Origin of the sequence: Crossiella sp. S99.2 (genome assembly GCF_023094165.1) — a bacterium.
In the GTDB taxonomy this organism is placed as follows: Bacteria; Actinomycetota; Actinomycetes; order Mycobacteriales; family Pseudonocardiaceae; genus Crossiella.
The window spans coordinates 2,047-58,795 of the sequence record NZ_JALMDK010000021.1; the positions used below are offsets into that span (position 1 = coordinate 2,047).

At 71.0% G+C, this 56,749-nt stretch carries 51 protein-coding genes (1 of these 51 cut by a window edge); 22 read left to right on the forward strand and 29 right to left on the reverse strand.

What is annotated here, in order from left to right:
- Window positions 1-290: 290 nt before the first annotated feature.
- The 3 genes from MZC64_RS44085 to MZC64_RS44095 all read right to left on the reverse strand — a co-directional run bounded on the left by MZC64_RS44085 (window position 291) and on the right by MZC64_RS44095 (window position 3,566).
- Window positions 291-1,286, reverse strand: coding sequence for a tetratricopeptide repeat protein (locus MZC64_RS44085; protein ID WP_247765664.1), 996 nt, complete (start codon window positions 1,284-1,286; stop codon window positions 291-293).
- Window positions 1,287-1,504: 218 nt separating this feature from the next.
- The gene (locus MZC64_RS44090) at window positions 1,505-3,202 is read right to left on the reverse strand and encodes a methylmalonyl-CoA mutase (RefSeq protein ID WP_247765663.1); all 1,698 of its coding nucleotides are present in this window, start codon (window positions 3,200-3,202) and stop codon (window positions 1,505-1,507) included.
- Window positions 3,203-3,266: 64 nt separating this feature from the next.
- Window positions 3,267-3,566, reverse strand: coding sequence for an MTH1187 family thiamine-binding protein (locus tag MZC64_RS44095; RefSeq protein WP_247765662.1), 300 nt, complete (start codon window positions 3,564-3,566; stop codon window positions 3,267-3,269).
- Window positions 3,567-3,652: 86 nt separating this feature from the next.
- Between MZC64_RS44095 and MZC64_RS44100 the strand changes: the two genes are divergently transcribed.
- Entirely contained in the window at window positions 3,653-4,156 is a 504-nt protein-coding gene (locus MZC64_RS44100) for a MarR family transcriptional regulator (RefSeq protein WP_185009394.1), read from the forward strand.
- Here the strand turns inward: MZC64_RS44100 and MZC64_RS44105 are convergent.
- Both MZC64_RS44105 and MZC64_RS44110 read right to left on the reverse strand, forming a co-directional pair.
- On the reverse strand, window positions 4,146-4,457 hold the full coding sequence (locus MZC64_RS44105) for a DUF3817 domain-containing protein (RefSeq protein WP_247765661.1): 312 nt from the start codon (window positions 4,455-4,457) through the stop codon (window positions 4,146-4,148). The genes MZC64_RS44100 and MZC64_RS44105 overlap by 11 nt on opposite strands.
- Before the next feature lie 219 nt (window positions 4,458-4,676).
- Window positions 4,677-7,385: a BTAD domain-containing putative transcriptional regulator gene (locus MZC64_RS44110; RefSeq protein WP_247765660.1), complete on the reverse strand. Its 2,709-nt coding sequence runs from the start codon at window positions 7,383-7,385 to the stop codon at window positions 4,677-4,679.
- Between the two features lie 32 nt (window positions 7,386-7,417).
- Between MZC64_RS44110 and MZC64_RS44115 the strand changes: the two genes are divergently transcribed.
- Entirely contained in the window at window positions 7,418-8,584 is a 1,167-nt protein-coding gene (locus tag MZC64_RS44115; RefSeq protein ID WP_247765658.1) for an aminotransferase class I/II-fold pyridoxal phosphate-dependent enzyme, read from the forward strand.
- On the opposite strand, the gene MZC64_RS44120 is transcribed toward MZC64_RS44115, so the two are convergent.
- Window positions 8,581-9,351 (reverse strand): trypsin-like serine protease, encoded by a 771-nt coding sequence (locus MZC64_RS44120; RefSeq protein ID WP_247765656.1) that lies wholly within the window; start codon window positions 9,349-9,351, stop codon window positions 8,581-8,583. The two genes, MZC64_RS44115 and MZC64_RS44120, sit on opposite strands and share 4 nt — an antisense overlap.
- Before the next feature lie 156 nt (window positions 9,352-9,507).
- Between MZC64_RS44120 and MZC64_RS44125 the strand changes: the two genes are divergently transcribed.
- The 3 genes from MZC64_RS44125 to MZC64_RS44135 are packed head-to-tail and all read left to right on the forward strand — an operon-like array spanning window position 9,508 to window position 12,538.
- On the forward strand, window positions 9,508-10,800 hold the full coding sequence (locus MZC64_RS44125; protein ID WP_247765655.1) for a sugar ABC transporter substrate-binding protein: 1,293 nt from the start codon (window positions 9,508-9,510) through the stop codon (window positions 10,798-10,800).
- Window positions 10,797-11,717, forward strand: coding sequence for a carbohydrate ABC transporter permease (locus MZC64_RS44130; RefSeq protein ID WP_247765654.1), 921 nt, complete (start codon window positions 10,797-10,799; stop codon window positions 11,715-11,717). Before MZC64_RS44125 ends, MZC64_RS44130 begins: the two co-directional genes overlap by 4 nt.
- Complete coding sequence (locus MZC64_RS44135) at window positions 11,717-12,538, forward strand: carbohydrate ABC transporter permease (protein WP_247765652.1); 822 nt, start codon at window positions 11,717-11,719, stop codon at window positions 12,536-12,538. Before MZC64_RS44130 ends, MZC64_RS44135 begins: the two co-directional genes overlap by 1 nt.
- Here MZC64_RS44135 and MZC64_RS44140 read toward each other — a convergent pair.
- Together MZC64_RS44140 and MZC64_RS44145 are read right to left on the reverse strand one after the other, a co-directional pair.
- The gene (locus MZC64_RS44140; protein WP_247765650.1) at window positions 12,528-13,271 is read right to left on the reverse strand and encodes an ABC transporter permease; all 744 of its coding nucleotides are present in this window, start codon (window positions 13,269-13,271) and stop codon (window positions 12,528-12,530) included. The two genes, MZC64_RS44135 and MZC64_RS44140, sit on opposite strands and share 11 nt — an antisense overlap.
- On the reverse strand, window positions 13,268-13,924 hold the full coding sequence (locus tag MZC64_RS44145) for an ATP-binding cassette domain-containing protein (protein WP_247765648.1): 657 nt from the start codon (window positions 13,922-13,924) through the stop codon (window positions 13,268-13,270). The genes MZC64_RS44140 and MZC64_RS44145 overlap by 4 nt, the downstream gene beginning before the upstream one ends.
- Window positions 13,925-13,980: 56 nt before the next feature.
- Between MZC64_RS44145 and MZC64_RS44150 the strand changes: the two genes are divergently transcribed.
- Complete coding sequence (locus tag MZC64_RS44150) at window positions 13,981-17,076, forward strand: BTAD domain-containing putative transcriptional regulator (protein ID WP_247765647.1); 3,096 nt, start codon at window positions 13,981-13,983, stop codon at window positions 17,074-17,076.
- 153 nt (window positions 17,077-17,229) lie between these two features.
- Window positions 17,230-17,712 (forward strand): DUF11 domain-containing protein, encoded by a 483-nt coding sequence (locus MZC64_RS44155; protein WP_247765645.1) that lies wholly within the window; start codon window positions 17,230-17,232, stop codon window positions 17,710-17,712.
- A gap of 504 nt (window positions 17,713-18,216) precedes the next feature.
- On the opposite strand, the gene MZC64_RS44160 is transcribed toward MZC64_RS44155, so the two are convergent.
- Window positions 18,217-21,516 carry a GH92 family glycosyl hydrolase gene (locus MZC64_RS44160; RefSeq protein WP_247765643.1) on the reverse strand — a complete coding sequence of 1,100 codons (3,300 nt, stop codon included), beginning with the start codon at window positions 21,514-21,516 and terminating at the stop codon, window positions 18,217-18,219.
- Between the two features lie 279 nt (window positions 21,517-21,795).
- On the opposite strand from MZC64_RS44160, the gene MZC64_RS44165 reads away from it, so the two are divergent.
- The 5 genes from MZC64_RS44165 to MZC64_RS44185 are packed head-to-tail and all read left to right on the forward strand — an operon-like array spanning window position 21,796 to window position 26,641.
- Window positions 21,796-22,785 carry a LacI family DNA-binding transcriptional regulator gene (locus tag MZC64_RS44165; RefSeq protein ID WP_247797794.1) on the forward strand — a complete coding sequence of 330 codons (990 nt, stop codon included), beginning with the start codon at window positions 21,796-21,798 and terminating at the stop codon, window positions 22,783-22,785.
- Window positions 22,782-23,810, forward strand: coding sequence for a mannose-6-phosphate isomerase (locus MZC64_RS44170; protein ID WP_247765641.1), 1,029 nt, complete (start codon window positions 22,782-22,784; stop codon window positions 23,808-23,810). The genes MZC64_RS44165 and MZC64_RS44170 overlap by 4 nt, the downstream gene beginning before the upstream one ends.
- Complete coding sequence (locus MZC64_RS44175) at window positions 23,807-24,568, forward strand: ATP-binding cassette domain-containing protein (RefSeq protein ID WP_247765640.1); 762 nt, start codon at window positions 23,807-23,809, stop codon at window positions 24,566-24,568. Before MZC64_RS44170 ends, MZC64_RS44175 begins: the two co-directional genes overlap by 4 nt.
- Window positions 24,565-25,614 (forward strand): ABC transporter permease, encoded by a 1,050-nt coding sequence (locus tag MZC64_RS44180; RefSeq protein ID WP_247765638.1) that lies wholly within the window; start codon window positions 24,565-24,567, stop codon window positions 25,612-25,614. Before MZC64_RS44175 ends, MZC64_RS44180 begins: the two co-directional genes overlap by 4 nt.
- Window positions 25,615-25,654: 40 nt before the next feature.
- On the forward strand, window positions 25,655-26,641 hold the full coding sequence (locus MZC64_RS44185) for an ABC transporter substrate-binding protein (protein WP_247765637.1): 987 nt from the start codon (window positions 25,655-25,657) through the stop codon (window positions 26,639-26,641).
- 31 nt (window positions 26,642-26,672) lie between these two features.
- On the opposite strand, the gene MZC64_RS44190 is transcribed toward MZC64_RS44185, so the two are convergent.
- Window positions 26,673-26,912 (reverse strand): hypothetical protein, encoded by a 240-nt coding sequence (locus tag MZC64_RS44190; protein WP_247765636.1) that lies wholly within the window; start codon window positions 26,910-26,912, stop codon window positions 26,673-26,675.
- Window positions 26,913-27,051: 139 nt separating this feature from the next.
- Complete coding sequence (locus tag MZC64_RS44195) at window positions 27,052-27,624, reverse strand: hypothetical protein (protein ID WP_247765635.1); 573 nt, start codon at window positions 27,622-27,624, stop codon at window positions 27,052-27,054.
- Between the two features lie 237 nt (window positions 27,625-27,861).
- On the opposite strand from MZC64_RS44195, the gene MZC64_RS44200 reads away from it, so the two are divergent.
- Window positions 27,862-29,040 (forward strand): low temperature requirement protein A, encoded by a 1,179-nt coding sequence (locus MZC64_RS44200; protein ID WP_247765633.1) that lies wholly within the window; start codon window positions 27,862-27,864, stop codon window positions 29,038-29,040.
- On the opposite strand, the gene meaB is transcribed toward MZC64_RS44200, so the two are convergent.
- Both meaB and MZC64_RS44210 read right to left on the reverse strand, forming a co-directional pair.
- On the reverse strand, window positions 28,998-29,963 hold the full coding sequence (gene meaB / locus MZC64_RS44205) for a methylmalonyl Co-A mutase-associated GTPase MeaB (protein ID WP_247765632.1): 966 nt from the start codon (window positions 29,961-29,963) through the stop codon (window positions 28,998-29,000). The genes MZC64_RS44200 and meaB overlap by 43 nt on opposite strands.
- 33 nt (window positions 29,964-29,996) lie before the next feature.
- Window positions 29,997-31,196, reverse strand: coding sequence for an acetyl-CoA C-acetyltransferase (locus MZC64_RS44210; protein ID WP_247765630.1), 1,200 nt, complete (start codon window positions 31,194-31,196; stop codon window positions 29,997-29,999).
- Window positions 31,197-31,338: 142 nt separating this feature from the next.
- On the opposite strand from MZC64_RS44210, the gene mce reads away from it, so the two are divergent.
- Complete coding sequence (gene mce, locus MZC64_RS44215) at window positions 31,339-31,788, forward strand: methylmalonyl-CoA epimerase (RefSeq protein WP_247765629.1); 450 nt, start codon at window positions 31,339-31,341, stop codon at window positions 31,786-31,788.
- A gap of 45 nt (window positions 31,789-31,833) precedes the next feature.
- On the opposite strand, the gene MZC64_RS44220 is transcribed toward mce, so the two are convergent.
- The 3 genes from MZC64_RS44220 to MZC64_RS44230 form a co-directional block, all read right to left on the reverse strand.
- The gene (locus tag MZC64_RS44220) at window positions 31,834-34,230 is read right to left on the reverse strand and encodes a penicillin acylase family protein (RefSeq protein WP_247765628.1); all 2,397 of its coding nucleotides are present in this window, start codon (window positions 34,228-34,230) and stop codon (window positions 31,834-31,836) included.
- A gap of 140 nt (window positions 34,231-34,370) precedes the next feature.
- The gene (locus MZC64_RS44225; protein ID WP_374205887.1) at window positions 34,371-34,964 is read right to left on the reverse strand and encodes a TetR/AcrR family transcriptional regulator; all 594 of its coding nucleotides are present in this window, start codon (window positions 34,962-34,964) and stop codon (window positions 34,371-34,373) included.
- A gap of 49 nt (window positions 34,965-35,013) precedes the next feature.
- Window positions 35,014-35,373 carry an SPW repeat protein gene (locus tag MZC64_RS44230; protein WP_247765626.1) on the reverse strand — a complete coding sequence of 120 codons (360 nt, stop codon included), beginning with the start codon at window positions 35,371-35,373 and terminating at the stop codon, window positions 35,014-35,016.
- 213 nt (window positions 35,374-35,586) lie between these two features.
- On the opposite strand from MZC64_RS44230, the gene ccrA reads away from it, so the two are divergent.
- Window positions 35,587-36,918: a crotonyl-CoA carboxylase/reductase gene (gene ccrA / locus MZC64_RS44235; RefSeq protein ID WP_247765624.1), complete on the forward strand. Its 1,332-nt coding sequence runs from the start codon at window positions 35,587-35,589 to the stop codon at window positions 36,916-36,918.
- A gap of 88 nt (window positions 36,919-37,006) precedes the next feature.
- Window positions 37,007-39,340 carry a M protein gene (locus MZC64_RS44240; RefSeq protein WP_247765622.1) on the forward strand — a complete coding sequence of 778 codons (2,334 nt, stop codon included), beginning with the start codon at window positions 37,007-37,009 and terminating at the stop codon, window positions 39,338-39,340.
- Window positions 39,341-39,344: 4 nt separating this feature from the next.
- Here MZC64_RS44240 and MZC64_RS44245 read toward each other — a convergent pair whose 3' ends face one another.
- Window positions 39,345-39,734: a DUF4440 domain-containing protein gene (locus MZC64_RS44245; RefSeq protein WP_247765621.1), complete on the reverse strand. Its 390-nt coding sequence runs from the start codon at window positions 39,732-39,734 to the stop codon at window positions 39,345-39,347.
- Between MZC64_RS44245 and MZC64_RS44250 the strand changes: the two genes are divergently transcribed.
- The gene (locus MZC64_RS44250) at window positions 39,726-40,163 is read left to right on the forward strand and encodes a helix-turn-helix domain-containing protein (RefSeq protein ID WP_247765619.1); all 438 of its coding nucleotides are present in this window, start codon (window positions 39,726-39,728) and stop codon (window positions 40,161-40,163) included. The genes MZC64_RS44245 and MZC64_RS44250 overlap by 9 nt on opposite strands.
- On the opposite strand, the gene MZC64_RS44255 is transcribed toward MZC64_RS44250, so the two are convergent.
- Window positions 40,123-40,887 carry an alpha/beta fold hydrolase gene (locus MZC64_RS44255; RefSeq protein WP_247765618.1) on the reverse strand — a complete coding sequence of 255 codons (765 nt, stop codon included), beginning with the start codon at window positions 40,885-40,887 and terminating at the stop codon, window positions 40,123-40,125. The genes MZC64_RS44250 and MZC64_RS44255 overlap by 41 nt on opposite strands.
- Before the next feature lie 20 nt (window positions 40,888-40,907).
- On the opposite strand from MZC64_RS44255, the gene MZC64_RS44260 reads away from it, so the two are divergent.
- Window positions 40,908-42,992 (forward strand): GNAT family N-acetyltransferase, encoded by a 2,085-nt coding sequence (locus MZC64_RS44260; protein ID WP_247765617.1) that lies wholly within the window; start codon window positions 40,908-40,910, stop codon window positions 42,990-42,992.
- Here the strand turns inward: MZC64_RS44260 and MZC64_RS44265 are convergent.
- The 3 genes from MZC64_RS44265 to MZC64_RS44275 are packed head-to-tail and all read right to left on the reverse strand — an operon-like array spanning window position 42,973 to window position 44,570.
- Window positions 42,973-43,698, reverse strand: a complete 726-nt coding sequence (locus MZC64_RS44265) for an alpha/beta hydrolase (RefSeq protein WP_247765616.1) — start codon at window positions 43,696-43,698, stop codon at window positions 42,973-42,975. The two genes, MZC64_RS44260 and MZC64_RS44265, sit on opposite strands and share 20 nt — an antisense overlap.
- On the reverse strand, window positions 43,695-43,991 hold the full coding sequence (locus MZC64_RS44270; protein ID WP_247765615.1) for a hypothetical protein: 297 nt from the start codon (window positions 43,989-43,991) through the stop codon (window positions 43,695-43,697). Before MZC64_RS44270 ends, MZC64_RS44265 begins: the two co-directional genes overlap by 4 nt.
- A 39-nt stretch (window positions 43,992-44,030) precedes the next feature.
- Entirely contained in the window at window positions 44,031-44,570 is a 540-nt protein-coding gene (locus MZC64_RS44275) for a DUF4262 domain-containing protein (protein WP_247765614.1), read from the reverse strand.
- A 37-nt stretch (window positions 44,571-44,607) separates the two neighbouring features.
- Here MZC64_RS44275 and MZC64_RS44280 point away from each other — a divergent pair, with 37 nt between their 5' ends.
- From MZC64_RS44280 to MZC64_RS44290, 3 genes are all read left to right on the forward strand, one after another.
- Window positions 44,608-44,823, forward strand: a complete 216-nt coding sequence (locus MZC64_RS44280) for a zinc ribbon domain-containing protein (RefSeq protein WP_247765613.1) — start codon at window positions 44,608-44,610, stop codon at window positions 44,821-44,823.
- A 143-nt stretch (window positions 44,824-44,966) separates the two neighbouring features.
- A complete protein-coding gene (locus MZC64_RS44285; RefSeq protein ID WP_247765612.1) occupies window positions 44,967-45,209 on the forward strand; it encodes a hypothetical protein in 243 nt (80 codons plus the stop codon).
- A 157-nt stretch (window positions 45,210-45,366) separates the two neighbouring features.
- Window positions 45,367-46,863, forward strand: coding sequence for a glycoside hydrolase family 28 protein (locus MZC64_RS44290; protein WP_247765611.1), 1,497 nt, complete (start codon window positions 45,367-45,369; stop codon window positions 46,861-46,863).
- Between the two features lie 10 nt (window positions 46,864-46,873).
- Here the strand turns inward: MZC64_RS44290 and MZC64_RS44295 are convergent, their stop codons facing one another.
- The 6 genes from MZC64_RS44295 to dhaK form a co-directional block, all read right to left on the reverse strand.
- On the reverse strand, window positions 46,874-47,893 hold the full coding sequence (locus tag MZC64_RS44295) for a DUF6183 family protein (protein WP_247765609.1): 1,020 nt from the start codon (window positions 47,891-47,893) through the stop codon (window positions 46,874-46,876).
- Window positions 47,894-47,917: 24 nt separating this feature from the next.
- Entirely contained in the window at window positions 47,918-49,690 is a 1,773-nt protein-coding gene (locus MZC64_RS44300) for a 3-hydroxybutyryl-CoA dehydrogenase (protein ID WP_247765607.1), read from the reverse strand.
- 118 nt (window positions 49,691-49,808) lie between these two features.
- The gene (locus MZC64_RS44305; RefSeq protein ID WP_247765606.1) at window positions 49,809-50,726 is read right to left on the reverse strand and encodes a hypothetical protein; all 918 of its coding nucleotides are present in this window, start codon (window positions 50,724-50,726) and stop codon (window positions 49,809-49,811) included.
- 30 nt (window positions 50,727-50,756) lie between these two features.
- Entirely contained in the window at window positions 50,757-51,497 is a 741-nt protein-coding gene (gene dhaM / locus MZC64_RS44310) for a dihydroxyacetone kinase phosphoryl donor subunit DhaM (RefSeq protein WP_247765605.1), read from the reverse strand.
- The gene (gene dhaL / locus MZC64_RS44315) at window positions 51,494-52,132 is read right to left on the reverse strand and encodes a dihydroxyacetone kinase subunit DhaL (RefSeq protein ID WP_247765604.1); all 639 of its coding nucleotides are present in this window, start codon (window positions 52,130-52,132) and stop codon (window positions 51,494-51,496) included. The genes dhaM and dhaL overlap by 4 nt, the downstream gene beginning before the upstream one ends.
- Complete coding sequence (gene dhaK / locus MZC64_RS44320; RefSeq protein WP_247765602.1) at window positions 52,132-53,133, reverse strand: dihydroxyacetone kinase subunit DhaK; 1,002 nt, start codon at window positions 53,131-53,133, stop codon at window positions 52,132-52,134. Before dhaK ends, dhaL begins: the two co-directional genes overlap by 1 nt.
- Window positions 53,134-53,275: 142 nt before the next feature.
- Here dhaK and MZC64_RS44325 point away from each other — a divergent pair, with 142 nt between their 5' ends.
- Window positions 53,276-54,286, forward strand: a complete 1,011-nt coding sequence (locus MZC64_RS44325; RefSeq protein WP_247765600.1) for an iron-siderophore ABC transporter substrate-binding protein — start codon at window positions 53,276-53,278, stop codon at window positions 54,284-54,286.
- A 158-nt stretch (window positions 54,287-54,444) separates the two neighbouring features.
- Here the strand turns inward: MZC64_RS44325 and MZC64_RS44330 are convergent, their stop codons facing one another.
- Together MZC64_RS44330 and MZC64_RS44335 are read right to left on the reverse strand one after the other, a co-directional pair.
- Window positions 54,445-55,929 (reverse strand): aldehyde dehydrogenase family protein, encoded by a 1,485-nt coding sequence (locus tag MZC64_RS44330; RefSeq protein WP_247765598.1) that lies wholly within the window; start codon window positions 55,927-55,929, stop codon window positions 54,445-54,447.
- 112 nt (window positions 55,930-56,041) lie between these two features.
- Window positions 56,042-56,749, reverse strand: partial view of a hypothetical protein gene (locus MZC64_RS44335; protein WP_247765597.1) — the 3' portion only. The gene runs 297 nt beyond the window's last position; only the last 708 of its 1,005 coding nucleotides appear in the window; its start codon lies off the right edge, out of view; the stop codon is at window positions 56,042-56,044.

Sequence of the window (56,749 nt, forward strand, 5' to 3'; positions counted from 1 at the left end):
GAACCATTGCGGGGCTGACCGGGAACCATTGCGGGGCTGACCGGGAACCATTGCGGGGCTGACCGGGAACCATTGCGGGGCTGACCGGGAACCATTGCGGGGGTGACCGGGAACCGCTGCGGGGCTGAACGGGAGCCACTGCGGAGGGGCTGATTGAAACCGCCGCGGGGCCTGACCGGGATTGGCTGAGGCCGGCAAGGGAAAGCCCCCAGGAGTCGGGGTGTGGTGCGGGGCTGGGCCTCGCGGGTGGGTGACTCCTGAGGGATTCCGGCTTGCGCAGAACGTGGCGCTCAGAACAGGGCGCTGGCCAGGTTTCGGCGGGCCTTCATGACTCGTTCGTCGGCTGGGTCGAACAGCTCGAACAGGTCGACCAGGTGTTTGCGGGCTCGGTCTCGGTCCTCGCCCGCAGTGCGGCGGACCGAGTCGATCAGGCGGGCGAATGCCTGGTCCACCTGCTGGTCGGCCAACTCGGCGTCGGCGGCGGCCAGTTGGGCGTCCAGGTCGTCGGGGGTGGCGTTGGCCTTGGCGATCGCGGTGGGGTCGGCCGCTTCCGCCCTGGCGGCGAAGCGGACCTGGGCCACGGCGGCCTTGGCCAGTTCGTTGGCGGGCTCGGCGTTGAGGATGTCCTGGTAGGCGGCTTCGGCGGCGGTGTAGTCACCGCGTTCGAAGGCTTCCTCGGCGGCGACGAACCTGGGGTCTTCCGGCTCTTCCTCGACCTCGGCGGCGGGAGCGCCCTGGTTGGCCTCGGCCGCGGCGATGCCAGGGAGGCGGTCGCGCAGGGCGTCGATCAGGGTGGTCAGCCACTCGCGGATCTGCGGCTCGGGCAGGGCGCCGGCGAAGGCGTCCACCGGCTGGCCGCCGGCGATGGCGACCACGGTGGGCACCGACTGGACGCCGAAGAGCTGGGCGATCCGGGGGTTGGTGTCCACGTCGACCTTGGCCAGCAGCCAGGTGCCGTTGGCGGCCTTGGCCAGCCGCTCCAGCACCGGGGACAGCTGCTTGCACGGCTCGCACCAGGTGGCCCACAGGTCGATCACGACCGGGATCTCCAGCGAGCGTTCGACGACCTTGGCCTGGAAGTCGGCCTCAGTGACGTCGATGACCCACTCGCTGTCCCCGGCATCGCCGGGGGACGTGGGCGCGCCGGGCTCGGCCGCGGCGGGACGGGACGGCTGGCGGGCCGCCGCGTCGGCCCTGGCCTTGAGCGCGGACAGGTCCACCGCTCCCGCGAGCGCGGCGGACAGTGCGGCGGTCTTACGAGGATCGGGCCTTGTCACGGTTTCCATCCTGACATGACCCGGGTATGTCGCGCCGCGCCGCCCGCCGCATTGGGGGATGGGCGTCCCCGGCCGGGCCGCCGGAGCACCGCTCGCGTGGGCGGTGAAGGAGGAGAAGAGGGGGTTGCGCGGGGCCGGGTGGCGGGGACCCCGGGCGCGGGAGGCGTGCGGGCGGGGCGTGGGGGCGCGGGGGGCGGGGCGTGGGATTTGGGTGATAAGTGGCCTGATCAGAAGCGGGCGGGCTCGGTGTAGGTGCCCCATTCCGTGCGGAGTACCTCGCAGATCTCGCCGAGGGTGGCCTCGGCGCGGGCGGCGGCGAGCATGGGTTCGATCAGTTCGCCGTCGCCTTGGGCTGCGGTGCGGAGGTTGGCGAGGGTCTGGTTGACAGTGGGCTGGTCACGCTGGGCTCGGCGTTCGGCGAGGGTGCGGCGTTGGTCGAGTTCTACCTCGTGGCTGACGCGGAGGATTTCCAGGGAATCGGCGGTGACGTCGGTGTGGATGTTGACGCCGACCATTTTCTTGTCGCCTTTTTCCAGGGCCTGTTGGTACTCGAAGGCGGCGTCGGCTATTTCGCCGGTGAAGTAGCCGTCCTCAATGCCGCGCAGGATGCCTGAGGTCATCTCGCCGATGGGGTGGTGGCCGGAGGGGGCGGCCAGGGCGGCCAGGTCCTTGATGCGGGTGAAGATGCGTTCGGCTTCGGCTTCCAACTTGTCGGTGAGGGCTTCGACGTACCAGGAGCCGCCGAGGGGATCGGCCACGTTGACCACGCCGGTTTCGGCCATGAGGACCTGCTGGGTGCTCAGCGCGATCTGCGCGGCGCGTTCGCTGGGCAGGGCGAGGACCTCGTCCAGGGCGTTGGTGTGCAAGGAGTTTGTGCCGCCGAGTACCGCGGCCAGGGCTTCTACGGCGGTGCGGACGATGTTGTTGTCCGGCTGTTGCGCGGTCAGCGACACTCCGGCGGTCTGGGTGTGGAAGCGCAGCCACTGCGCCTTGTCCGTCTTGGCGCCGTAGACCTCGCGCAGCCAGCGGGCCCAGATCCGGCGGGCGGCGCGGAATTTGGCGATTTCCTCGAAGAAGTCGATGTGCGCGTCGAAGAAGAAACTGAGACCGGGCGCGAACTTCTCGATGTCCAGGCCGCGGGACAGGCCCAGTTCGACGTAGCCGAAGCCGTCGGCGAGGGTGAAGGCCAGCTCCTGCGCCGCAGTCGAACCGGCCTCGCGGATGTGGTAGCCGGAGACCGACAGCGGTTTGTAGGCCGGGATGTTGTCCTGGCAGTAGGCCATCAGGTCGCCGATCAGGCGCAGGTGCGGCTCGGGCTCGAAGAGCCACTCCTTCTGCGCGATGTACTCCTTGAAGATGTCGGTCTGCAGGGTCCCGTTGAGCCGTCCGATGTCGGCGCCCTGCCGTTCGGCGGCGACCAGGTACATGCAGAACATCGGCACCGCGGGGCCGGAGATGGTCATCGAGGTGGTGACCTGTTCCAGCGGGATGCCGTCGAAGAGGATGTCCAGGTCGGCGGCGGAGTCGATAGCCACGCCGCAGTGGCCGACCTCGCCGAGGGCGCGCGGGTCGTCGGAGTCCCGGCCCATCAGGGTGGGCATGTCGAAGGCGACAGAGAGCCCGCCACCACCGCGGGCCAGGATCATCCGGTAGCGCTCGTTGGTCTGCCGGGCGTTGCCGAAGCCGGCGAACTGGCGGATGGTCCACGCCCGGCCGCGGTAACCAGTCGGGTACAGGCCGCGGGTGAATGGGTACTCACCGGGCCAGCCGATCCGCTCGAAGCCCTCCGGCGCTGTTCCCGGGCCGTAGACCGGGTCCACCTCCAGGCCGGAGAGGGTGTTGAAGTCGGCTTCCCTGACCTGGCCTTTCCGCTGCGCGTCGGCGTAGCGGTGCACCCAGCGTTCCCGTCCGGCCTCGACATCCATGCCGCCTCCAGCCCGTGGTGGGTAGTCCAATAGTAGGACGACCTACCTTCACCGGCCAGGCAACTCAGCCCTCGGAGAGGTGGGCCTCAAGGCGTTCGACCTTCGCGGTGAGCTGGCCGGTGAAGCCGGGGCGGATATCGGCCTTGAGCACCAGCGACACCCGGGGACCGAAAGCGGCCACCGCGTCCACGGCCTGCTTCACCACCGCCATCACCTCGTCCCAGTCACCTTCGATGGTGGTGAACATGGCGCTGGTCTCGTTGGGCAGTCCCGATTCCCGGACCACCTTGACCGCGGCGGCGACCGCCTCGCTGACGCCGCCGGTCTCACCACCGGCCGGACTGACACTGAACGCGACGAGCATCGCTGGGGCCTCCCTGGTTCCACGGTGTGAAAAAAGATCCATCTCAGGCTGCTACTGCTCAGTACGCACTGCTAGTTTCGGAGGTTGTGACCGGCCATCCACTCCCCTTCGACCCGATCGCGCGGGCCGCCGAATCCTGGACCCAGCGCATCGGGCCTTCGGAGACGATGGCCGCGGTCACCAGCGTGATGCGCGTGCAGCAGATCGTGCAGTCCGCAGTGGACGGTGCGCTCAAACCGCACCGGCTGACCTTCGCCAGGTACGAAGCCCTTGTGCTGCTTACCTTTTCCCGGCGCGGCAGTCTGCCGATGCGGGTGATGGGCGAGCGGCTGCAACTGCACCCGACCAGCGTCACCAACATCGTGGACCGGCTGGAGAGCGATGGCCTGGTACAGCGCGAGCCGCACCCGACCGATCGCCGCACCACGCTGGTGGCCATCACCGACGCCGGGCGGGACCGGATGAAGGTGGCCACCGAGGCGGTGGTGGAGGCCGGATTCGGCCTGCAGGGGCTGAGTGGACCGGAGACGGTCCAGCTCACCGCCCTGCTGGCCAAGGTCCGGCACGCCACCGGCGACTTCACGGAGTGACCGGGGCCGCCTGAGTCCGCTTGTTCACCCAGCGCTCGAACACGATGGTGCCGAACGGCGGCACGCTCGCGATCAGCGCCCAGGTCGTGGTGCGCCCGTCCCAGTTGAGCGGCTCACGCACCATGAGCACCACGAACAGGTAGAGCACGAAGATCACTCCGTGCACCGGGCCGAAGATCTTGACCCCCAGGTCGTTGCCGACCATGACGTACTTGAAGAACATGCCGACCAGCAGGCCGGCCCAGGAAAACGCCTCGGCGATGGCTACCGCACGGAAACGCGCTGTGGGCGTAGCGAACACGCCGCTCCCTCCCTCGGGTGAAATGTCCGCTCTCCAGTGTGATTGGTGATCGCGGTCACCCGGACGCCGGGCGGGGCAAGTGGCGCTGAGCTGGGGATTCCAGGAACGCGCAGGGTTTCCGCAGGGGCGCGCGGGCACAGTGGTGACGTGCGGCGAGCGGAGATATGGGGGCGTTCGCCGACGGGATCCGGGCTCTGCCCAGCGGCAGGGCCCGGATCGTCAGCCTCGGGGCGGGAACAGCGCCCTGAACTCGGGCAGGCCAAGCGCGGTGCGCAACTCCAGCATGAGCCGTTCGTGGTGGGCGGCTTGATCGGGCTCGCCCCGGTCCTGGTGCAGGGCGGCGAGGACCTGGTGGGCCCGGGTCTGCTGGTACTGCTCGCCGATCTCCACCGCCAGCGCCAGCCCCTGGTGCACCGGCGGCAGGGCTGCGTCGAGATCACCGGCGCAGTGCCGGGCCAGGCCAAGGCACACCAGTGCGTGCCCTTGCAGGTATCGGTTCTCCCGCTGCCGGGCCACCGCCAGCACCTGCTCGTGCTGCGGCACCGCCTCGCCGGGGCGGCCCAGAGCCACGCAGGCGATGCCGATCCCGTTGCGGGCGTGGCATTCCAGCTCCACGTCGGCGGACTCCCCGGCCACCGTGACCGCCATCCGGTGGTGGCTCAGCGCCGACTCGTAGTTGCCGAACCACTGCTCGGCGAACCCGATCCCGACCAGCGCGTAGCCCTCGACGTCGCGGAAACCCCTGGCGCGGCCGATGGTCAGCGCGGCGCGGTGCCAGGACAGCGCCTCCGCGCAGTCACCGCGACGCAGGTGGGACAGGCCGAGGCCGTTGAGCGACCGGCCGATGATCAGGTCGTCGCCGAGTTCCCTGCCGTGCGCCAGTGCCCGGGTGAAGCGCTCGATCACGGTGTCGAAGTCGCCGCGGCGCCAGTGCGTGAGGCCGAGGCCGACCAGGGCCGGGCCGATGAGTTCCCGGTTTCCGGTGTCCAGCAACAGGGTGTGCAGGGCGATGGCGTCGTCGTAGCGGCCGGTCCGGTCCAGGTAGTGCGGCAGGGTGGCGGCCAGTGCGGTGAGTTCGGGCAGCCAGTCGCGGCGGGCGGCGAGTTCGGCGGCGGCCAGCAGGTTCGGCCATTCCACCGCGAGCCGGTCCGGGTCCTCGGCGATGGACTGGAGCTGGTGCTCGATCAGCCTGCGGTGCGCGGTGTCGTCGGGCTTGGCGTGTTCGGCGGCGAAGAGGCGGACCAGGTCGTGCATCCGGTAGCGGCCGGGGGTGTGTTCCTGGACCAGGTGCAACGCGGTCAGTTCGCGCAGCCGGGGGCGGGTGGCCGGCAGTGGCTCGTCGGTCAGCGCGGGCAGCGCGGTCAGGCCCAGGTCGGGGCCGGGGGCGTGCGCGAGCAGGCCGGCCAGGGCGACCGCTGCCGGGCTGAGCGCGTGGTAGGTGGTGGTGAAGACGGCACGCAGGCTGGCGGTCAGTTCGCCGGAGTCCAGGGCGTCCAGCCGGGTGGTGTCCTCGCGAAGTTCCTCGGCCAGCGCGGCCAGCGGGAAATCGGGGTGGGTGGCGGCGCGGGCGGCCACGATGCCCAGGGCCAGCGGCAGCCGGGCGCAGCGGGTCAGCAGCGCGGTGACCGCCGCGGGTTCGGCGGCCAGCCGGTCCGCGCCCAGGTAGCGGGCGAGCAGGTGGCGGGCGTCGGACTCGGCCAGGCCCGCGACCGGCACCGGGCGGGCGCGGTGGGTGGCGAGCAGGCCGTCCAGGCGGTGCCTGCTGGTCACCACCACGGTGCAGGTGTCGCCGCCGGGCAGCAGTGGCAGCACCTGCTCGGAGTCGCGGGCGTTGTCCAGCACGATCAGCAGGCGGCGGCCGGTGACCAGGCTCCGGTACCGCGCGGCCTGGGCGTGCTCGTCCACCGGCACCGCCGAGGGCAGCACGCCGAGGGCGTCCAGGAATCCGCGCAGCGCCACCCCCGGCGGCATCGGCGGGCTGGCCGGGTCGAAGCCGCGCAGGTCCACGTAGAGCTGGCCGTCCGGGAAGGCGGGCAGGTGCCGCTGCGCCCAGAACAGCACCAGCGAGGTCTTGCCGATGCCGCCGATGCCGCTGACCACGCTGGTCTCGCCCACGGTCAGCGCGGCCAGTTCGGCATCCCGGCCGGTGAACAGCCGGGGCGGCGCGGGCAGTTGCGCCGGGGTGCCGCGGGTCGGTGAGGTGAGAGCCGGGTCGGCGGTGAGGATGCGCTGGTGCAGCTCACGCAGCCGAGGGCCGGGGTCGATGCCGAGTTCCCCTGCCAGCCGGGCCCGCAGATCGGCGTAGCGGGCCAGCGCGTCGGCCTGCCTGCCGAGGCGGCACAGCGCGAGCATGAGCTGGCCGGTCCGGCGCTCGTCCAGCGGGGTGGCCTCGACGGCGGTGATCAGCTCGGGCAGCAGTTCGGCGGGCCTGCCCTGGGCCAGCAGCAGGTCGTCCCGGTCGAGTTCGGCGGTGTGCCGTTCCTGGGCCAGCGCGGTGCGCAGCGGGTCGAGGCCGGGGGCGTCCAGGTCGGCGAAGGGCTCGCCGCGCCACAGCGCCAGGGCGGCCTCCAGCAGTGGCAGCGGCGCCGCGGCGGTGCGGGCCTTGGCGCACAGCGCGCGGAAGCGGTGCAGGTCGACGGCGGTGTCCGGCACGGTCAGGGTGTAGCCGCCGTTGCCCCTGGTCAGCGTGACCCCGGCCGGCGCGAGGGTGCGGCGCAGCCGGGACAGGTAGCTGCCCAGGGTGTCCCTGGCGGTGTCCGGCAGGCGATCGCCCCAGACCCGGTCCAGCAGCACGGCGGCCGGGACCGGGCGGTTGACCTCGGTCAGCAACACCGCGAGCACGCTGCGCTGCCGCGCGTGCCCCACCTCCAGCGGCCTGCCCGCACTGGTGGCCTCGACCACGCCGAGCAGGCGGAACTCCAGCGTCATGCGCACCCCTCCCCCGGGTAGCCTTCGCGCTCGTGGCCGACGTGTACAGCGACGACTGGATCTGCACCCGCCTGGGTGAGGACGCCGAGCACTTCCTCGGCGCGGTGCACCCACCGGTCTACGAGAACTCCCTGTTCACCTTCCCGAACACGGCCGCGCTGGGGAAGGCGCTGCGGGCCGAGGACGAGAACTTCGTCTACTGGCGCGGCACCAACCCGACGGTGGCGCTGGCGCAGGACAAGCTGGCCGCACTGGAGCGGGCCGAGCGGGCCAAATGCTTCGGCTCGGGCATGGGCGCGATCTCGGCGACCATCTCCGCGCAGGTCGCCGCGGGCGACCACGTGCTGGCCATCGGCGCGATCTACGGGCCGACCACCAGCTTCCTGCGCTACCTGACCAAGTTCGGCGTCACGCACACGCACGCGGCCGATCTGGACCAGGCGCGGGAGCTGATCCGGCCGGAGACCAGGCTGGTCTACTTCGAGTCGCCGACCTTCATGGCCTTCCGGGTGCTGGAGATCGCCGCCGTGGTCGAGCTGGCGCGGGCGCACGGCGCGGTGACGATCATGGACAACACCTGGGCCACCCCGCTGTTCCAGAAGCCGATCACGCTGGGCGTGGACCTGGTGGTGCACTCGCTGTCGAAGTACATCGGCGGGCACAGCGACCTGGTCGGCGGCGTGGTGTGCGGGTCGGCGGCGCTGGTCCGGCCGCTGTCGCTGGTGGAGTACCAGCTCTACGGCGCGGCGATGTCCCCGCACGACGCGGCCAAGGTGGTCAAGGGGTTGCGCACGCTCGGGGTGCGGATGGCCGCGCACGGCGAGCGGGCGCTGCGGGTGGCCGAGTTCCTGGACGCGCATCCGCGGGTGCGGTCGGTGCGTTACCCCGGGCTGCCAGGACATCCGGACCACGAACTGGCGCGGCGACAGCTCAGCGGGTTCTCCGGACTGTTCGCCTTCGAGCTGGACACCGAGGACGTCTCGCTGGTGGAGAAGTTCGTGGACTCGTTGCGGCACTTCAGGATCGGCGTGTCCTGGGGCGGTTACGAGAGCCTGGTGAACGCGCCGGCGGTGACCGTGGAGGAGTCGGTGCGGGCGACCATGGGCATCCCGGTCGGGCTGGTGCGGCTGTCGGTGGGGCTGGAGGACGGCGAGACCCTGGTGGCTGATCTCGCCGCCGCGTTCGAGACCTTGGGTTAGCGGGTGGTGTCCTTGATCCAGTTCAGCGCCGGCGCCACCTCGGTGTAGGCGTTGTAGTGGTTGTCGCTGCCGCACTCGACCGGTTTGGCCGGGTCCTGTCGCCCGCCGCCGGAGGTCACCCCGGCCAGCCGCCAGCCGCGCCCGCTCCGGACCAGGGCAGGGCCGCCGGAGTCACCGGAGCAGGTGCCCTGACCGCGCTGCGAAGGCAGGCACAGCGACCACGGCCGGTCCTTGCCCTGGAAGCACTCGGCGTCGGGGGCGACCGGCAGCTGGATCTGCTTGAGGTGCGCCGGGCTGTCACAGTCCGGCTTGTCCGAACAGGTCCAGCCCCAGCCGAGCAGGTCCAGCTTGGTGCCCGGACCCGGCGAGCTGCCGGTGAGTCCCATCGGCCGGAACGGCACCGGGCGGTCCAGCTTGATCAGGGTCAGGTCGACGCCACTGAACAGGTTGGGCGGGGTGAAGACCGCCTTGGGGTGCTTGACCGCCGCCACCGGCTTGGCCACGACGCCGCCGCTGGTGTGGTTACGGCTGCCGATCCGGATCTGCTCGATGTCCGTCGGCTTGATCACGCAGTGGAATGCGGTCAGCACCCACTGCGCGGCGACCAGCGTGCCACCGCAGGCATGCTTGCCGCCCACCTGCAACGAGGCCATCCACGGCGTCGGGCCGCTGACGTTGCCGCCGTTGGTGAGCGCGCCCGCCGGCAGAGCGGTGAGACCGACCAGGGCGGCGACGGTGGCGAGTAGGAGCAGGAGTCGTTGTCTCATGGGGACTTGGTAGCCAGGCAGGGGTTTCCGGCGGGTTTCCGCCTGGCCGGGCCGGGTCGAGGCAACTACTGAAGGCCCTGGACACGGGCTTGGGGGCTCGGCTACGTTCGCCGGACTCAGCCAGTGTTGACAACGTTGACACGTCTCGGGGGTGGCATGCGCAGACCACGATCCGCCGTGTTCGGGCTGGTGGCCCTGACCCTGTTGACCTCGGTGCTCACCGGGTGCGGCACGGGCGGCGGGATCACCTTGCGGGTGATCCAGAGTCTGACCAGTCCGGAGCGGACCGCGTTGCTGCGGGACATGATCACCGCGTTCGAGGCGGCCAACCCGGAGATCGATGTGCGGCTGATCTCGCCGCCGTTGCAGAGCGCGGACCAGAAGATCGCGCAGGTGCTCAGCGCCAAGAACGACGTGGATCTGGTGGAGGTGCGGGACTACACGGTCAAGCAGTTCGTCAACAACCAGAGCCTGCTCGACCTCTCCCCCTACGTGGCGAACTGGCCCGGCTGGCCGGAGCTGACCCCGCTGGCGCGGCAGAAGGCGGCCTCGGTCGGCGGCAAGCCCTACCTGGTGCCGTACGGGTTCTTCCAGAACACCTTGTTCGCGCGCACCGACCGGCTCAGCGAGGCGGGTCTCAAGCCGCCCGCGACCTGGCCGGAGCTGATCGAGGCGGCGGTGAAGCTGACCGAACCCGGCAAGAACCGGTTCGGCTACTCCTTCCGCGGCGGCGCGGGCACCTTCCACTACGCGGTCTCGATCATCTCCGCCTATGCCGGGCCGCAGGTGGATCCGGCGCAGGGGTTCTGGCGCAAGGACGGCAGCACGATCTTCGCCTCCCCCGAGGCGGTGACCGCGATGGAGGCGTTCCTGCGGTTGTTCAAGACCGGGTCGCCGCCGGGATCGCTGGCCTGGAGCTATCCGGAAATGGTGCAGGGCTTCACCTCCGGGGTGACCTCGCTGCTCATCCAGGACCCCGAGGTGATCAAGACGACCGAGCGGGCCACCGGGCTGCCCAAGGGATCCTGGACCACGCTGCCGATTCCCAAGGGCCCCACCGGACTCGCCTTGCAGCCCACCGGGTACGCGGGCTGGGGCGTGACCTCGTTCAGCCGCAACCGGGACGCGGCGGTGAAGTTGCTGGAGTTCCTCAGCTCGGCCGAACAGGGGCTGCGCTGGGCCAAGGAGCACTCGCTGATCCCGGTGCACACCGCGGCGGCGCAGGATCCGCAGTTCTCCACCGGCGCGTTCAAGGCATACCTGGACATGGCCAATGACCCGGCGCAGGTCGTGGTGGAGCGGCCGATCCAGTACCCGGGCTGGGGGCGCTGGCAGAAGCAGGCCGATATCGACGTGCAGTCCTTGCTGGTCGGGGAGAAAACCGTGGCCGAGGTACTCGGGTCCTGGGACAAGTTCTGGGCCGAGCAGAAGAAGGCCGGTGGCGCGTGAGCACCGATACCGCGCCCCGTCCCGCGTTCGTGCTGCGCCGCAACCGCGGGCTGTTCATCACCGCCTGCCTGGCGCCCGCGCTGCTGCTGGTCGGGGTGTTCACCTACTACCCGATGATCCGCGGCGGGGTCATCTCCTTCCAGAACTACACCCTGTTCGACCTCAGCGACACCGGCTTCATCGGCTGGGGCAACTTCGAGAAAGTCCTTGCCGAGCCAGGGTTCTGGACCGCACTGGCCAACACCGGCATCTGGGTGGCCTTCTCCCTGACCGGCCAGTTCGTGCTCGGTTTCGGGCTGGCCCTGTTGCTGCAGAAGGCTTTCCGCGGTCGCGGGCTCTACCAGGCGCTGGTGTTCTTCCCCTGGGCGATGTCCGGGTTCCTGATCGGCCTGATCTGGCGGTGGATGTTCAACGCCGAGTTCGGCGTGGTCAACGATCTGCTGCTGCGGCTGGGGATCGTGGACGCGCCGATCGCCTTCCTGGCCAGTCCGGAGTGGGCGCAGACCGGGCAGATCATCGCCAACGTCTGGTACGGCGTCACGTTCTTCTCGATCATGATCCTGGCCGCGCTGCAATCGGTGCCGCAGGAGCTGCACGAGGCGGCCCGGCTGGACGGGGCCAGCTACGCGCAGGCGCTGTGGCGGGTGGTGATCCCGTTCATCCGCCCCACCTTGGTGCTGGTGGTGCTGCTGCGGGTGATCTGGATCCTGAACTTCCCGGACATCATCTACGCGATGACCGACGGCGGTCCGGCGGGCAAGACGCACATCATCACCACCTACATGATCAACAAGATCATCGGCGCCCAGGACTACGGGCAGGCGTCCGCGGTCGGGTTGATCGTGCTGGTGCTGCTGTTCGCGTTCACGGTCTTCTACCTGGCCGCGACCAGGCTGGAAAAGAGCAGGGACTTCTGATGCGCGCAGCCGCCTTCGCCCGTTTCGCCGTGCTCGGCCTGTGGCTGGTCGTGACCGTGTTCCCGCTGTACTGGATCGTGGTCACCTCGCTGAAACCGCAGGGCGACATCTTCCGGCTGCCGCTGGAATACCTGCCCGGCTCGCCGACGCTGGCCAACTACGAGCGGCTGTTCGGCTTCGCCAGCTTCGGCACCTACATCGGCAACAGCCTGCTGGTGTCGCTGGCCGCCGCGGCGGTGGTGCTGCTGATCGGGCTGCTCGCCGGGTACGTGCTGGCCCGGTTCTCCTTCCGCGGCCGCGGCCAGGTGATGCTGGCCTTCCTGGTGACCCAGATGATCCCGCTGTTCATCGCGCTCGGCCCGCTCTACCTGCTGCTGAACTCCCTGGACCTGCTCAACCGGTTGCCGGGCCTGGTGCTGGTGTACGTGGCGATGCTGATCCCGTTCTGCACCATCATGTTGCGCGGGTTCTTCGAGCGGATCCCGGTGGCCATCGAGGAAGCGGCCATGATCGACGGCTGCGGGCGGTTGCAGGCGCTGTTCCGGGTGGTGGTGCCGGTGATGCTGCCGGGCATCGCGGCCACCTTCGTCTTCGCCTTCATCCAGTGCTGGAACGAGTTGTTCCTGGCGATCATGTTCATCGACGACGAGGAGGCCAAGACCATCCCGGTGGCGATGAACTCCTTCATCACCCAGTACGACATCGACTGGGGTTCGATGTCGGCGGCCACCGTGGTCTCGCTGGTGCCCTCGATGGTGCTGTTCGCCTTCGCCCAGCGCTACATCGTGGAGGGGCTCTCCGGCGGCGCGGTCAAGGGCTGAGCACCCGGTCCCGGCGCGCGCACAGCCACAGTCCGGCGGCGCCGAGCACGGCGGCGACACCGAGCAGGGCAGGCAACGGCCACCACAGGCCCGCCGGGTCCGTCTCGGACAACGCGGCGAGCAGGCCGTTGCGCTGCTGACGCATCGGCAGCAGCGCGGCCAGGGCGTGCACCCAGGACGGGGCCTCGGTGATGAAGGCGCCGCTGGCCACGCCCATCGGGATCAGGATCAGCATGGTGACCGCGGCCGCCCGGTCGGCCGAGGCGGTCAGCGCGCCCACCACCAGGCCCAGCGCGGCGAAGGCCAGCGTGCCTGCGAGCAGGTACAGCGGCAGCGGCCACCAGCGCACCGGGCGTAGGCCCAGCGCGATCGCCACCGCCAGGTGCACCGCGGCCTGCCAGGCGGTGTGCCCGCACAGCGCGAGCAACCGGGCCAGCAGCACCGGCCGCCAGCCCGCCGGACTGCGCCGGATCTGCCCGAGCAGGCCGGACCGACGCCAGCCTGCCAGGGACACGGCCACGCCGAGTGCGCCAGAGCAGGCGATGGTCCAGCCGAGCAGGCCGGGCGCGCTGGCCCGCAGCGGACCGGGTCCGGCCGAACTGAACAGCACGGCGAAGGCGGTCAGGTAGGCCAGCGGGCCGAAGAAGGTGAAGAACAGCAGCACCCGGTTGCGCAGCAGATCGCGGGCGGCGGCCAGCACCAGCGGGCCGAGCACGGCGGGCGGAGCGCTCACGGCGCCGCCTCCCGGCCGCCCAGGTGGCGCAGCACGTCGGCCAGGGTGGCGCTGGTGGCCTCCGGGGCGAGCAGGCGGCGTTCCGCGTCCAGCGCCTCGACCAGGGTGGCTGGGCAGTCCACGGCGAGCAGGCGGCCGTGCCCGAGCAGCGCGACCCGGTCCGCGCGGGCGGCCGCGGCCGGATCCTCGGTGGTGAACAGCACGGTCTGCGGCTGCGAGTCCAGCAGCGGCCACAGCTCAGCCGGGTCGGCGTCCAGGACCAGCAGCCCCGGCTCGGACACCAGGGCGCAGGCCAGGCCGAGGCGGCGGCGCCGGTCCGGACTCAGCCGGTCCTCGCGAATATTCGCGCACTCGGTCAGGCCCACCGCGGCCAGCAGGTCCGGCGGTGGCCGGTGGTGCAGGGCGGCGAACGCGGCGAGCTGTTCCCGGCAGGTCAGTCGATCGAACAGGGCCGGTTCGGCGGCCACCAGGGCCGCGCCGCCCTCGATCCGGAGCACCCCGTGGTCAGGCTCGCGGACACCGGTGAGCAGCTCCGCCAGCACCCGTCCTGAGCTGCCGTAGACGGCGAACCGCTCGCCGCGGGCGAGGGTCAGGGACACGCCGAGGAGCGCCCGGCCCAGGGCAAGGTCCTCGATGACGATCTCGGCGGCCACCGTGCAGAAGCTAGCCGAACGTGGCGTGTGCCGGGGCGGGATGAAACATTGACCCGGTGCGGTTCGGCGTGCTCGGCTCGGTGGAGGCATGGCGGGACGGGACGGCGTTGCCGCCCGGTCCGCCCCGTCGTCGTGCCCTGCTCGGCATGCTGCTGGTCGAGGCAGGCCGGGTGGTGCCGGTGGACCGGCTGGTCCGGGCGCTGTGGGACAACGCGCCACCGGCCTCGGCGCGCAATGCGGTGCACGGGCTGATCGCCGCGCTGCGCAAGCTGCTGGCAGGGGAACCCGGGGTCGAGCTGCTCACCCGGCCGACCGGCTACCAGCTCGTGGTCGACCCGCAGGCGGTGGACCTGCACCGCTTCCGCGCCCTGGTCGCCGAGGCCGGACGGGACGGGCAGACCGACGAGCAGGCCGCCGCGCTGCTGCACAACGCGCTGACCCTCTGGCGGGGCGCGCCACTGGCCGATCTGCGTTTCGACTGGGTGCGCCAGGACCTGGCGCCGCGGCTGGAACGGGAACTGCTGGACGCGCTGGAACAGCGGCTGGAACTGGACCTGCGGCTGGGCGCGCACCACGAACTCGTCGGCGAGCTGACCTCGCTGACCAAGGACCACCCGACCCGGCCGCGGTTCTGGTACCAGCTCATGCTCGCGCTCTACCGGGCCGGGCGGCAGGCCGAGGCGCTGGAGACCTACCGGGCCGCGCACGTGCTGTTCCGGGCCGGCCTGGACGCCGAACTGCGCGCGCTGCACCACTCCATCCTCAGCGGCGCCCCGGCCCAGCCGGAGCAGGTCATCGACACCCCGCGACCGGCCGGGGTGTGCCAGTTACCGCCGGGCGCCAACGGTTTTGTCGGCCGGGCGGAGCTGCTGACCCGGCTGGACACCCTGCTCGTGCCGGGCCCGCGGCCGGTGGTGGCGGCACTGGCCGGGCCGCCGGGGGTGGGCAAGACCACGGTGGCGGTGCAGTGGGCGCACGGCGCGCGCGGCCGGTTCCCGGACGGGCAGCTGTATGTGAACCTGCGCGGCTACGCGACCAGTCCGCCGATGCCGCCGACCGAGGCGCTGGCCCGGCTGCTGCGCGCGCTGGGCGTGCGGCCGGACCACGTGCCCGCGGCGCTGGCCGAGCAGATCGCGCTGTACCGCAAGGCGTTGTCCGGCAAGCGGGTGCTGGTGGTGCTGGACAACACCGCGGGCGCGGCCGAGGTGCGGCCGCTGCTGCCGGACACCCCGGGCAGCGCGGCGCTGATCACCAGCCGGGACAGCCTGCGCGCGCTGGAAGCGCCCACGCTGACCGTGGACGTGCTGCCCGCGGCGGACGCGGTGGCGCTGCTCGGCGATGTGCTCGGCGCGGACCTGGTGCACAAGGAACCGGACGCCGCGCTGGAGCTGGCCGCGCTGTGCGCCCGGCTGCCGCTGGCGCTGCGCATCGCCGGGGCCAACTTCGCCGGCCGGCCGCACCGGGACCTGACCCGGTACGTCACCGATCTGCGCGCGGGCAACCGGCTGGACGCGCTGTCGGTGGACGGGGACAGCGAGGCGGCCGTGCACGCCGCCTTCGACCTGTCCTACGCCATGCTGGACCCGTTGGCACAGCGGCTGTTCCGGCTGCTCGGCCTGCTACCCGGCCCGGATTTCGGGCTACCGCTGGCCGCCGCGGTCGCGGACCTGACCGAGCCGGAGACCAGCGCCCTGCTGGATCGACTGATCGCGGCGAACCTGGTGCAGGAGCCGGGTTCCGGCCGGTTCCAGTGCCACGACCTGTTGCGCGAGTACGCCTGCGCCCGCGCCGAGGACACCGAGTCACCGGCCGAACTGCACGCCGCGCTGCGCCGGGCCTATGAGTTCCTCACCCGCACCGCCGCCTCCGCCGAACCCTCCATTGTGGACGGTGAGCGGCCGTCCCTGGTGGCCGCGGCGAGCACCGCGGCCGAGCGCGGACTGCCCGACTACGCCTGGCGGATCGCGGACGCGCTGCACGGCTACTTCGGCGCGCGCGGCTGTGGCGCGGAGGCGGTGGCCACCGCGGAGGCCGGGCTGGCCGCGGCGATGGCGGTGCACGATCGGCCGGCGCAGGCCAGGATGCACGCACTGCTCGGGCAGTTCCAGACCAGGCTGGGCAGCCTGCGGGAAGCCGCGGTGCACCAGCAGCGGGCGGTGGAGCTGTACCGCTCGCTGGGTGATCCGCTGGGTCAGGCGGTCGCGCTGGACGGGCTGGGCATGGCGCACGGGCGGCTCGGGCAGCCGCAGACCGCGGCCGAGCACCACGCGAAATCCCTTGCCCTGTACCGGGAAGCCGGCAACCGGGCGGGCGAGTCGAGTGCGTTGAACAACCTGGGCGCGGTGCACCAGCAGCTCGGCCGCTTCGCCGAGGCGATCCAGTTCCACGAGCAGGCGGTGGCCCTGGGCAACGCCGACGGCAGGCTGTACCTGGGCGTCGCGCTGTTCTCCGTCGGCCGCACCAGGACGGCGCTGACCGAACTGGAGCTGGCGCTGGCCGGATACCAGGACGGCGGGAACCGGGTGGGCGAGGCCGCGGTGCTCAGCTGCCTGGCCGCCGTGCACCGGGACCGGGACGAGCTGGCCGAGTGCGAGCAGGTGGCCGCGGCCGCGGTGGCGCTGGCCAGGGAACTGGGCGACCGGCGGATCGAGGCCAACGGACTGAACATCCTGGCCGCGATGCACCGCAGGCGCGGCACTCTCGCGGTGGCCACCGGCTACTTCCAGCTGGCCATCCGGATCGCCGAGGAGATGGGTTTCCGGGCGGGCCGGGTGCACGCGGTGACCAACCTGGCCGGCATCGCCCGCGAGGAAGGCAGGCACACCGAGGCGCTGACCCAGGCCGAGGACGCGCTGACCGAGGTGCGCGCCGGCGGGCTGGTGTTCATGGAGCCCCCGGTGCTGACCGAGTTGGCGCACATCAAGCTCGGCCTCGGCGAGTGCACGGCGGCGGCCGGTCTGGCTACCGCGGCGGTCGAACTGGCCAGGCAGACCGGCCAGCTGCTGTTCCTCGGCTGCGCGCTGGCCGTGCGCGGCCTGGCGCACACCGAGCCGGACGCTGCGGCCGAATGCTGGCGAGAGGCCATCGAGGTGCTGCGCGAATGCGAGGCATCCGCCGAGGTCAGGTGGGTCGCGGAGCTGTTGACGGGCTAGACGGACAGGTCCGCGCGCAGCACCGCACGACCACCGGATGGACGCTTGTGACCGGCCGCACCTGCAAGCAGAGTGAACACGTCCAAGCACCGAGCGTTACCAACGCTCGCCGCGGTCCGGCGCGGTCACTCACCATCGAACCCAAGGGATGTCATGCGTTTTTCCTTGCCCGCCAAGGCTGTCGGCTGCGCGATGGCGCTGGCCGCGGTGTTCGCCCCCGCCGCCCAGGCCGCCCCCGCCGCAGGCCCGGACATCAAGGTCGAGCTGTCGACGAACCCGATCCTGGGCGTCCTCATCCCGGCCATCGAGTACACCGTCAAGGCCAGCAACCTCGGCCCCGGCACCGCGTTCGGCGTCGTGATCAAGGCCCAGCTGCCCGCGGGCACCACCGCGATCGCCCCGTCCCCGGAGTGCACGGTGGCAGGCACCGTGGTCACCTGCGGCGGCGGCAACCTGGCCGCGGGCGCCTCGGATCAGATCACCTTCCGGGTGCCGCTGAGCCTGCTCACCATCGGAATCGGCAAGAAGGTCACGGCCACCCTGCACTCCTCCACCCCGACGGACCCCAACCCGGCCAACAACACGGCGTCCAGAACCTGCACCGTGGTGACCCCACTGCTGGTCCTCTGCGGCTAGAGAAGGCCGCAGAACAACTAGAGAACGCCCGGCGAGGCAGCGAGCCAGAGTCGCGCGAGAAGGCCTGAAGCACAGCCACAGGCCGAAAACTTGTTGCGAAAGAGGCGTGGCGCGCAGCGACACGGCGGGCTCTTAACCAGCGGCGGGGTGCCGATTTTTCGCGTTGCCTTGTCGTGTGCCCGACGCATCCGAAGCTTGCTTCGCGTGCGGCGGGTACACGACGAGGCGACTCAGGAGCGAAAAATCCAGCGTGCGGAGCACGCCAATCCAACACAGGTGCGGGCCGGGCCGATCCCGCCGCCATAGTTGACCGGCCCGGCCCGCAGCTTGTGGCTGCTACGGGCGTCTATGCCCCTGGCCGCGCCTCCGCAGCAGGTACAGGGAAGAAACTAGTCAACAGATTCATGTCTTGTTAGGGCTCTTCGTAGGTTGACATCAGGGGGCTGGGCGGACTCAGTTCCAGCCCCCTGATGCCTGCGCTTCATCCTTAGTTCACCTTGCGAATTACCCGGCGGTGACAGTGAAAACGTGCAGCAGACCGCCCTGCGCGGAGTTCGGCAGGGTGACGCTCACCAGTTGTTTCCCGGCCGCCAGTGGGATCGGCGCGGTGGCGAACAGGTGCACGGTCAGCTGTTGCGGGCCGTCGTTCTTGTTGCGGTAGGACATGGTGGCCGCGACGCGGTTGCCGAACTCGATCGCGGAAGCGTTGACCGCCCAGTCGTTGAAGGCGATCTCGGCTCGCTCGGTCGTGCCATCGGCGTAGTTGAGCGACAGCGTGCCCACGGACTTTCCGTTGGTGGCACTGCCCAGCACCGACAACTTGGTCGCGCCGGCCGGTGCGGTGATCTTCACCGTCTGCCCGGCCATGGTGGCGTTGTCCGCCTCTCCCTTGGGAATGTCCGGCCACCGGTGCGCCAGACCGTCCACTGTGACCGTTCCACCTGGACGGACGCCCGCTCCGGCGAGGGCGTTGCGGGAGTAGCTCCACCCGCCGCCGTCGTAGTTGGCCGCGGCCGGGTCGTCGTCCGGGGACACGCCCGCGTTGTTGTAGGCCGCGCGCAGACTGTTCGGTTCGGCGACGAGGACCTGCAGCGCGCCGGGTGACATGTTCATCCCGCCCGCTCCGGTGAAGGTGACCGGAATCCGTTGCGCCCCTTCGGGTGTGCCCGCGGCGACGGCGACCGTGACGGTGGCCCCGGCCTTGCCGCCGGGGGGCACGGTCAGCTCGCCGCTGGCCGGGGTGACGGTCAGTCCGGCTGGCGCCTGGGTGGCCCAGCGGACCTTGGCGCCCTTGCCGGAGAAGTCCTGCGCGCCGATCACCGCCGCGCCGGAACCACCAGCGGGCAGCACCAGGCGGCCGGGTTCGACCGAGCCGCGAGCGCCGGTCTCACCCTCCCGGAAGGACGGTGGCGCGTTCTCCGGCTTGCTGCCCCAGCTCAGGTTCGGCGTGTTCTGCAAGGCGAATTCCACCGTGCCGCCGCGTTCGGCGAAGGATTCGGGCAGCCAGGTGTTGTTGATCGCCCGGCCGTTCACCTTGACCCCGCTGACGTACTGGTTCTTCGCCGCGGCGCCGGGCGCCTTGATGGTCCAGGTGGACCCGCCCGGCCGGGTCACGGTGATCTCCGGGAACAGCGGGCTGTTGAGCACCAGTTCGGCCCGGCCGGGGATGACCGGGTACATGCCCATGGCCGCCCAGACGTACCAGGAGGACATCTGGCCGAGGTCGTCGTTGCCCATCAACCCGTTGGCCCCTGGGCCGAACAGGTCGTTCACCGCGCGCCGGGTGACCTCCTGGGTGCGGTGCGGGGCGCCGGCGAAGTTGTACAGCCAGGGCGCGTGCATGATCGGCTCGTTGCCCAGGAAGGCATACGGCTCATTGGGGCCGGCGTTGAGCTTGGTGAAGAAGTGGTCCAGCCGTTTCACCGTGGCCTCGTTGCCGCCCATCGCGGTGATCAGGCCCTGCGCGTTGTGCGGCACCATCCAGGTGTACTGGGCCGCGTTGCCCTCCACCCAGTTGTTGGACTCGCCGGGGTTTAAGGGTTCCAGGAAGGAGCCGTCCCGGTTGCGGGCCTGGATGTAGCCGGTGCCGGGGTTGAAGATGTTCTGCCAGTGCTGGGATCGCTTGCTGAAAGCGCTCCAGGTGGCGCCGTCGCCGAGCCGCCGGGCCAGGTCGGCGATGGCGAAGTCGGCGCTGGCGTATTCCAGCGTGGTCGCGGGCGGGCCCCAGGTGTTGGGCGCGCCCAGCGGGATGTAGCCGAGCTTCTGGTAGTCCTCCAGGCCGGGGCGTTCCTCGTAGCCCTGGGTTTTCTGGGTGGCCCCGCGCAGCATCAGCAGCAGTGCCTTGCGCGCGTCGAAGTCCTTGGCGCCAAAGGCATAGGAGCTGGCGACCATGATGTGGTACGGGTCGCCGACCATCACCCCGGTGTAGCTGTTGGCCACCGTCCACCGGTCCCAGGACCCGCCCTGTTCGGCGAAGGCGATCATGGACCGGGAGATGTCGGAGGCTTCCGCCGGCGCGATCACCGACAGCAGCTGGATCTCCGAGCGGTAGACGTCCCAGCCGGAGAGGTTGGTGTAGATGGCATGTCCGGCCTCGGCCGAATGCAATCGCCCGTCGAAGCCGATGTATCTGCCGTCGGCGTCGGAGAAGACGTTGGGCTGCACCAGGGAGTGGAACAGCGCGGTGTAGAAGGTGGTGCGCTGGGCGTCGGTGCCGCCACTGACCCGGATGGTGTTGAGCCGCTCGTTCCAGGCGGCCCTGGTCTCGGCGGCGATGTTCTCGAAGGACTTGCCGATGTTCTCCGCGAGGAGGTTGTTCTTGGCCCCGTCCAGGGAGACGAAGGACAGCCCGACCCGCAGCTGCACGGTGTCGCCGTCGTAGGGGTCGAAGCTGACGAAGCCGCCGCTGCCCGGTCCGGAGACCACGGTGTCCTGGGTGCCCATGGCCCGCGGCGCGGACCGCTTGCCCTGGTCCGCGGTGGCCTTGGGCGCGTTCACCGCCGCCAGGTCGACCTTGGGCGCCGAGCCGCCGCGCTCGCGGGTCTGGCCGGTGTTGACCGAGCCGTTCTTCCAGGTCCCGACCGAGGCGAACGGGCGGTCGAACTGGACGTGGTAGTAGACCCGGTACTTGTTCTGCTGCTGACCGCAGAACCGGCCGCTGCTGGCCCAGCCGCTCACCGAGTCCTTGCCGATGATCGTCTCGGCGTCGTCGGCCCCGGCGATGGAGCCGGAGGAGTTGACCAGGATGGTGGACGGACGACCCTCGGGGAAGGTGACCTTGCCCAGGCCGGTGCGCTGGGTGGCGGTCAGCTCGACCTTGGCGCCGGAGTCCAGGCCGACCGAGTACGCGCCGGGACTGGCCTTCTCGTTGGTGTGGGAGAAGGTCGAGACGTAGCGGCCGGGGTCGGTGGCCGGGGAGGTGGTGACCTCGCCGACGAAGGGCATGATCGGGATGTCCTGGTAGGTGGAGCAGCCCGCGCCGGAGAGGTGGGTCAGGCTGAAGCCCTTGATCCGGTTGTCGTCGTAGTAGTAGCCGCCGTGCTGGTGGGTGACGGTGTCCGGGCTCCACTGCATCATGCCGAAGGGCGCGACCGCGCCGGGGAAGTTGTTGCCGGCCCCGCCTCCGGTGCCGTGGTCCGGCCCGCCCGGTTTGGTGCCGACGAACGGGTTCACCCACTGCGCGAGGTCCTCCACCGCGCGTTTCGCGGGCGCGGCGCCGGCCGGTAGGCCAGCCCCCGCCACCATCACGGCCACGCCGAGCAGGGCCGCGCAGGCTGTGCGCAGGCGCCGACTTCGTGCGGTCATCTCGTGATCGCCTCCTGAGGGCACGGCCACGTCGCCAGGCCCACCTGACAACCTTGTCGGATGGCTCGACCCTGATCGACACCCTGCTGATCTGGCGAGATCAACGTCAAGCGCCGATGGGTGGTTATCGGCGTCCACGCAGCCAACGGAACCGATTGAGATCCCGTTCGGCGTAACGAGTCGGGCCGGAACCGTTGACAACCCCAGGCGCGAGCGTGTCCAATCCGGCCTCAAATGACAACGTTGTCCGAAGGAGCCCGCCGCGTGCGACGCGCCACCATGAGCGATGTGGCGCGGCTCGCGGGCGTGAGCATCAAAACGGTGTCCCGGGTCGTCAACGACGAGCCGGGAGTTCATCCGGCGACCGCCGAGCGCGTGCTCGCCGCGATCGACCAGCTCGGTTTCCGGCGGAACCTGTCCGCGCGCAACCTGCGCCGCGGCTCGTCCACCGGCACCCTCGGGCTGATCCTGGAAGACGTCGCCAACCCCTTCTACTCCCAGCTCACCCGGGCGGTCGAGGAGGTCGCGCGCTCGCACGGCCGCCAGGTGCTGACCGGCTCCTCGGATGAGGATCCCGGCCGGGAACGCGAGCTGGCACTGGAGTTCTGCGCCCGCCGGGTGGACGGCCTGCTGGTGGTGCCCGCCGGGATGCAGCACGGCTACCTGGTGCCGGAGATGCGGGCCGGCATGCCGGTGGTGTTCCTGGACCGGCCGGCAGGCGATGTCGTGGCGGACACGGTGCTGGTGGACAACATCGGCGGCGCGGCCGAGGCGGTGCGGCACCTGGCCGACCAGGGCCACCGCCGGATCGCCTTCCTCGGCGACGCCCCGGACATCTTCACCGCGGCCGAGCGACTGCGCGGGTTCCGGGAGGGCTGCGCGCGGGCCGGGTTGCAGTACCCGGAGGACCTGGTCGCGATGGGCCCGCACGACGAGCACAGCGTGGCGGGTGTGCTGCGCCGGTTGCTGGACGGCCGCAACCCGGCCACCGCGATCGTCTCCGGCAACAACCGGATCACCGTGCTGCTGCTGCGCGCCTTCGCCCAGCGCCCGGACCGCCCCGCCCTGGTGGGCTTCGACGACTTCGAGCTGGCCGATCTGCTCTCCCCGCCGGTGACGGTGGTGGCGCACGATGTCGCGCTGCTCGGGCGGGCCGCGGCCGAACTGCTGTTCGCCCGGCTCGACGGGGACAACTCACCTCCACGCCGGGTGGTTCTCCCGGCGCGGTTAGTCGCACGTGGATCAGGAGAGGTTGGGCGCAAAACGTGAAGCCCGTCCTGCTGGAGGCAAACCAGCCCGAACGGTTCTACCGCGGCGGCGCGGCCATCGCCGAGCTGCGCGGGGCCGTGAACGCCGCGGAGTGGGGGCCGGAGGACTGGGTCGCCTCCACCACCACGCTGTTCGGTCAGCACACCGCGGGGCTGGCCGCCCTGCCCGGTGGCGAGCTGCTGCGCTCGGCGATCGAGGCCGCCCCGGCTGCCTGGCTGGGCGCCGAGCACGTGGCCGAGTTCGGCGCGAACCCGGCGCTGCTGGTCAAACTGCTGGACGCGGGACAGCGGCTGCCGGTGCACTGCCACCCCTCGGACTCCTTCGCGGCCAGCCACCTGGACTGCCGCTTCGGCAAGACCGAGGCGTGGGTGGTGGTGGGCACCACCGGCCCGAATCCCGTGGTGTACGTGGGTTTCCGCGAGGGTGTGGACGAGGCGACGGTGGCGGCCTGGGTGGCCAGCCAGGACACCTCGACCATGCTGCACGCGCTGAACGAGGTGCCGGTCAAGGCCGGGGACACCGTGTTCGTGCCAGCCGGGCTGCCGCACGCGATCGGCGCCGGCGTGTTCATCGTGGAGCTGCAACAGCCCACCGACTTCTCGGTCCTGCTGGAGTGGACCGGATTCGCCGAGGAGGGTGACTCCTCGGTGCACCTCGGCCTCGGTTTCGAGGCCGCTCTCGGCTGTGTCGACCGGTCCGGCTGGGGCGCTGCGCGCCTGGACGGACTGGTCCGGCACACCGCTGACCAGCGTGGTCCCTCGGTGGACCTGCTGGGCGAGCAGTCGCTGGAGTTCTTCCGCGCGGACCGCGTGCACACCGAGTCGCCGGTGGAGTTCGACCCCGGTTTCGCCGTGCTGGTCGCGCTGGCGGGCTCCGGCGGCCTGTCGACGCAAACCGGTGGCTCGCTGGAGCTGGTCCGCGGCAACACCGTGGTCCTGCCGCACGCCGCCGGATCGTGCCGAGTGGACGGCGACCTGGTGCTGGTCCGCTGCCGTCCGCCGATCGTGGGAGGTTCTACGTCATGACCGCGCTGCTGGAAGCGCGCGACCTGGTCAAGCACTACGGCTCGGTGGAGGCCCTGCGCGGCGCCTCCTTCGAGCTGCGGGCCGGCGAGGTCGTCTCGCTCATCGGCGACAACGGCGCCGGGAAGTCCACGCTGGTCAAATGCCTTTCCGGGGCCGAACAGCCGGACTCCGGGCAGATCCTGCTGGACGGCGCGGAGGTCAGCCTGGACCGGCCGACCACCGCGCGCGAGCTGGGCATCGAGACCGTGTACCAGGACCTCGCGGTCGCCCCGGACCTGGATCCGGCGGCCAATCTGTTCCTCGGCCGGGAGCTGCGCCGCGGCGGACTGCTCGGCAAGCTCGGCATGCTGGACAAGAAGGAGATGCGCCGCCAGGCGGCCACCCACTTCACCCAGCTCGGGGTGTCCCTGCAAAGCCTGGACGTGCCGATCGGCTCGCTCTCCGGCGGGCAGCGGCAGAGCGTCGCGGTGGCCCGGTCGGTGGCCTGGGCCAGCAAGCTGGTGTTCATGGACGAGCCGACCGCCGCGCTCGGCGTGGTGCAGCGGGAACGCGTGCTCGACGTGATCCGCCGGGTCAGGGACAACGGCATCGCGGTGGTGCTGATCAGCCACAACATGCCCGAGGTGCTCAAGGTCTCGGACCGCATCGAGGTGCTGCGACTGGGTCGCCGGGTGGCCCGGTTCGACGCGGCGCAGACCACGCTGGAGGAACTGGTCGGCGCCATGACCGGCGCGCTGACCCAGGAGGACGCGGCATGACCAACGACACCGCCAAGACCCCCGCGGACAGCGGCCAGTTCATCAACGAGGGCACCCGGCCGCTGGCCAAGCGGCTGGCCAGTGCGAACACGCTGTGGATCGGCCTGGTCCTGCTCGTGCTGCTGGTGGTCTTCAGCGCGCTGCGGCCGGACAGCTTCCTCACCCTGTTCAACTTCCAGCAGCTGTTCATCGAGGCATCGGTGCTGCTGGTGCTCGCGGTCGGCATGACCTACGTGATCATCACCGCCGGCATCGACCTGTCCGTCGGTTCGGTGCTGGTCTTCGCGGGCGTGGTCGGCGCGCAGGTGATGGAGGCGATGAGCCCCGGTGGTGATGCCACCAACGCTGGCGTCGAGGTCATCCTGGTCGGCTTCCTGATCACCATCGTCGGCGGTGCGGCCTGGGGCCTGCTCAACGGGTTGCTCATCGCCAAGGCCAAGATCCCGGCGCTGATCGTCACGCTCGGCTCCTTCGGCGCGGCACTGGGCGCGGCTCAGCTGCTCACCGACGGCGTGGACGTGCGCACCGTGCCGACCCTGCTGCGGGACTGGCTGGGCTTCGGCGCCACCGGCATCGTGCCGAACCTGGTGATCGTCGCGGTGCTGGTCACCGCGGTCGGCGCCTGGCTGCTGGCCACCACCCGGTTCGGCCGGTACACCCTGGCGATCGGCTCCAACCCGGAGGCGGCCCGCCGCTCCGGGATCAAGGTGGACCGGCACCTGGTGCTGATCTACACCTACGTGGGCGCGCTGGCCGGGCTGGCTGGCTTCATGTCGCTGGCCTACTACGGCACGACCACGATCAGCGGGCACACCACGGAGAACCTCAACGCGATCGCCGCGGTGGTGCTGGGCGGCACCTCCCTGTTCGGCGGGGTCGGTTCGGTGATCGGCACGGTGATCGGGGTGTTCATCCCGACCGTGCTCAAGAAGGGCTTCCTGATCATCGACGTCCCGCAGTTCTGGCAGCCGGTGGCGATCGGCGCGGTGCTCGTCGCGGCGGTCTGGTTCGACCAGCTCCGCCGCCGGGCGCGAAACAGCAGGTAGAGAGACTCTCGGAGCACAACGAAGTGTGAAGGTGGGAAAAATGAACGCATCACGGACCGCGCTGACGATGGGGGCCGCGCTGGCTACCGTGCTCGCGCTCGCGGCCTGCGGCGGCGGCAAGATCGGGGAGACTCCCGGCGGCGCTGCGCCTGCCAACAACAAGAAGCTGGCGCTGCTGCCCGGGGTGAAGGGCGAGCCCTTCTACATCTCGATGGAGTGTGGGGCCAAGGAGGAGGCTGGCAAGCTCGGCTACGAGCTGAGCGTGCAGGCCCCGGAGAAGTTCGAGGCCGCGCTGCAGGTGCCGATCGTGAACAGCGTGCTGGCCGCCAAGCCTTCCGGCGTGCTGATCGCGCCGACCGACGACACCGCGCTGGGCACTCCGATGAAGCAGCTGACCAGCGCCGGGATCAAGGTCGTCGAGGTGGACACCAAGCTGAAGGACCGCTCCATCGCGGCCTCGGCGATCTCCTCCAACAACAAGCAGGGCGGTCAGCTCGCCGCGCAGACCCTGGCCAAGCTGATCGGCGAGAAGGGCTCGGTCCTGGTGATCAACACCAAGGCCGGCACCTCCACCACGGACGCCCGCGCCGCGGGCTTCGAGGAGGAGATCAAGAAGTACCCGAACATCAAGTACGTCGGCCAGAAGTACAGCGACAACGAGCCCTCCCAGGCCGCCAACATCGTCTCCGCCCAGGTCGCCGCCACCCCGGACCTGGCAGGCGTGTTCGCCACCAACCTCAACTCCGGCGAGGGCGCCGCGGCCGGCCTGCGCAACGCGAACAAGCGCGGCGAGGTCAAGCTGGTCGGCTTCGACGCCAGCCCGAAGCAGGTCGACGGCCTGCGCAACGGCGATGTCCAGGCCCTGATCGCGCAGGACCCGGCGGGCATCGGCCGCCAGGGCGTGCAGCAGGTGGTCAACGCGCTGGAGGGCAAGTCCACGACCAAGGAGATCGAGACCAACCTGGTCGCGATCACCAAGGACGACATGGACAGCAAGAAGGAGTACTTCTACCGGACCAGCTGCTGAGTTCGCGCGCTCGCGAGCCCAGGTGGGGCGCTTACCCCCGCCTGGGCTCGCGTTCGTCCAGGTGCTGCTTCAGGGTTTCCGCGTCCAGCTTGGGGATCGGGAAGGTGCCGGTCGGGTAGTACGGCAGGGAGTCGACGTCCTCGCGCTCCCGCAGGTCCTCCACCGAGACCTGTCCCGGTCCGGTGCGCTCACCCGGCCAGAGTCGCAGCACCAGCACGGCCAGTGCGACACCCACCGGAAGGGCGAGCAGCACCCACCACACAGCGCTCATCGTTGTTGACTCCTGCTCGGATCGAGTTGTCTTCGAACCCTCAAGATACCTCGGCCGAGCCCCTGGTCCGTGCGCTCATCCACAGGTCAGGACAACGCTCTCACCTGCGTGATCAGGCTGTCGCGCAGGGTCACCCGAGTTAGCGGACGCCGCGGTAGAGGTTGAGGCAGTAGCGGCGCAGGGCCAGTTCGACCGGCGGCAGCAGCTGCACGGAGTCGCCGAGCGGGAGGCGGTAGCCGTTGTCGATGCCGTGCCGGCCGTAGAGGTGTTCCATCTCCGGGTGGCGCTGGCGGAAGTTGGAGTCGCCGGGGTAGAGGTCCAGGCTGATCTTGCCGCGCTCGCCGCGGGTCAGTTCGACCGCGCCGAGTTCGGCCCAGCGCAGGGTGAACGGCGAACCGTGGTCCTCGTCCCAGCGCAGGCCGTGCGGGGAGATCCGCAGCCGCCGGTCGCGGGAGATCACCCGCCAGCACATGACCGCGATCAGGGACAGACCGAGGAAGCCAGCGCCGAGCGCGCCGGTGGTCACCCGGAGCACGCCGCCCGCGCCGATCACGCCGAAGATCGCCAGCAGCATCACGACCAGGCCGAGCACGCCCGCGCCGACGGCGCCGACGAAGACCTTGCGCCGCGCCTTGGAGCTGAGGTCGAGCAGCACACCGGTGGACGCGGTGGGCACGCGCGGGCCGAGCGGGTTGCCGGAGTGCGTGTGCACGGGTGGGCGACCGCCGAAATTCGTTGCGGGATAAAGGTTCCGGGGAGGGGCCTTGGGGATTCGTACCGTCACGTTGTCCATCTGGGATACCCGCTGTTGCCCGCTCACCCCTCCAGCATAGGCCCGCGCGCGGGGTGCTCGGGGGTGACGCTGGTGGCTTTCGCACCCAACTTTCGTCGGTCCTCCATCCCGGTGTCCACAGAGGACAATCGCGGGAAACTGCCGCAGAATCAGCGCATGCGACCCTGGCACCGGCCGATGGCCGCCCGCGACGCCACCGAAGCGCACCGCGCGGCCACCCCGCTGGAACTGTTGTTCGACCTGTGTTTCGTGGTCGCGGTGGCCGCCGCGGCAGCCGGGCTGCACCACGGCCTGAGCGAGAACCACCTCGGCTCCGGCGTGCTCGGCTACGTGCTGGTGTTCTTCGCGATCTGGTGGGCCTGGATCAACTTCACCTGGTTCGCCTCCAGCTACGACACCGACGATGTCCCCTACCGCCTGACCGTCCTGGTCCAGATCGCCGGTGGGCTGGTGATGGCCGCCGGGGTGTCACTGGCCTTCGAGCAGAACTACACCGTGATCACCATCGGCTACCTGGTGATGCGGTTGGCCATGATCGTCCAGTGGCTGCGCGCGGCCAGGGCCGATCCGCCGCGCCGGGCCTGCGCGCACCGGTTCGCGCTGGGCATCGCGCTGGTCCAGCTGGGCTGGATCGGCAGGCTGTTCCTGCCCGAGTCGCTGTTCCTGCCCGGGTTCCTGCTGCTCGCGGTGCTGGAGATGCTGGTGCCGGTCTGGGCCGAGCGCCGCGGCCCGACCCGCTGGCACCCGCACCACATCGCCGAGCGCTACGGCCTGTTCACGCTGATCGTGCTGGGTGAGTCGGTGCTGGCCGCGACCACCGCGATCCGCGCCGGGCTGTCCGCCCAGCAACACATCCCGATCCTGATCTCGCTGGCCGTGGCCGGGCTGGTGATCCTGTTCTCGCTGTGGTGGCTGTACTTCGACCAGCCCGCACCCGCCCTCGACGGCCTGGGCAAGGCGCTGAGCTGGGGCTACGGCCACTACCTGATCTTCGCCTCGGCCGCGGCGGTCGGCGCGGGCCTGTCCGTGGCGGTGGACTACGACCTGCATCGCGCGCACCTGTCCACGGCCGCCGCGGGCTTCGCGACCACGGTGCCGGTGGCGGTGTTCCTGCTCAGCGTGTGGCTGCTGCACATCGGGCCACGCAGCGGCGGCGCGCTGTCGATCGGGTTCCCGGTGACGGCGGTGCTGGTGCTGGGCTCGACGTTCTCGGGGGCGCCGATCCACGTGACGGCCGGGTTGCTGGCGGTGCTGGTGGCGGTGACGGTGATCAGCCGCGGCCGCGCGGCGGGTCAGCCGCGCAGTCCGGCCAGTAGCTCGTCCGCGGCGGCATAGGGGTCCAGCTCGCCCTCGGCCACTCGTTTGCCCAGGTCGGTCAGTGCGGTGCCGCCGCGGAGATCGCCCAGCCGACTGCGCAGCTCGGCCAGTGCGATGGCCTCGATCTCCGCCTCGGCCCGCCGCTGCCTGCGCTGGTCCAGCTCGCCGTGCTCGGTCATCCAAACCCGGTGGTCCAGCAGCGCGGTGACCACCTCGGGCACGCCCTCGGCCCGGCTGGCCACCGTCTTGATGATCGGCTGGCGCCACATCGCGCCGCGGATCTCCTTGCGGCCCAGGGAGATCATGTACTTCAGGTCGCGCACGGTGGCGTCGGCGCCGTCCCGGTCGGCCTTGTTCACCACGAACACGTCGGCGACCTCCAGGATGCCGGCCTTGGCCGCCTGGATGCCGTCACCCATGCCGGGGGCGAGCAGCACCACCGTGGTGTCGGCCAGCGCGACCACCTCGACCTCGGACTGGCCGACGCCGACGGTTTCGATCAGCACCACGTCGCAGCCCGCCGCGTCCAGCACCCGCAGCGCCTGCGGGGTGGCCCAGGACAGGCCGCCCAGGTGGCCGCGGGTGGCCATGGAGCGGATGAACACGCCGGGGTCGGTGGCGTGCTCCTGCATCCGGATCCGGTCGCCGAGCAGGGCGCCGCCGGAGAACGGGGAGGACGGGTCGATCGCGAGCACGCCGACCCGTTTGCCCGCCTGCCGGAACGCGGTGACCAGCGCGGAGGTCGAGGTGGACTTGCCGACGCCTGGCGATCCGGTGAGACCGATGACCTGCGCGCGGCCGGTGTGCGGGGCCAGTGCCGCCGCGACCGCGCGCAGGTGCGGGCTGGCGTCCTCGACCAGGGAGATCAGCCGCGCGACCGCGCGCGGCTGACCCTCCCGTGCTCGCTCGACCAGGTCGGCGACGTCGATCGCTCGGGCCATGTCAGACGGAGACCTGCTCGCCAGGGTCGACCATTAGACAGACGGTACCCGGATCACCAGCGCGTCACCCTGGCCGCCGCCGCCGCACAACGCGGCCGCGCCGACGCCGCCGCCGCGCCGCTGCAGCTCCAGTGCCAGGTGCAGCACCACCCGCGCGCCGGACATGCCGATCGGGTGGCCCAGGGCGATCGCGCCGCCGTTGACGTTGACCTTGGCGTCCGCGGCCGCCTCGTCCAGGCCGAGCTGGCGGGCGGCGACCACACCGACCGCGGCGAAGGCCTCGTTGATCTCGATCAGGTCCAGCTCGGCCGGGTCGATGCCGTCCTTGGCGCAGGCGGCCTTGATCGCGTTCGAGGGCTGCTCGTGCAGGCTGGCGTCCGGACCGGCCACCACGCCGTGCGCGCCGATCTCGGCCAGCCAGGTCAGGCCCAGCTCCTCCGCCTTGGCCTTGCTCATCACCACGACCGCGGCCGCGCCGTCGGAGATCTGCGAGGCCGAGCCCGCGGTGATGGTGCCGTCGGAGGCGAAGGCCGGGCGCAGCTTGCCCAGGGTGTCCACGGTGGTGTCCGCGCGCACGCCCTCGTCCGTGCCGAACAGCACCGGCTCGCCCTTGCGCTGCGGGATGGCCACCGGCGCGATCTCCTGCTCGAAGATCCCGTTGGCCGTGGCCGCGGCGGCGCGCTGGTGCGAGCGGGCCGCGAAGGCGTCCTGCTCGGCCCGGGTCAGGCCGTAGCGCTGGTTGTACTTCTCGGTGGAGGCGCCCATCGCGACCTGGTCGAAGGCGCAGAACAGGCCGTCGTGCGCCATGTGATCCTGCAGGGTCACATCGCCGTACTTGAACCCGGAGCGGGACTTCGGCAGCAGGTGCGGGGCCTGGGTCATCGACTCCTGGCCACCGGCCACCACGATGTCGAACTCACCGGCGCGGATGAGCTGGTCGGCCAGCGCGATCGCGTCCAGGCCGGACAGGCACACCTTGTTGATGGTCAGCGAGGGCACGCTCATCGGGATGCCCGCGGCCACCGCGGCCTGCCGGGCGGGCATCTGCCCGGCGCCCGCGGTCAGCACCTGACCCATGATCACGTACTGCACGGCCTCCGGCGCGACCCCGGCCCGCTCCAGCGCGGCCTTGATGGCCACCCCGCCCAGCTGGGCGCCGGAGAAGTCCTTGAGCGAGCCGAGCAGCCGCCCCATGGGGGTACGGGCTCCGGCGACGATGACCGAACCAGACACGGCTGCCTCCAGCGACACTGCGGGTGGGAATTGGTCTGTTGGGACTGGCTTGGACCATACCGCCGGTACGCGACAGCCTGCCTTGTGAGGACGCCCACAGAAAGCACGGGTAACCCGGCCGGTCAGTTACTAGTCTGCCCCTATGCAGCAGGAACTCGGGAAATTCGTCACCGCGATCGACCACGTGGGCATCGCCGTGCCCGACCTGGACGAGGCGATCGCCTTCCACCGCGAGACCTTCGGGCTGGAGGTGGCGCACGAGGAGACCAACGAGGAGCAGGGCGTGCGGGAGGCCATGCTGCGCGCCCCCGGCGATGTCACCGGCGCGACCCAGATCCAGCTGCTCGCGCCGTCCCGGCCGGACTCGACCATCGCCAAGTTCATCGGCCGCAGCGGCCCCGGCCTGCAGCAGCTGGCCTACCGGGTGACCGACATCGAGGCGGCCTGCGCGGCGATCAAGGCCAAGGGCCTGCGGCTGCTCTTCGCCGAGCCCAAGCGCGGCACCTCGGACAGCCGGATCAACTTCATCCACCCCAAGGACGCCGGCGGCGTGCTGGTCGAACTGGTGGAACCGGCCAAGAACGGCCACTGACCTGGGTGTGGCGTTCCCGGCTCGCACCGGGAACGCCACCAGCACTCAGGAGGACTTGGGCACCAGGATCAGGTACCGCTCGGCATTCCGCTCCACCGCGGCCTTGCTGTAGAGCAGCGGGAAGTACTCGCCCTTGCGCCAGCTCTCGGCCAGGTCCTTGTAGTGCGGGTCAGCCGGGTTGCCGGACTGGCCCGGCGCGTTGACCGCCTTCGAGCCGTCCCAGTTGCCGACGTCGATGACCACCCGCAGCGAGGCGCCGCCGATGTGCCGGAAGTCGGCCGACTCGTACTCGGAGTTGTTCACCGTGTCCGAGGCCCCGCCACGCGGGAACGGGCCGACGTTGAGCCGCTTGCGGGCGGCCTCGTCGACCAGTGGCGAGATCGGGTTCTCGAACCGGGTGTGCTGCAACTTGCCCCACTGCCAGGCGGCCTGGTCCGCGCCGAGCTTCTGCTCGACCTCGGCCCTGGCGCTGACCAGCGAGTCCAGCAACAGCTTGTCCCGCTTGGCCTTGGCGTCCGCGCCGAAGTAGTTCTCCGGGTGCTCCAGCGCGTCGATCAGGACCTGGGTGTCCGGCTTGGTGAAGAAGTCCACCCCCGGCAGCACGGTCCGGGTGAACTGCGGGCCGAGGTGCTTGGTGAACCAGGTCTCGTACAGCGCGGCCGGACCCGATTCCGGCCCGGTCACGTGGTTCCAGCCCTTGAGCAGCTCCAGCGATGCCTTGATCTTGGGATCAGCGCTGGTGAGCGAGCCCAGCACCGCGGTGATCTTGCGGGCCGGGATGGACAGGAAGTCGTTCTGCAGCTTCAGCGAGTCCTCGAAGGCCAGCTTCGGCTTCCCGTTGAGCACCTCCGCGATCCGCTGCGCCCGGTACGGGTCCGACCAGGCGTCGTAGCCCAGTCCCAGCTTCTGGTGCGAGGCCGGGACGTTCATCTCGTTGGCCGTGGCCACCCAGCCACTGGCCGGGTTGATCGTGCGCGGCAGGTCGTCGCCGGAGTAGAAGCCGTTCCACTCGTAGCGCCCGTCGCCGGGCACCGGCAGCAGACCGTCGTGGTTGGGCCGCTTGGGCACCAGCGCGCCGGGCAGCCAGCCGATCTGGCCCTGTGTGTTGGCGTAGACGTGGTTCGCGCCGGGCGCGCCCCACTTCTTCAGCGCCTCACCGAACTGCTGTGCCGTCTGTGCCGTCTGGTAACCCAGCGAGGCGAAGTAGGGCGAGGTGCCCGGCTCCATCCACACCGTGCGCAGCCCGTAGGCCAGGTGCCGCTGGGCGTCGACGTAGAGCACCGGTCCGTGCCGGCTGAAGGAGAGCGCCAGATCCCGGCTCTGCTCCCCCTTGACCGGCAGTTTCTCGGTCACCGTGCGGAAGGACTCGTACCCGTCGCCGTACTTGTACCGGCTGTGGTCGGCCGGATCGAGCTGGTAGACGTAGAGATCCTCCTGGTCGGCCGGGAACATGGTCAGCCCGAACGCCGAGGTGCCGTTGTGTCCCAGGGACAGGCCAGGGATCATCGGCTCGCCGGCGCCCACGATGTCCAGCCCCGGCGCGGACAGGTGCGCCAGGTACCGCGAGGACGGCAGGGTCATCAGCCGGTGCGGGTCATCGGCCAGCACCGGTCGCCCGGTCGCCGACTTCGCCGCGGAGATGGCCCAGTTGTTGCTGCCCTGCGCGGGCGGCGCCTTGCTGACGCTGATCTTGCCCGCGCCCGCGTCGAAGGTCACCGGGAGCACGGCGGCCCCGTAGGCGTTGAGCAGCGGCTCGGCCACCTGGGCCACCGCGCAGACGTCCAGGCCCTGGGGGACCGAGACGGCGTGCTTGGGTTCCAGGTTCTGCCGGATCGCGTCGGCCTCCGGGCTGCCGGCCAGGCAACTGGTCAGCGCGCGCAGCGCCTCGTAGTAGCCGTTGGTGACCAGGGCGTGGTGCCGGATGCGCACCACGTCCTCGGGCTGCCACTTCGCCGGGCGGTAACCGAGGGTCCGGAATTCCTCGGGCAACGCGTTCGGGTTCCTGGCCAGCCATTCCAGGTAGCCGTTGATCCCGGCGACGAACTTGGTGGCGACCTCCTTGGCCTGCGGCGGGTAGGCCGCCCATTCCTTGGCCAGGTCACCGCGGTAGAGCACCGAGCGGGCGCCCTTGTCCAGCTCGGCGTACCCCGCGCCGAGCACCTCGGAGAGCGTGCCCAGCCCGCGGCGGTGCCACAGGTCGAGCTGGAAGAGGCGGTCCCTGGCGGCGTTGAAGCCCTGCCCCAGGTACACATCGGCGGTGTTGGTGGCGTAGATGTGCGGCACGCCCCACTTGTCCAGGACCATGCGCACCGGCGCGGTGAGCCCGGCGACCTGGACGGTGGTGGTGCTGCGACCCGCTGGTTCGGCGAGGGCGGTCGGTGCGATCACACCGGTTGCCAGCACACCGGCCAGCAGCAACGCCCCCTTTCTCTTTCCTCGCAAGAAGAATCGTGCCGTGCGTGTCATGCTGAACTCAGCCCCAGTTCATGTCTCGTTGTCACCTGATCGGATGACGGAAGGACACGTGTCCTTGATATCTGGAGACCTCGGGGCAAACCAGGAAGTTTCGGCGTTATTAAGCCCTACTTGACAGGTGGATCAAGGGTTCCGATCGCCCGCGCGATCAGCTCCACCTCGGCCGCCAGGCGGTCGGCCTGGGCGGCAGGCCAGTCCGGGTGGTGCCGGGCCACCGAGTGCCGGTAGCCCACGGCCAGCGCGAGCAGGGTGGCCGCCGCGGTCACCGTGGTCGCGGGCGCGTCCGGCCGGGCCGCGGCGATCACCTCCTGGGCGTGGCCCACGGTCCGCTCGAACCGGGCGTGCAAGGCATCGCGCACCGCGGGGTGGGTGTCGGCTTCCCGCCACAGCAGGTGGCTGAGCAGGGTCGAATCGTCGTGGTGCGCGTCCAGCTCGGCCACCAGCGCGCGCAGGCTGGCCGCGACATCGCCAGGCACCACAACGGTTTCCAGGTCCACCGGGTGTTCGGGCAGCCGGTCGACCAGCGCGGCCAGCAGGTCCGGTTTGCGGCGGAAGTAGTAGTGCACCAACGCCTTGGGCACCCCGGCCGCCTCGGCGATCCGGGAGGTGGGGGTGGCGTCGAAGCCGGACTCGGCGAAGAGGGTCTCGGCCGCGGCCAGGATGCGATCTTTGGCGGACAGGGCGATTTCTCCTTGGCACAGCAGGAGGCCGGTCGCCGCCAGGGACGACCGGCCCGCGTTCAGCCGACGGTCAGTGCGATCCGGCCAGCCCGTGCGCGGCGTTGGCCGCGGGCAGGGCCGAGGCGCCGGCCAGGATGGCCAGCACGCCGACGACCCAGGACATCCAGGCCGCGGCCATCAGTTCGGTGCTGTAGCCCATCACCCAGGGCGCCAGGAACAGCAGCGCGCCCAGGCCCATGTGCACGTACTCACTGGCCACCGAGCCCGGCTGGGCCAGCGACCACAGGGCGGACACACCCAGCAGCGCGCCCAGCAACACCATGGTCCACATCGAGCGTTCGGAGCTGTCCAGCACCATCGGGCTCAGCAGCACGACCACGCCCATGACCACCGCGGCCCAGTCCTGCCAGCGGCTCCATGCCTTCTCCATCACGACCACCTCCATTGACGGCCGAAAAGGGTCTTCCTAGCTCCCAGAGTCCTCCCTGATTGGCCGCCCGGTCAAGAATTCCGCGCGTTCCCAGGGTCACGATCGGACGAACCTCGCCGTGCAGTGGCTCACAACTCGGCTTCTGGATCGTTTACTCGTGAGTAACCTCCCCCGAACTGCGCCGATGGCATACAACACCCACGGAGGTCCCCCGTGCAGAAGATCCTCGACGCGATCCTGGCCGGTGAGAACGAGGCACTCGCCGAACTCGCGGTGCCGGAGTCCTACCGAGGAGTGACCGTGCATGCCGACGAAGCGGGCATGTTCGAGGGCGTGCCGACGAAGCAGAAGGACCCGCGGCGCTCACTGCACCTCGACGACGTGCCCACCCCCGAGCTGGGCCCCGGTGAGGCACTGGTCGCGGTGATGGCCAGCGCGATCAACTACAACACCGTGTGGACCTCGATCTTCGAGCCGGTGTCCACCTTCGGCTTCCTGCGGCGCTACGGCCGCACCTCGCCGCTGGCCTCCCGGCACGACCTGCCCTACCACGTGGTCGGCTCCGACCTGGCAGGCGTGGTGCTGCGCACCGGGGCCGGGGTGAACAACTGGAAGCCGGGCGACGAGGTGGTCGCGCACTGTCTCAGCGTGGAGCTGGAAAGCCCGGACGGGCACAACGACACGATGATGGACCCGGAACAGCGGATCTGGGGCTTCGAGACCAACTTCGGCGGCCTGGCCGAACTGGCCCTGGTCAAGACCAATCAGCTGATGCCCAAGCCCAAGCACCTGAGCTGGGAGGAGGCGGCCAGTCCAGGGCTGGTCAACTCCACCGCGTACCGGCAGCTGGTCTCCACCAACGGCGCGGGCATGAAGCAGGGCGACACGGTGCTGATCTGGGGCGCCTCCGGCGGCCTCGGCTCCTACGCCACCCAGTTCGCGCTCAACGGCGGCGCGACCCCGGTGTGTGTGGTCTCCAGTCCGGAGAAGGCCGAGATCTGCCGCAAGATGGGCGCGGAGCTGATCATCGATCGCTCGGCCGAGGGCTACAAGTTCTGGAAGGACGAGCACGAGCAGGACCCGTCGGAGTGGAAGCGGTTCGGCGCGAAGATCCGCGAACTGACCGGCGGAGACGATCCGGACATCGTTTTCGAGCACCCCGGCAAGGAGACCTTCGGGGCCAGCGTGTTCGTCGCGCGCAAGGGCGGCACCATCGTCACCTGCGCGTCCACCAGCGGGTTCATGCACAGCTATGACAACCGCTACCTGTGGATGAACCTCAAGCGGATCGTCGGCTCGCACTTCGCCAACTACCGGGAGGCCTGGGAGGCCAACCGCTTGATCGCCAAGGGCCGGATCCACCCGACACTGTCCAATGTGTACTCGCTGGAGAACACCGGTCAGGCGGCCTACGACGTCCACCGGAACGCACACCAGGGAAAGGTTGGTGTGTTGTGTCTCGCACCGGAGGCCGGCCTGGGTGTGCGCGATCCCGAATTCCGTGCGGCGCATGAGGATGCGATCAACCGATTCCGTGGTGTGTGAGGGTTTTCTCGCGTTTTCCCACGGATGGCCTACTGCGTAGCGGGTGGCGCGAGCACAGTCCGGCGCGCGGTGCGGGTAGCGTGAGGCCATGGGTCTTGGCAGCGGTGAGCTTGTGCCACTCGGTTCCGGCTTCGACACGGTGCGGCGCGGTTACGACCGCAGCCAGGTGGAAGAGCACCTGGAGCGGCTGGACGCCGATCTTCGCATCCTGGCGGCCGATCGGGACGCCGCGGTGTCCCAGGCCGGGGATCTGGCCAGGCAGCTGGAGTCCAAGCGGATGGAGGTCGAGGACCTCAAGGGGTCGGTCGACCGGCTGTCCAAGCCGCCGACCACCCTGGAGGGCCTGAGCGAGCGTCTGCAGCGGATGCTCAAGCTCGCCCAGGACGAGGCCCACGAGACCCGCGCCCGCGCCGAGGAGGAGTCGGCCAAGACCCAGGCCGACGCCGAGAAGGCCGCGGCCGGGCTGCGCCGCCGGTACGAGCAGCTCATCGCCGAACTCGACGCCCGCCGGGTGCAGATGGAGGCCGAGCACCAGAAGGTGCTGGCCGACGCGCGCACCGAGGCCGAGCGGATCATCGGCGAGGCCACCGCCAAGGCGGCCAAGCTGGACGCCGACTCGCTCGCGGTGCGCACCAAGGTGGAGGAGGACTTCGAGATCGCGATGTCCTCCCGCCGCACCGAGTCCATGCGCGGACTGGCCGAGCAGGAGGCCAAGAGCAAGGCCGAGGCCGAGCGCCGGGTGCGGGAGGCCACCGAGGAGGCCACCAAGCGGCTCACCGAGGCGACCGCGGAGGCCAACCGCCGGTTGTTCGAGGCGACCGAGGAAGCCACCAAGCGCCGCAACGACGCCATCGCCGAATCGACCACCATGGTCGGCGAGGCGACCGCGGAGGCGGAGAAGCGCCGGGCGGACGCGCTGGAGCAGTCCACCACGATGGTCCGCGAGGCCACCGCCGAGGCGGAGAAGCGCCGCGCCGACGCCCTCGAGCAGTCCACCACCATGGTCCGCGAGGCCACCGAGGAAGCCGCCAAGCGGCGGGCCGACGCCAAGGCCGAGGCCGAGCGCCTGGTCGGCGAGGCCACCGCGGAGGCCAACAAGCGGGTCACCGAGGCGACCGCGGAGGCGGACAAGCGCCGGGCGGACGCCCTGGAGCAGTCCACCACCATGGTCCGCGAGGCCACGGACGAGGCGGCCAAGCGGCGCGCGGAGGCCAAGGCCGAGGCGGAGAAGCTGGTCAAGGACGCCACCGAGGAGGCGGAGAACCGCCGCGCCGAGGCCCTGGAGCAGTCCACCACGATGGTCCGCGAGGCCACCGCGGAAGCAGAGAAGCGCCGCGCGGACGCCCTCGAACAGTCCACCACCATGGTCCGCGAGGCCACCGAGAAGTCCGAGAAGCTGACCAAGGAGTCGACCGAGGCGGCGGACAAGCGCCTGACCGAGGCGACCAGGGAGTCGACGAAGCGGGTCGAGTACGCGACCAAGCGGGTCGAGCTGCTGCGCGCGCTGCGCGGCCGGGTGACCGGGCAGCTCAGCACCATGCAGTCCGAGCTGAAGGCCATGCACTCGGAGATGGAGGCCATCCACGGCCTGTTCGTGGACGCCACCCCGCTGCTGGCCGAGGGCGACGACGAAAGCCTGATCCTGGACCAGCCGGTGCTGCCGGAACCCGAGCCCAAGCCGGAGCCGAAGGCCGAGGCCAAGCCCGCCGAGCCCGCCGCCGAGGCCAAGGACACCGCCCCGGCCCAGCCGCAGAACGCCCAGCCCCAGCAGACCAAGGCCCAGCCCGCGCAGTCCCAGCCCGCCCAGCCGCAGCCTGCCCAGTCTCAGGCCGCTCAGCCGCAGCAGGCCCAGGCGCAGCCGACTCAGGCGCAGCCCGCGGCCCCGGCGCCGCAGCCGCAGCAGGCCCAGCAGGGCGGTCAGCCGCGGCAGGCCGCACCGGTCCAGCCTGGCCAGCCGCAGGGCCCCGGCAACCAGCAGCAGGTCGCGCCGCAGCAGGTCCCCGGTGGTCAGCCGCCTGTCTCCCCCGCCGGTGTGCCGCAGGGCGGACGTCCGCCCGCGCCGGGCAACCAGCGCCAGCCCGTGCCGCAGAACGCCGCCCAGTCCGGTCCCGGCCAGCCGGGTCAGCCGCCGGCCGACCGCACCACCGCGATGCAGGCGCCCAAGGGCAACCCGGCCAAGCGCACCCCCAACGTGCAGGCGCAGAACCCGGCCTCCCAGCCGCCGCAGCCGGTGCGCGGGCAGCGCCCGCAGTCGCCGCACCCGCAGCGCCAGCCCGCGGCCCCGCGTCCCACCATGGACCCGCCCACCACGGCGATGAAGAAGCCCCCGGCCCAGCAGCCGCAGGCCGATCTGGACGCGCCGACCAAGCAGCTGCGCAAGCCGGCCCCGCCGGCCGGACCGCAGAACCCGCCCCGCCGCTGACCCGCTAGGCGCAGCCGTTCGGGTTGTCGATCACGTATCGCCACCGCCCGTCCGGCCCGCGCCGGGCCACGTCGGTCGCGGTGCCGCTGATGTGCACCGGTCCGTCCGGGCCCTCGCCGCCGATCTCCCAGTCCACGATCAGCAACGCCAGGTCGTCCATGACATAGGTGTGCCTCGGCCTGACCTCGATCGGCAGGCCGAGGGACATCAGGTGCGCGTTGGCGGCGGCCCGCTGCGCGCCGGTCACCGGCAGGCCCGGCCTGGGCGCGAGCAGGCCGCCGGGTTCGTAACAGGCTTCCACCGCGGCCGGGTCGCCGGAGTTGAACGCGGCGGCGAAAACGTGCGGGTGCTGGCCGGGATCCTCGGTCAGCCGCACACTGGTGCTGTGGTCCATGCCGACAGCCAAGACGCACCCGCCGCGGGTCACCAAACGGAAACCCACGGCTGGGACGCCGAGCTGGTCCCGGACGAGCGGGGCCGCACCGCCCGGCCCGAGCCGGACTGCCCGGTCGAGGTGGCCCTGGCCGCGATCTCCGGGCGCTGGACCACGCTGGTGCTGCGCGAGCTGATGTCCGGCGAACGCACCTTCTCCCAGCTGCGCGCCGCCCTGCCCACGCTCAGCGCGAAGATCCTCACCGAACGCCTGCACGAGCTGACCGCCCGCGGCCTGGCCCACCGCGAGCAGGTCAACGCCTTCCCACCCCGGGTCGGCTACCGGCTCACCGCGGCCGGCCTGGCGTTGCGGCCACTGCTGATCTGCCTGTACGAGACCGGGGCCGCGCTCAGCCGGTCGCGCGCAGGAACTCCAGCACCGCCGCGCTGAACTCGGCCGGGGTCTCCAGCGAGGGCAGATGCCCGCTGCGCGGCAGCTGGGTCAGCACCGCCGAGGGCACCACCCCGGCCATGGCACTGGCCAGCGCGGGCGGGATCAGCGCGTCCTCCCGGCCGGTGAGCACCAGCGTCGGCACGGTCACCGCGGCCAGGGTCGCGGTCGAATCGGGCCGGGCGGCCATCGCCCGCTGCGCCCAGGCCACGCCTTCGGCCGACTGGTCGGCGATGAGCCTGCGCACCGCCGCGACCACCCTGGGCCGCTCGGAATGCGTGTACTGGCCGAGCAGGCCCTCGATCACGGTGTCCGGCAGCCAGTCCACGCCCTCGGCCTCGATCCGGGCCGCCATCGCCAGCCGGTTCGCCCGCTGCTCCGGTGTGTCCGCGACCGCCTTGGTGTCCACCAGCACCAGCCCGGACACCCGTTCCGGCGCGAGCCGCAGCAGTGCCATGGCCACGTAGCCGCCCATCGAGCAGCCGCCCAGCACCACCCGGTCCAGCCCCAGCTGATCGAGCAGGCCGAGCACATCGCGCGCGACCACCTCCAACGACGGGGGTTCCGCGCCGAGCGGGGTGCGGCCGAGGCCGCGCTGATCCGGGGTGATCACCCGGGCCTGGGCGGCCAGTGTGTCGCGCACCGGGTCCCACATGCGGGAATCCAGCGGGAACGCGTGCAGCAGCACCAGCGGAACGCCTAATCCAGTGTCGTTGACGGGCACGGGTTCTTATCCTGCCTGCTGTGACTCCGCCACGCTTGATCGTGCTGACCGGGATCTCCGCCGCGGGCAAGACCACCGTGGGCCGCCTGCTCGCCGAGTCCTTCGAGCGCGGCGCGTTCGTCGAGGGCGACCAGGTGCGCGAGATGGTCCGCACCGGCCGGATCGACATGACCCCGGAACCCGGTCAGCAGGCCCTTGACCAGCTGCACCTGCGCTACCGGCAGGCCGCGGCGCTGGCCGACTCCTTCGTCGAGGCCGGGTTCACCGCGGTGGTCGAGGACGTGATCATCGGGGACGGGCTGCGCGCCTTCCTGGCCGCGGTGCGGTCCCCGCTGGTGCACCTGGTGGTGCTCGCCCCGGAGACCGGCGCGGTTGGCGCGCGGGAGCGTGCCAGGGACAAGACCGGCTACGGCGGCGAGTGGACGGTGGACGTGCTGGACAGCATGTTCCGCGCGGACACCCCGCGGCTGGGCCTGTGGCTGGACAGTTCGGGCCAGACCCCGGCCGGGACGGTGCGCGAGATCCTGGACCGGCTGCCCGACAGCCTGCTGTCCGACCCGCCGGCGGTGGTGCGCACCGAACGGCTGCTGCTGCGCCGGGTCCAGCAGGCGGATCTGCCCGCGGTGGTGGAGATCCAGTGCGATCCGGCCGCCAACGAGTTCAACGCCTTGCTGCCCACCCCGGCCCAGGTGACGGAGCTGCACGCCGGCTGGCTGCGGGAGTGGGCCGAGCACGGCATCGGCTATTGGGCGATCGTGCAAGCCGGCACCGGCGAGACCATCGGCCTTGGCGGGCTGTCCGTGCGCCGGATCGCGGGCGAGGACGGGTTCAACCTGTACTACCGCTTCCGGCCCAGCGCCTGGGGTCAGGGCTACGCGACCGAGATGGCCAGGGCGGCGCTGGACTGGGCGGAGCGGGCGGCGCCGGACCGGCCGGTGCTCGTGGTCACCGTGCCGGAGAACACCGCGGCCAAGCGGGTCGCGGCCAAACTCGGCATGGCGCCGATCGGGGTCACCGACGAGTTCGCGCACAAAGGCGAGCCGGTGCTGGCGTTGTTCCGCAGGCCGCGCCCGGCCCCGGACGAACTGCACACCGAACGGCTGTGGCTGCGCCGGGTGCGGCGGTCGGATCTGCCAGTGGTGCAGGAGATCCAGGGCGATCCGGCGACCAACCAGTACAAGGTCGCGCCACCCAGTTCGGCGCAGGTGACCGGGCAGCTGACCGAGTGGCTGGAGAGCTGGGCCGAGCACGGCATCGGCTACTGGCTGGTCATCGTGGCCGAGACCGGTGAGGTGGCAGGCATCGGCGGCCTGGAGCCGCACGTGCTGGGCGGGCGGCCGGTGCTGAACCTGTACTACCGGTTCCGGCCCAGTGCCTGGGGCCGCGGCTACGCGCCGGAAATGGCCACCGCGGCCATCGAGTGGGCGGCCGGGGCGCTGCCGGACCGGCCGGTGCACGTGGCCACCGCGACCGCGAACGACAACGCGATCCGGGTGGCGGCCAAACTCGGCATGGCCCGGATCGGCCGCACCGACGAGTACGCGATCAAAGGCCTTGCCCTGTACCGGAAACCGCTGCCCGAGCCCGAGGAACTGCACACCGAACGGCTGTGGCTGCACCGGCTGGGCCCGGACGATCTGGCCGGGTTCAGCGAGATCCAGTCCGACCCGGAGACCAACCGCTTCAGCCGCAAGCCGGCCACTCCGGCGGCGGTGGCCGAGCTACACCAGCGGATCGTCGAGGACTGGGCCCGCGACGGCATCAGCTACTGGGCGGTGCGGCTGGCCGACACCGGCGAGATGCTCGGCTACGGCGGCCTGCGGCACGCCACCGTCGACGGCCAGCCAACGCTGAACCTGGCCTACCGCTTCCGCCCGTCCGCCTGGGGCCAGGGCTACGCGCCGGAAATGGCCAGGGCCGCGGTGGACTGGGCGCGGCGGGCCCGGCCGGAGCTGCCGGTCAGCGTGGTCACCCACTTCGACAACACGGCCTCCATCCGGGTCGCCGAGAAGCTCGGCTTCGTCCTGGTCGGCAGCACCGAGTACGGCGGCCAGGGCACCTCGGCGCTCTACCGCGACCCGGCCGTCACGACGCCGGAAGCGTGACTCGCCGCGGCAAGGGCGTCGCCAGCTCCGGCGCGACCACCCGCACTACCTCGTCCAGCACCACGTCCGCGTAGCCCACCAGCAGGTGTTTGGCCCCTGGCAAGGTCACCACCTCCGCCTGCGCCAACGGCGCGAATCGGGTCCGGGCCTGTTCGGGCCGCAGGTGGTCGTCGTGCTCGGGCACCAGGCAGGTCACCGGCAACCCCGACTCCCGCCACCGCGCCAGCTCCGCAGGCCCGCTCCACCGCAGCGGCGGCGCGACCAGCACCGCCCCGCGCACCGCCGGGTGCGACCCGTGCCGCAACGCCAGATCGGTGCCGAAGGACCAGCCGAGCAACCACACCTCGGGCAGTCCCCTGGCCTGGGTGAACTCCAGCGCCGCGGCGAGGTCCTGGCCTTCGCCGACGCACCGCTCGAAGGCGCCCTCGCTGCACCCGGCCTCGCTGGCGGTGCCCCGGGTGTTGAACCGCAGCACGGCGAATCCGGCCAGCGCGGGCAGTCGCCAGGCGGCCTTGCGCAGCAGGTGCGAGTCCATCATGCCGCCGTGGGTGGGCAGCGGGTGCAGGCAGACCAGGGTCGCGCGTGGCGGCCGGTCCACCGGCAGCGCGAGTTCGCCGACCAGGGACAGGCCGTCGGCGGTGCGCAGCGTGATCGGCTCACGGAGGGCGGGCAGCACGGTGTTCGCCCGGATCTCGACCTCGGTCACGACCACCGCCGGGTCGGTCCGCGCCGCGACCGCGCGCCCCAGCACCCGTTGTGCCAGTGCCGCCGGTCCGTGGCCGACCCCAGATCGTCCGCGGGCCAGGCCACCACATGCGCCACCCCTGGCCGGATCTCGTGATCGCAGCCCGGACACCGGTACATCTTCGTGGTCTGCGCGCCGGGCACCGAGCGGACGATCCAGTCGCCGTCGGAACCGGACTCGGTGCGGGCATCACCCAGTCCGCCGCCGAGCGGTCGATGACCGTCGGCGCCATGGGATCGATTACGGCGAGGCACGAGAAAACACGGTAACCCGGACGGATCAGCCCGGCGCGGTCAGACCTCGGTGGCGATCCGCGGCCACAACTCGCCGGGGTGTTCGGCCAGCGGCAGCCACAGGTTCGGCTGCCAGTCCCGGCACCGGTCCCCCGCCTCCGGGTGCCAGGGCCAGTGCCCGTGCCGGTCCGGCCAGATCACCTGCAGGAACGGCGGGGTCTGCTGCCGGTAGAAGCCGACCGCGGTGCCGAAGAGCCCGTCGTTCCAGCTCGCGTCGGCCGCCCGCAGCCGCACCGGCTGGTCGGCCAGCACATCGGTCAGCTCGGCGCCGTCTTGCAGGATGCCGCCGCCGGGGATCCGGTCGGCGAGTTCGTTGAGCCAGGTCATCATGTCCGGCCCACGCAGCCCGAACATGGCGATCTCCGGCTGCCGGAAGGAATGCCACAACCCGTAGCTGAACGCCCAGCCCGGCTCGTCCACGATGCCGACCACACCCCACCGGTGCCTGCGCACAGTGCCGATCTCCCGCGACCACCGCTGGTCCTGGCGGGCGTCCGGCGGCTCGCAGATCAGGCAGGCGCACTCGGTTGTCCTCGGCACAGCCCGACGGTAACCGCCGATGCCGCACAATGGCGGCATGCCGCGTTATGAGTTCCGCTGCCGCGAGTGCGGGAACACCTTCGAGCTGTCCCGCCCGATGAGCGCCTCCAGTGACCCGGCGACCTGCCCCGGCGGTCACACCGACACGGTGAAACTGCTGACCACGCTCGGCATGACCGGCCGCGGCGGCAGCGCACCCGCGCCGGCCGGAGGCGGCGGCGGGGGTTGCTGCGGTGGCGGCTGCTGCGGCTGAGCACCGCTTGACCTCCAGCTGACCGGGAGCACCCGAGCTGCCCTGACCGGGTGGCGCGGCCCACCCGAACCGGCGACCGCGCTACCCAGCCCGCCCTGGACCGGCTAACCAGGAAGGCACGCCCGGCAGCTCGGAGGAAACACATGATCAGGCCACTGGCCATCGTTCTCACCTCGGCGATCGTCGGCGCCGCGCTGGCCGGACCGGCGGCCACCGCGCACGCCGACGCCGAGGAGTGCGTGTCCTACGCGATGAGCGAGGCCGACGCCGGCATCCTGCTCGCCGACCTGGCCTGCGCCGCGGTCACCTTCCTGGACTGCTACCGGATCTTCCGCATCGAGTACGGCCCGCAGCTGTGGGCGATCACCGCCTGCGAGCTGCGCTGACCACGGTCCTCCCGATGGTCTCCTCCGGCTGGCCCCTTGCGCCGGGCACGCCCTGCTCCTAGCGTTGCAAACGCTTACATTTTGACCGCCGCCTCTTCGCAGCAGCTCCTGCGCCGCCACGCGGGTCAGAGGAACCGCACCGAGGAGGACCCCGCTGATGAACCGATCCTGGCGATCCCGCCTGCTCGTCCTGGGCGCCGCGGGCGCCACCGTGCTGGCCATGGCGACCCCCGGCCTGGCCGCGCCGAACGCCACCTTCAACATCCGGGACTACGGCGCCAAGGGCGATGGCAAGGCCATCGACTCGCCCGCCATCGACAAGGCGATCACCGCGGCCAGTGCCGCCGGTGGCGGCGTGGTCGAGGTGCCGGCCGGCACCTACCTGTCCCGGTCCATCCACCTCAAGAGCAACATCACCATCAACCTGGCCGCCGGGTCGAAGATCATCGCGGCCGGCAGTGGCATGGACAAACCCGAGCCCAACGAGTTCGACGACTACCAGGACTTCGGGCACAGCCACTTCCGCAACGCCCTGCTCTGGGGCGAGAACGTCGCCAACATCCACTTCACCGGCACCGGCACCATCGACGGCGACAACAAGCTGGACACCAGCAACAACCCGGGTTCCGGCATCGCGGACAAGGCGATCTCGCTGAAGTTCTGCAAGAACGTGACGCTGACCGGCATCACCATGCGCCAGGGCGGGCACTTCGCGGTGCTGGCCAACGGCTGCGACGGGATGAAGTTCAGCAACGTCAAGATCCTCACCTCCGAGGACCGGGACGGGATCAACATCATCAACAGCTCGAACGTCGAGGTCGCCGACTCCATCGTGGAGGCCAGTGACGACGCGGTGGTCTTCAAGAGCGACTACGCCCTTGGCAAGACCTTCGTCAGCCAGAACAACGTGGTGCGCGATTCCACCATTAAGTCCACCGAGAACAACGCGCTCCAGTTCGGCTCGGAGACCTGCGGCAACTTCCGCAACATCCGGTTCAGCAACCTCAAGGTCACCGGCGCGGGCAAGGCGGGCCTGGGCATCGTGTCCATGGACGGCTCGGTGATCGAGGACATCCACTACAACAACATCACCCTGACCCGCACCACCACGCCGATCTTCCTGCACGTCGGCAAGCGCTCGCGCTGCCCGGGCAAGCCGCCGGCCGGCAAGATCCGCGATATCCACTTCACCGACATCAGCGGCGCCAACCTGACCTCGCCGACCAGCGTGCCGGGCGGCCCCGAGCACACCAGCACGATCACCGGCCGCACCGACTCGATGATCGAGAACGTCACCTTCACCAACGTCAAGCTGAACGTGCCCGGCAACCACCCGGCCTCCGACGCCAACCGGGTGCCGCCGGAGAACAGCACCGAGTACCCGCCGCGGATCTTCGGCGTGCGGCCGTCCTTCGGCTTCTGGATCCGGCACGCCAAGGACATCAAGTTCGTCGGCAGCACCTTCGAGTTCGAGAAGAACGACGGCAGGCCGGCGTTCCTGACCAACGACACCACCGGCGTCAGCATCAACGGCGTCAAGGTCGAGCGCAGCACCGGGCCCTACGACGTGACCTTCCAGAAGAGCAGCGGTCAGTCGGTGACCAACAGCTCCACCACCACGGGCGCGGAACTGCGCACCCGCACGCAGAACTGAGCCTGCGGGCTCAGTCGGTGTCGCTCGCGGCCAGGACGGCCACCGTGCCGTCCGGCCGCGCAGCCAGCAGCCCGAAGTCCCAGGCGATGTCGTAGAACCACGGCCCGGACGCGTCGAACTCCCACCACTGGCAGTCGGACTCCGCCGGCCGCGCCACCCCGGCGAGCCCGGCGATCGCCCAGCGGGCGTGCAGCCGGGTGTAGGCGAGGCCGGGGCTGTGCCGGTAGGCCCCGTCCCGCTGCATCCGGTCGAACAGCGACCAGTACGCCTCGTCCAGCGTCGACGGGCTCACCCGCACGGCCTGCGCCCCGGCCAGGCAGTCCAGCGGCAGGCTGGTCAGCAGATCCGGCTGCCAGGGCGCGCTCAGCCGGAACAGCCCGCTCTCCAGGTGGCCGCCGCCCATGTTCGTCCAGTGCCGGAAGCCCGCGGTGACCTGGTCCCCGTTCCAGGACAGCCGCTCGACCTCGGTGACCGGCTCCGGGCCGCCCGCCTCCGGCCACAGCGGCAGGGTGCGGAACGGCTCCGCGCCCTCCTCGCCCAGCTCGAACCCGGCCAGCTTCAGCGGCAACTCGCCGAGCGGGTGCGCGCCGTGCAGCTGCTCGGCGTAGGCCACCGCCTCCGGCACCCCGGTCAGGTCGCCGTGCCGCAGCACCGTCTCGTGCAGCAGGCAGGCCAGCACCTCGTCCTCCGGCCGGGCGTCGGCCAGGAAGGCGTCCAGGTTCTCCAGCGGCTGGCCCTCGGCGAGCAGTGCGGCGGCCCGGCGCTTCTGGCCGACCGACACCCGCTCGTCCCCGGCCAGCTGCAGCGCGGCGACCACACTGAACGCGCCGGGGCGGGCGGCCAGCGCGGTGATCACGCCCCACAGCACTTCATCGGCCGCCGGGCCGTCGGCCGCCAGCAACGCCTCACCGAGGTGCAGCAGCTCGTCGATCCGGCCGGCATCGGCCCAGCCCCGCACGAGGTCGAGTTCCTCGTGGCAGTGCTCGGCGGTGCGCAGCCTGCTGATCAGCTCGTCGATCGTGGCCTCCACGATCTCTCAGGCTACCCAGCCCGCTCAGCCGGTGTAGTCGCGGAATCCCTTGCCGGTCTTGCGCCCCAGCCGACCTGCGGTGACCAGGTGTTCCAGCAGCGGCGCGGGGGCGAAGCCGGCCTCGCGGAACTCCAGGTACAGCTCGCGCTGGATGGCCAGGGCCACGTCCAAGCCGACCACGTCCAGCAACGCGAACGGGCCCATCGGCAGGCCACAGCCGACCTTCATCGCGTTGTCGATGTCATCGGCGGAGGCGTAGTGCGCCTCCAGCATCTTCACCGCGTCGTTGAGGTAGGGGAACAGCAGCGCGTTGACGATGAACCCGGCGCGGTCGCCGCAGGTCACCGGGTGCTTGCCGAGCTTGCGGCAGACCGCCTGGGCGGTGCTGACCACCTCGGGCGCGGTGGAGATGGTGTGCACCACCTCGACCAGCTTCATCACCGGCGCGGGGTTGAAGAAGTGCAGGCCGACCACGTCGCCGGGGCGGCTGGTCACCGCGGCCAGCTCGATCACCGGCAGCGAGGAGGTGGTGGTGGCCAGCACCGCGCCCGGCTTGCACACCTCGTCCAGGGTGGCGAAAACGGCCTTCTTGACCGACAGCTCCTCGGCGACCGCCTCGACTACCAGGTCGGCGTCGGCCAGATCGCCCAGGTCGGTGGTCACCTGGACCCGCGCCAGCGCGGCGTCCCGGTCCCCTTCGGTCAGCTTGCCGCGCAGCACGCCCTTGTCCAGCGAGCGGCGCAGCGCCTCCAGCGCGGACTTGCCCTTGCCCTCGCTGCGGGCCCGCACGATGACGTCGTGGCCGGACTTGGCGAAGACCTCCACGATGCCGGTGGCCATGGTCCCGGTGCCGACCACGCCGACCCGCTGCACCTCACGGACCTGCTCGCCCGCGTCACCCTCGGCGCTGACCGCGTCCACCACGGTGGGCGAGTCGGGGGCGTCGTAGGTGTAGAAGCCACGTCCGGTCTTCCGGCCCAGCAGGCCCGCGGTGATCATCTGCTTGAGCAGCGGCGCGGGGGCGTGCAGCCGGTTGCGGGACTGGTGGTACATGGTGTCGAGGATCTCGTAGGCGGTGTCCAGCCCGATCAGGTCGAGCAGCGCCAGCGGGCCCATCGGGTAGCCGCAGCCCAGCTTCATGGCCGCGTCCAGGTCCTCGCGGGTGGCGTAGCGGCCCTCGAACATGCGCACGGCGTGGTTGAGGTAGCCGAACAGCAGCGCGTTGGCGATGAAGCCCGCGCGGTCGCCGATGACCACCGGCACCTTGCCCAGCCGCTCGGCCAACGCGGTGACGTCCTCGACCACCTCGGGCTCGGTGACCACGGTGCGGATCACCTCGACCAGCTTGAGCACCGGCGCCGGGTTGAAGAAGTGCATCCCGACGACCTTGCCCGGCCGGGAGGTGTGCACGGACAGCTCGGTGACCGAGAGCGAGGAGGTGTTGGAGGCCAGGATCGTCTCCGGCGGGCAGATCCGGTCCAGCTCGGCGAAGACCTGGGCCTTCAGCTCCATCCGCTCCGGCACCGCCTCGATCACCAGATCGGCTGCGGCCAGCGCCTGCAGCGAGGTGGTGAACTCGATCTGGGCGAACAGCGCGTCCTTGCCAGCCTCGTCCAGCTTGCCGCGGCGCAGCGCGCGGTCGGTGGAGTGCTCCACGTGGCCACGCCCACGGGCGAGCGCGTCCTCGGTCACCTCGACCGCGATGACCTTGAGCCCGGTGCGCGCGAACACCTCCGCGATACCGGCGCCCATGGTGCCCAGTCCGACGACTCCGACGGTGGTGAACTCACGCGTCACGACTCTGCCTCCCACGACATCGGGGGACCCGCTGACGGGTGCTACGGGCCAGTAACTTGTGGTGATAGTGCCACGCTGCGTGTTGTTTTCCCCGGTGAGGTTCGCCACGGGGACAAGCCTAGAGAGCGGGTAGGCGCGGCCAGACCGCGGTGGCCACCTCGCGCGCGAGCGGGCAGTTCTCCTCCGGCGGCAGCGCGCTGTAGATCGACACCCTGGCGTTCTCCCGGTAGCCCTGACCGAAGGCGATATGCCTGGTGTCCACCCGGCAGGAGGGCAGCAGACCGCCGCCCGCGGGCTGGGCGCGGACCAGGGACTCGCGGCCGCCGATCCGCTCGATCGCCGCGGGCGCGGCCGGATCCGGGTCGACCACGCTGAAGCTGACCAGCAGCGAGGGCGAGTCGCCGCGGCGGCCACCCCACTGGCAGACGTGCCGGTTGCCGTCGCCGTGCGGCATCGGGGTGTCGATGCCGGGCACCCTGGCGGCCAGCGCGGCGGGCACCAGCGGACAGGGATCCAGGACGGCCAGCGAGTTGGGCGGGTAGGCGCGGCCGCGGGTGCCGCCGGCGCGCAGCACGGTGCGCACCGATTCGGCCGCGGCCTCGGCCACCGCGCAGAGCTGGGCGTCCTCGCCGCTGACGTCCACCGTGACGTAACGCAGATCGGGCAGCACCACCACCGATCCGCAGGAGTCGGCGACCGCCTTGGCCCGGCCGACCCGCACCCCGTCCCGTTCGACCAGCTCGAAGCCGAGCTGCTCGGCCCCGTGTGCCTCGGCCAGCCTGCCGCCGGAGCCCAGCGTCACGGTCAGCTCGGCCACCCCGTTGCGCAGTGCGAGGCGGCAGTCGTCGAAGTTCAGCTCAGGGCCGGGGAACTGGCCGCCGAAGCGGCTCAGCGCGTCCGGGGCGAGCAGGCTGCACGGGTCCAGCCGCGGCCAGTCGGGCGCGGGGGCGGCCGCGCCCGGACCGGCCTGCGGCGTGCCACAGCCGACCAGCACGGTCACCAGGACCACGCAGGCCAGAATCGCTCTGGCAGCCATGATCCGCAGCGTAAGCGCGGATCAGCGGGCTCACTCGTCGAAACCGCGTTCGGCGAGCGCTGCCACCCGAGTGAGTGCCTCCTGGGCGTCCGGACCGACCGCGCGCAGCGTGATGGTGTCCCCACCGCGGGCGCCAAGGCCCATCAGCGCGAGCACGCTGGCCGCGCTGACCTCCTGGTCGCCGAAGCGCACCGAGGCCTCCACATCCAGCTCGGCCACGGCGCGGGCCAGCAGCGCGGCCGGCCGGGCGTGCAGGCCGATCTCGTTGCGCAGTTCGATGTCCAGCTCGACCAGCCCGCTGGAGCTGGGCTGGTCGTGCCCATGTCCGTGGCCGTGGTCCTGGCCGTTGGCGCCCAGGAACAGCTCGTCCACGGTCTCGCCGATGGCGAAGGCGGTCGCGGTCGCGGCGGCGTCGGCCACCTCGTCCAAAGTGGACCCGCCCTGGGCGGAGACCGCGGCGGCCACCGCGCCCTCGGCCAGCGGGGCGTCCACCACCACCGCCCGGCCCGGGTCGCCCAGCACCTCCACGGCCAGTTCGGCGATCATCTGCGCGCTGCCCAGGTCGTAGAGCAGCACCACGCCCTCGCCGTCGTCCGCGCGTTCCAGCGCGGCCGAGACGGTGTCCAGGTCGGTGCCGAGGCCGCCGTTCTCGGGCAGGCCGCCCGCGGCCAGGATGCGCACCTCCGGCGCCATCTGCTGGGCCAGTTCCACCACGCCCTCGGCCAGCTTCGCGCTGTGCGAGACGATCACCAGTCCCACCCGGCGGTTCATCGCGCGCCGCCAGCGTGCGTGGCCAGCGCGGTCAGCAGCAGTGAGGTCGAGCGCGCACCCGGGTCGAGATGCCCCGCGCTGCGCTCGCCGAGGTAGGAGGCGCGGCCCTTGCGGGCGACGAGGGGCACCGTCGCCGCCGCGCCGTCCGCCGCCGCGCTTGCGGCCGCCGACAAGGTCGCCGCGACATCCGCACCCTGGGCCGCGGCGGACTCGGCGGCGTGCACAGCCGGGGTCAGCGCGTCCACCATCGTCTTGTCGCCCGGCTCGGCCTTGCCCCTGGCCAGCACCCCGTCCAGCGCGGCGCGCAGGGCCGTGGCCACGGCCGGGGCATCCAGTTCGGCGAGCCCGTCCAGCGCGGCGCCCGCGCGCAGGAACGCGGTGCCGTACAACGGCCCCGCCGCCCCACCCACCGTGGAGATCAACGTCTTCGCCACCGCCTTGAGCACCGAGGCTGGCCCCGACCATCCTCCTCCGTCCATTGTGGACACCACAGCGGTGAAGCCCCTGCGCAGGTTCTCCCCGTGGTCGGCGTCGCCGATGAGCCGGTCCAGCTCGACCAGCTCGTCCCGGTGTTCGATGACCACCTCCGCCGCGGCTCGCAACGCGGCGAGGAGGTCTTCCGTGGAACAGCCCATCACATCCCCCAGCGCAGCGCCGCGGTCCGCACCGGCGCGTCCCAAAGATCAACCAGTTCGTCATCCAGCTTGAGCAAGGTCAGGCTCATCCCCTGCATCTCCAGACTGGTCACATAGGACCCGACCAGGTGGCGCCGCACCGTGATTCCGCGCCCGGCAAGCAGTTCCGCCGCGATGCCGTGCGCCAGGTACAGCTCGATCTGCGGGGTGCCGCCCATGCCGTTGGTCAGCAGCAGCACCTCATCGCCCTCGGCGTAGGGCAGGTCCTCGGTCACCGCGTCCACCAGCCTGCGCACCAGCGCGTCGGCGGGCTCCATCGGCAATCGGGCCCGGCCGGGCTCGCCGTGGATGCCGATGCCCAGCTCCAGTTCGTCCTCGGCCAGGGTGAAACCGGGCTGCCCGGCGTGCGGCACGGTGCCAGCGCTCAGCGCCACACCCAGGGTGCGGGTGCGGCCGATCACCTTGCGCGCCAACGCCTCGCAGGCGTCCAGGTCATCCCCGCGCTGCGCGGCCGCGCCGACGATCTTCTCCACCAGCACGGTGCCGGCCACGCCCCGGCGGCCCGCGGTGTAGAGCGAGTCCTTCACCGCGACGTCGTCGTCGACCACCACGGTGCGCACCTCGGTGCCCTCGATCGCGGCGAACTCGGCCGCGGTCTCGAAGTTGAGCACGTCGCCGGTGTAGTTCTTCACGATCAGCAGCACCCCGGCGCCGCCGTGCACCGCCTCGATCGCGGCCTGCACCCCGTCCGGGGTGGGCGAGGTGAACACCGGGCCGGGCACCGCGGCGTCGAGCATGCCGGGGCCGACGAAGCCGCCGTGCAGCGGTTCGTGGCCGGAGCCACCACCGGAGACCAGGGCGACCTTGCCCTGGACCGGGGCGTCGTTGCGGTGGATGACGGCCGGGTCCGGGCGCACGGTCAGCAGGTCGGCATGCGCCAGCGCCATCCCGCGCAGCGCCTCGGACACCACGTCAGCCGGATCATTGATGATCTTCTTCACGTCGGTCTCCTCGCCGTTGGGGGACTGATCGTCTTTACTACACCGCCTTCGCCCCAGTGCCAAAGGGCACATGCACGATGTGCCTGACGAGCACTTTCCCGGAGTTATGGTGAGCCTAACCTCAGGAAGGCAGGAGAAACCGGTGACTAACGGGACCAGACGGCTCGCGGCGGGTGTGATGGGCGGGCTGCTCGTCCTGCTCGCCGGTTGCGGCGGGGCCAAGCCCGCGGACGTGCCCGCGGTGGCGGTCGGCGGCGCCGACTTCGGCAAGGCTGGCGAGCAGTCGGCCCAGTTCGGCACCACCGCCGCGCCAGGGATGTTCCCCCGGGTGATCAAGCACGGGATGGGCGAGACCACCCTGCCCAAGCGCCCGGAGCGGGTGATCGTGCTGGACACCGGCGAGCTGGACAACGTGGTCTCGCTGGGCCTCAAGCCGGTCGGCGTGGCCTTCACCGAGGGCAGCCCCGAGATGCCTGCCTATCTGCGCGACAAGGCGGGCACCCCGGAGAACGTGGGCAGCGCCAACGCGCTGAAGCTGGAAGCGATCAAGAAGCTGGCGCCGGATCTGATCCTGGGCTCCAAGCTGCGCGCCGAGGCCCAGTACAAGGTCCTCTCCGCCATCGCGCCCACCGTGTTCAGCCTCCGTCCTGGGTACACCTGGAAGGAGAACTTCCGGCTCAACGCCGCCGCGCTGGACCGCTCGGCCGACGCGGACAAGATGATCAAGGACTTCGAGGCGCACGCCCTCGTCACCGGCAACAAGATCGAGGCCAAACAGGGCAAGCGCCCCACGGTGTCGATGGTCCGGTTCATGCCCGGCAAGATCCGGCTGTACGCGGACAAGTCGCTGATCGGCACCGTGCTCAAGGACGCCAGGCTCCCCCGCCCGGAACCGCAGAAGGTCGACGACCTCGCGGTGGAGGTCAGCGCGGAGAACCTGGCCAAGGCCGACGGCGACGTGATCTTCATCGGCACCTACGGCGACCCGGCCAAGACCGCGCAGAAGGACGTGCAGGGCTCCCCGCTCTGGCAGCAACTCAGCGCGGTCAAGGCAGGCAGGTCCCACCCCGTCAACGACGAGACCTGGTACCTGGGCCTGGGCGTGCTCTCCGCGGAGTCCATCCTCGGCGACCTGGAACGCCTGCTCGCCTGAGCACAGCGGCAAGCGAAGGGGGCGCGCCATCGGCCGCCCCCTGCACGCTGCCGGGCGCACCATGGCTGCCCGGCTCGGCCGCCTGCTCAGCGCAGCCGCCTGCCCGGCACGCCCGCTGCCCGACCGGGCGCCAACCGCGCCGCGCCTCAGCCCTCAGCTCAGCGCCGGTGCACCAATCGCAGGATCCGCAGCAGTCGCCGAACCGTCCGCGAGCCGCGCGCGAAGGACATCGGCTGCAACGGCGCCTTGAACTTCTGCCGGGTCACCGCCTGCGTCCTGGCGAACTCGCGCAAGCCGTCCGCGCCGTGGATCCGCCCGAACCCGGAGTCGCCGATGCCGCCGAAGGGCAGCGCGGGCACCGCGGCGAAGGAGACCACCGAGTTGACCGCGACCATGCCCGCCCGCAACCTGCGGGCCAGTTCCATGCCGCGGGCGCGGGAGAAGATCGCGCCGCCCAGTCCGTAGCGCACCCCGTTGGCCAGCCGGATCGCCTCGTCCACATCGGCCACCCGGTTGATGGTCAGGGTCGGCCCGAAGGTCTCCTCGGTGATCGCCAGCGAGTCCTCGGGCACGTCCACCAGCACGACCGGTTCGACGTAGGGCTCGCGCACCGATTCCTTGCCGCCGACCACGGCCATCGCGCCCTTGCTCAGCGCGTCCTCGATGTGCGACTGGATGATCGGCACCTGGCTCGGCATGGTGATCGGACCCAGGTCCGCGGTCGGCTCGGCGCCGGGCTTGAGCCGCCCCGCGATCCGGGTCACCCGCTCGATGAACTCCTGCGCCACCGAGTCGACCACGTACACCCGCTCCACGCCGACACAGGTCTGCCCAGCGTTGGCCATCCCGCCCCACACCGCGGCCTGGGCCGCGGCCTCCAGGTCGGCGTCGGCGTCCACGATCAGCGCGTCCTTGCCGCCACACTCCACCAGCACCGGCGTCAGCGTTTCGGCACAGGCGGCCATCACCCGCTTGCCGGTGGCGGTGGACCCGGTGAAGGCGAGTTTGTCCACCCCGGACGTGCACAGCGCCGCCCCGGTCGCACCGAACCCGGTGACCAGCGAGAACACCGGCCACTCCGGCACCACCTCGGCGAAGGTGCTGACCAGCCAGGCACCGACCCCTGGGGTCAGCTCACTCGGCTTGAACACCACCGCGTTGCCGGCCGCGAGCGCGTAGGAGATGGACCCCATCGGCGTGTGCGCCGGATAGTTCCACGGCCCGATCACCCCGACCACGCCCAGCGGCAGGTACTCCACCGTGGATGCCTGGTTGGACATCAGCACGCCCGAGGACACCTTGCGGCGCTTGAGCACCTTCTCCGCGTTCTTGGCCGCCCACTGCAGGTGGTCGACCACGAGCACCAGTTCCAGCCGCGCGTCGTCCAGCGGCTTGCCGGTCTCGGCGCACATCACCCCGGCGAGTTCGTCCAGCCGTTTGAGCAGCAGGTGCCGCCAGGCGTCCAGTCGCTTCTTCCGCTCGGCGAACCCCAGCTCGCCCCACCACAGCTGTGCTTCCCGCGCCTGCTCCACCACGGCGCGCACCTGCGAGGCGGAGTGCACCGGGTACTCGCCGACCACCTCGGAGGTCCGAGGGTCCAACGAGGTGAAGGACTCGGCCTGTTCGCGTACCGCCCCGGTCATCGGCGCCTCCGACAGCTCAACCAGCTCAACGTCGCACGGACCTTGTTACCGCACAGTAGTCGTCCGTGCGGGGTGCTGTCAGCCCGCCCTCCGGGGACCTCGGGGCCGCTACCTAGACCTTGGGGAACTTCGCCTTGAGCGCCTTGACCACGCCGATGGCCTTGCCGCAGGCGTCATATCCCGCCGTGTTGGGCACGTTGGTCACCTCGACCTGCACCACTTCGGCCTTGGTGCCCTCGGTGGCGCGGTACGGCCAGGAGATCTCGCAGCGGGGGTGACTGGTGTCGGAGTACTTCTTGTAGACGGTGAGGCTGTCGTCGACCTTCACCTCCTCCGGCGCGAACGAGCCCTTGGCGTTCTTGGGATTGGTCTCCACACTCAGGTTGATCTTGAGCGAGAGCCCGTCGGTCCGCCGCCAGCTGCACTGGTGCAGCCGCCACGGGAAGATCGACGGCACGTTGGTCAGCACCTCGGCCAGCGCGATCTGGTCGAGCACGGTGCAGGTGTCGATCTGGGCCAGCACCCCGGCTTCGGCGTTCCGCTGCGGCGGATTGCTCTTGATCCGGTTGATCACCGCCGCGCCGGCCTTGTTGCTCAGGTCGCAGCGATTGGCCGCCTCGGTGCGCAACGAGACGCTGATCCCCAGCGAGTACGTGCCCTCCTGAACCATGATCTTGTGGTCGCAGAAGGTCTGGTTGACCGACTGGTCCGCCTTGAGCCCACCCACGTCCTTGGTCAGCCGCTTGCTCTCCAGCAGCATGTTGATGCCGAGTTCGACCTTGATCGACGAGGTCTTCCCGTCCTTGCGCAAGGTCACCGA

Excerpts from the sequence above, each read along its gene's own strand:
- MZC64_RS44230 (WP_247765626.1), bottom strand. The coding sequence starts at position 35,373 with ATGGAGAAGGCATGGAGCCGCTGGCAGGACTGGGCCGCGGTGGTCATG.
- MZC64_RS44165 (WP_247797794.1), top strand. The coding sequence starts at position 21,796 with ATGAGCGATGTGGCGCGGCTCGCGGGCGTGAGCATCAAAACGGTGTCC.
- MZC64_RS44245 (WP_247765621.1), bottom strand. The coding sequence starts at position 39,734 with ATGGACCACAGCACCAGTGTGCGGCTGACCGAGGATCCCGGCCAGCAC.
- MZC64_RS44185 (WP_247765637.1), top strand. The coding sequence starts at position 25,655 with ATGAACGCATCACGGACCGCGCTGACGATGGGGGCCGCGCTGGCTACC.
- MZC64_RS44160 (WP_247765643.1), bottom strand. The coding sequence starts at position 21,516 with ATGACCGCACGAAGTCGGCGCCTGCGCACAGCCTGCGCGGCCCTGCTC.
- MZC64_RS44135 (WP_247765652.1), top strand. The coding sequence starts at position 11,717 with ATGCGCGCAGCCGCCTTCGCCCGTTTCGCCGTGCTCGGCCTGTGGCTG.
- dhaL (WP_247765604.1), bottom strand. The coding sequence starts at position 52,132 with ATGGGCTGTTCCACGGAAGACCTCCTCGCCGCGTTGCGAGCCGCGGCG.
- MZC64_RS44240 (WP_247765622.1), top strand. The coding sequence starts at position 37,007 with ATGGGTCTTGGCAGCGGTGAGCTTGTGCCACTCGGTTCCGGCTTCGAC.
- MZC64_RS44085 (WP_247765664.1), bottom strand. The coding sequence starts at position 1,286 with ATGGAAACCGTGACAAGGCCCGATCCTCGTAAGACCGCCGCACTGTCC.
- meaB (WP_247765632.1), bottom strand. The coding sequence starts at position 29,963 with ATGGCCCGAGCGATCGACGTCGCCGACCTGGTCGAGCGAGCACGGGAG.
- MZC64_RS44305 (WP_247765606.1), bottom strand. The coding sequence starts at position 50,726 with ATGGCTGCCAGAGCGATTCTGGCCTGCGTGGTCCTGGTGACCGTGCTG.
- MZC64_RS44120 (WP_247765656.1), bottom strand. The coding sequence starts at position 9,351 with ATGAGACAACGACTCCTGCTCCTACTCGCCACCGTCGCCGCCCTGGTC.
- MZC64_RS44330 (WP_247765598.1), bottom strand. The coding sequence starts at position 55,929 with ATGACCGGGGCGGTACGCGAACAGGCCGAGTCCTTCACCTCGTTGGAC.
- MZC64_RS44180 (WP_247765638.1), top strand. The coding sequence starts at position 24,565 with ATGACCAACGACACCGCCAAGACCCCCGCGGACAGCGGCCAGTTCATC.
- MZC64_RS44200 (WP_247765633.1), top strand. The coding sequence starts at position 27,862 with ATGCGACCCTGGCACCGGCCGATGGCCGCCCGCGACGCCACCGAAGCG.
- MZC64_RS44090 (WP_247765663.1), bottom strand. The coding sequence starts at position 3,202 with ATGGATGTCGAGGCCGGACGGGAACGCTGGGTGCACCGCTACGCCGAC.
- MZC64_RS44175 (WP_247765640.1), top strand. The coding sequence starts at position 23,807 with ATGACCGCGCTGCTGGAAGCGCGCGACCTGGTCAAGCACTACGGCTCG.
- MZC64_RS44190 (WP_247765636.1), bottom strand. The coding sequence starts at position 26,912 with ATGAGCGCTGTGTGGTGGGTGCTGCTCGCCCTTCCGGTGGGTGTCGCA.
- mce (WP_247765629.1), top strand. The coding sequence starts at position 31,339 with ATGCAGCAGGAACTCGGGAAATTCGTCACCGCGATCGACCACGTGGGC.
- MZC64_RS44110 (WP_247765660.1), bottom strand. The coding sequence starts at position 7,385 with ATGACGCTGGAGTTCCGCCTGCTCGGCGTGGTCGAGGCCACCAGTGCG.
- MZC64_RS44290 (WP_247765611.1), top strand. The coding sequence starts at position 45,367 with ATGAACCGATCCTGGCGATCCCGCCTGCTCGTCCTGGGCGCCGCGGGC.
- MZC64_RS44155 (WP_247765645.1), top strand. The coding sequence starts at position 17,230 with ATGCGTTTTTCCTTGCCCGCCAAGGCTGTCGGCTGCGCGATGGCGCTG.
- MZC64_RS44125 (WP_247765655.1), top strand. The coding sequence starts at position 9,508 with ATGCGCAGACCACGATCCGCCGTGTTCGGGCTGGTGGCCCTGACCCTG.
- MZC64_RS44095 (WP_247765662.1), bottom strand. The coding sequence starts at position 3,566 with ATGCTCGTCGCGTTCAGTGTCAGTCCGGCCGGTGGTGAGACCGGCGGC.
- MZC64_RS44280 (WP_247765613.1), top strand. The coding sequence starts at position 44,608 with ATGCCGCGTTATGAGTTCCGCTGCCGCGAGTGCGGGAACACCTTCGAG.
- dhaM (WP_247765605.1), bottom strand. The coding sequence starts at position 51,497 with ATGAACCGCCGGGTGGGACTGGTGATCGTCTCGCACAGCGCGAAGCTG.
- MZC64_RS44285 (WP_247765612.1), top strand. The coding sequence starts at position 44,967 with ATGATCAGGCCACTGGCCATCGTTCTCACCTCGGCGATCGTCGGCGCC.